This is a genomic window from Mycobacterium sp. pR1184 (assembly GCF_041287235.1).
Taxonomy (GTDB): Bacteria; Actinomycetota; Actinomycetes; order Mycobacteriales; family Mycobacteriaceae; genus Mycobacterium.
Genome location: NZ_JBGGKR010000003.1, coordinates 1 through 57,671, shown reverse-complemented (window position 1 = coordinate 57,671; position 57,671 = coordinate 1). Strand labels below are relative to the sequence as shown.

The window sequence follows — 57,671 nt, the reverse complement described above, 5'->3', positions numbered from 1 at the left end:
GTCACCACGATGGCTGGCAACTCGACGGCTCCAGCGCACCGACCGTGGGAATGCTTTGCGCGCAACGTATCCTGCTCGCCGTACATACCGACACCGACGCGGAGGCCGACGTGCGCTGGTTCGCCCTCGATGCGAGCTGCACGGTGCCGGGGATGTCGGTTGAGCCACGGCGCGGCACCGACTTGAGTACCGACGTCGGTGTCCTGACGCTGACCAGTCACATCGTGCCCGCAAGTGCCGAGCTGTCCGGAATCGCCTGCGCGCCTGCCCGTTGCACCGCGGTGGCCCTGGCCGCGTGTGCTGCGGCGGGCATCGTGCGCAGGTGCCAGGAAGCGGCGACCGAGTACATCCGCAACCGTGAGCAGTTCGGCCGGCCCGTCGGCGCCTTCCAGGCCCTGCAGCACAAGGCCGCGATATTGCTGGTCAATTCCGAATTGTCCTCTGCCGCAGCATGGGACGCGGTTCGCGCAGCCGGGGATTCTGTCGCGCAACAGCGGCTCGCCGCCGGGGCGGCTGCGCAGGTGTCCATCGCGACGGCACCCGACCTCGTCCTCGACGCCATGCTCATGTTCGGCGCCATCGGGTACACCTGGGAACACGACACACACCTGTACTGGCGGCGGGCCATCGCGCTGGCCGCCTCGATCGGATCGATCACGCGATGGGCCCGCGAAACCGGTGAACTTGCGTTACGCGAGAGGCGCAGCACTGCAGTCGATCTCGGCGACGTCGAAGGCGAATTCCGCGCCTCGGTAGCGGCCACGCTCGAGCAAGCCCGCGCGCTGCCCAACGAGCACCCGGCCGACGACGACCGAACCCCGGGCCAGGCCTGGGGTCAACAGCGCGACCTACTCGCCGAGGGCGGGCTGATGGCCCCGCACCTGCCCGCTCCGTGGGGCCTCGGTGCTACGGCGTTACAGCAGGTGATCATCGGCGAAGAGTTCGACAAACGTCCCGATGTGCCCAAGCCCTATCTCAGCATCGCCGAGTGGATCCTGCCAACGATCCTCACCTACGGAACCGACTGGCAGCGAGAGCAATTCGCCGAGCCGATGCTGCGAGGAACGCAACGATGGTGCCAGCTGTTCAGCGAGCCGGAGGCCGGATCCGACCTCGCCTCCCTGAAAACGCGCGCCCAGAAAGTCGACGGCGGGTGGCTGATCAACGGACACAAGATCTGGACCTCGCAGGCCGACCGCGCGCAGTTCGGTGCCCTGCTCGCGCGCACCGACCCCGACGCGCCCAAGCACCGCGGCATCAGCTACTTCCTCATCGACATGGCCTCAATCGGCATCACCGTCGAGCCCATCAGGCAGGCCAGCGGTGGCTATGACTTCAACGAGGTCTTCTTCACCGACGTCTTTGTCCCCGACCACATGCTGGTCGGGACACCCGGCGCCGGTTGGGATCTCGCGGTGGCCACGATGGCGGTCGAACGCACCGCGATCGCCAACAACGTCAACATCGACCGATCAGCCGCACTACGCCACGTCGCCCGCAGTGACGGGCCCGACCGCGGCGCTGTCCTGGAAGCACTCGGCGACATCGAGGCGCACACGTCCGCCATCAAGGCCATGGTGCTTCGCGAAACCCTGCGCCAGGTGCAGGGCCGGGCGGCCGGGCCCACATCGAGCATCGCTAAATACGCCCTGGTCATGCTGCTTCGCCGTGCGTCCACCGCCACGCTGCGCCACACGGGCGTCGCCGCAATGCACGAGGATTCCGAACCCGCCGTGATCGGACCGTATTTCGACATGCCGTCCGAACTCATCGGCGGCGGTACGCCGGAGATACAGCTGACCGTGATCGCCTCCATGATCCTCGGCCTACCACGCAAATAACGTCCCGCCAACACGAGAGGCACACGATGACAGAGAATCTGGAATTCACCTACTTCGACTGCGACAACCACTATTACGAGGCGCTGGATGCCTTTACCCGCCACATCGAGCCGACGTTCAAAAAGCGCGCCATCCAGTGGGCGCACATCGACGGCAAGCAGCGTCTGGTGGTCGGCGGCCGCGTCAACCGGTTCATCCCCAACCCGACGTTCGATCCCGTCGGCAAGCCGGGCGCCCTCGACGAGTACTTTCGCGGCCGCAACCCCAAGGGCGCCGACCTGAACGCACTGTTCGGCGAATTGGAACCTATCCCTGCCGCGTACCGCGATCGTGACGCGCGACTGGCGCTGATGGACGAGCAGGGCATGCAGGGTTGCATCCTGCTGCCGACCCTAGGGGTAGGGATGGAACAGGCGCTGTTGCCCGACTTCGATGCCACCGTGGCGACGTTTCGCGCGTTCAACCGATGGATGGAGGAGGACTGGGGATTCGCCTACCGCGAGCGTGTTTTCGCCGCGCCCTACATCACGCTCTGCCAACCCGATGCCGCGGTGCGTGAGCTTGAATGGGCTTTGGAACGTGACGCCCGGTTCATCGTGATGGTCCCGGGACCGATCACCACTGCCGTTGGCACGCGCGCACCCGGTGACCCGATGTTCGACGACTTCTGGCGGCTGGCAAACGATTCGGGTATTACCGTCTGCTACCACTCGGGCGAGACCTACTACTCGAAGTTCATGCCAGCGTGGGGTGAATCCGACTACATGATGTCCTTCCAAACGCTGCTCGGCTTTCGGTCGCTGTTCTCCGGCGACCCGATCCAAGACACTTTCGCCAACCATTTGCACAACGGTCTGTTCCTTCGATTCCCCAACCTGCGCATGGCGTCCATCGAGAGCGGCTCGGCGTGGGTGTTCCACCTCTTCGAGAAGCTGACGAAGTCCTACGGTCAGATCCCCTTCATCTACCAGGAAGACCCGCGCGAGACGTTCAAGCGCCACGTCTGGGTGTCACCGTTCTACGAGGACGAACTGGCCAGCCTGCTCAAGCTCGTCGGCGTCGACCGCATCATCATGGGTTCGGACTTTCCACACGTAGAAGGCCTCGCCGACCCAGCCTCCTACATCAAGGACCTGGAAAACTTCGACTACACCCCGGAACAATGCCGAACTGTCATGCGCGACAACGGTCTTGAGTTGGCGATCCGCAGACCCGTCTGACGCGGCCCCGTGAAGGTCGAAAAGGCGAGCCTGGTTGCGATGCTGCTGGAAGTCGGTGAGGAGAACGCGGCCGTATTGCTGGCTCGCTCGCAACTCGCCGACGAGATAGACACCCGACAAGACCTCGTCGCGCTCGTCCAATTCGGACTGGAGCCTGACCAAGTCGATGAAGTCGCCCGGCTGGTGGTCGGCGCCATCGAAACCGATGACGTGAGCACCCGACGCCGACGCAGTGAGCTAGCCAAGACGATCTCACGCCGCTGGGCCAAGCTAGTCGAAGACTGGACGTCTTGATGCCCTGTGCCGCACCATAACCCGGATCGGGACGCCTTTCGGTCTGTACCGGACCTGAGCCGCTTCACTCAGCGCAGCACCATCGCCGCCTCGCCGCGCCGCCGGTACACCGAGCCGAAGCGGGCGTCCAGACGCAACCAGGCCGGAAGGGTACGAACCCGGATGATTTCGCTCGCGTCGATTGCATCCCTTGACTGCGGCAGGAAACCCATTGCGGTCAAAGCGAACACACAACGCATCGGTAGCCCGACGCTGGTGTCGGCCGAGCTGACCCGGATCACCTCCTGGTCGAGCAGCGAGGCCGGCGGGCCGTGCGAGCTGCTGTGCTCCCTGGCCAGCCGCGCGCCTTCTTGCGCCAGATCCAGCATCACCTGGGCCGGCACGTCGTCGAGGTGGGTGAAGCCGGACTCCGGCGGCAGTGCACTGCGCCACGACGAGTCCATTGCGAAACCCGGGTCGACGTAGCCGGTGTCATCCATCGCCGACAGCCCGCGGCCCAATCCGTCCGCGGCGACCGTCATGTCGTCCGGGCTCACCCGGCCTACCACTACCCTGCTGGCGAGCACGTCGAAACCCGTTGCCATCCAAGCTGTTAGCAAGCCGGGTGAGCGAGTCCGCAACCGAACGACCGCGGCATCGTCGAGGCGCAGAGCACGATCGACGAACGCAGCCAGGTCGGATCGATGGGCCGCCATCGATGCAGGGCCCAGCCACAATCCGCGGTCAGCTAGCGCAGCCACCGTTGCAGGTACTCCCGATGCTGTGGCGAGAGGCGCACCAACCGCTGCTCCTGGATGTGAACCGCGGCCAGCTGTGACTCGGCGATGACGGCCGGCTTGGACTGCGGGTCGGCGCCGACCGAACGCACCTCGTAACCGAGCGTGAAGTCGACGGTCCGCAGCTGCTTGGTCCAGATGGTCACCTGCAGAGGCGAATCGACCAACTTCAGCTGTGCCTTGTAGGTGACCCGTACGTCGGCGATCAGCAACCCGATCTCCAAGATATCGACCTCGAACGCCGGTTTGAGGAAAGGAACCCGCGCCTCTTCCAGCAGCGTGACCATCGTGGCGTGGTTGACGTGCTGGTACATGTCGATGTCCGACCAGCGCACCGGCACCTGGGCGACGAATCCGACGGTCACCCGGAAGTCCCCCGTCCGCTGGTGCGGGTCATGCGGCGGATCTGTCGCGCGGCCACCGACAGCGTCGCGAGATCCTTGCCGCCGCTTGCATAGATCTCGGTGAGCGTTCGCCTTGCCCGCTCCACCCGCGACGCGCTGATGTGCTCCCACTCCGCGATCTTCTCTTCCCCACTTTCGTCCGGCTCCCCCACCGCGAGCACGTCGAGACACAGCGACCGCAGCGAGGCGTAGATGTCGTCGCGGATTGCCAAGCGCGCCAAGGAATGCCAGCGGTCGTATCGGGGCAGCGCGGATATCGCGGTGAGCAGGCCGTCGGTGCCCAGCCGGTCCATCAGCGCGAAATAGGTGTCCGCGACGTCGGCGGTTTCGGTGTCGGTGATGTCGGCGATGTCGATGATGTCGAGCAGGCTGAAGCGGTACAGACCGGCGGCCACCAGGTAGGCCAACTCTTTCGGCGCACCGCCGGCGGCGAACGCTGCGGCTTCCTGTTCGACGATGCCCTTGTCGTCACCGCGCAGCCACTCCGACATCCGGGGGGTCAGCGTTTTGACCTTGACGGCGAAGCGGTTGATTTCGGCGCCGACGGCCAGCGGCTGCGGGCGGTAGTTGAGCAGCCAGCGCCCGGCGCGGTCGATCAGACGTCGGGTATCCAGCGTCATCTGGTCCGAGAGCGCGACCGGGATATCCGCCGCGCGGATACCGCGCCAGATCTCGTCGATCCCGAAGATGGCGTCGGTGGCCACCCAGGTGCGAACCGCGTCGATCTGCCCGACCCCGACGTCCTGGGTGATCCGGAACGCGTAGCTGATGCCGGCGGTGTCCACCATGTCGTTGATCAACATCGTCGTGACGATCTCGCGGCGCAGCTGGTGAGTGCGGATCTCCGGGGTGAAGCGCTCCCGCAACGGCGTCGGGAAATAGCGCGGCAACCGCGAGGCGAAGACGTCCTGCTCGGGAAGTTCGGTGGTCAGCATCTCCGCTTTCAGGAGCAGCTTCACGTGGGCCATCAGCGTGCAGAGCTCCGGTGAGGTCAGCCCGAGACCGGCCTCGGTGCGCCGCGCGATCTCCTTCTCCGACGGCAGCGCTTCCAGCTCGCGGTCGACGCCGTTGTCTTCGAGGAACTTGATCTGCATGGCGTGCACCGGCAGCAGGCTCGGGGCGTTGGCGCGGCTGGTGCCCATCAGGTCGTTCTGGTCCTCATTGTCGGCGAGCACCAGTTTCGCGACCTCGTCGGTCATCGATTCCAGTAGCGCGCTGCGCTCGTCGGCGTGGACCTTGCCGGCCGTAACCAGGGAGTCGATCAGGATCTTGATGTTGACCTCGTGGTCGGAGCAGTCCACGCCGGCGGAGTTGTCCATCGCGTCGGTGTTGACCCGGCCACCCGCGAGGTCGAACTCGACGCGGCCCAGGGCCGTCACTCCGAGGTTTCCACCCTCGCCGATTACCTTGGCGCGCAACTGGTTTCCGTTGACGCGCACCGGATCGTTGGCCCGGTCGCCGACGTCGGCGTCGGACTCGGATTCGGCCTTGACGTAGGTGCCGATACCGCCGTTGAACAGTAGGTCCACCGGCGCGAGCAGAATTGCCTTTATCAGGTTGGGCGGGGCCATCTCGGTGACCTCGTCGTCGATGCCCAGGGCCAGCCGCACCTGCGGGCTGATCGGGATCGACTTCTGCTCGCGGCTGTACACCCCGCCGCCCTCGCTGATCAGCGACTTGTCGTAGTCCTCCCAGCTGGACCGCGGCAGGTCGAACATCCGCTGGCGCTCCGGCCACGTCTTGGCCGCGTCCGGGTCTGGGTCCAAGAAGATGTGCCGGTGATCGAACGCCGCGACCAGCCTGATGTGCTTGCTCAGCAGCATGCCGTTGCCGAACACGTCGCCGCTCATGTCGCCGACGCCCACCACCGTGAAGTCCTCGGTCTGGGTGTCGACGCCCATCTCGCGGAAGTGTCGTTTGACGGCTTCCCAGGCGCCCTTGGCGGTAATTCCCATGGCCTTGTGGTCGTAGCCGACCGATCCGCCTGAGGCGAAGGCATCGCCCAGCCAGAACCCATAGGAGTGGGCGACGTCGTTGGCGATGTCGGAGAAGGTCGCGGTGCCCTTGTCCGCGGCGACCACCAGGTAGGCGTCGTCACCGTCGCGGCGCGTGACTTGCGGTGGGGGGCTGACCTTTCCGGTCGAGTGGTCGACATTGTCGGTGACATCCAGCAGCCCGGAGATGAAGAGCTGATAGCAGGCGACGCCCTCGACGCGGGTCGCGTCGCGGTCGGCCGCGGCGTCGCCGGTGGGCAGCGGCGGGCGTTTGAGGACGAAACCGCCCTTGGCCCCGACCGGAACGATGACGGCGTTCTTCACCGCCTGGGCCTTGACCAGGCCCAGGATCTCGGTGCGGAAGTCGTCGCGCCGGTCCGACCAGCGCAGCCCGCCGCGGGCCACCGGGCCGAACCGCAGGTGGACGCCCTCTACGCGCGGTGAGTAGATGAAGATCTCGTACTTGGGCCGCGGCAGCGGGAGCTCGTCGACCAGCTGGGCATCCAGCTTGATCGCCAGCACGTTGCGGACCCGGGCCGAACCCTCTTGTGTCACAAAGTAATTGGTTCGCAGCGTGGCCTGCACCAGCGACGCGAACGCACGCAGGATGCGGTCGGTGTCCAGGCTGACCAATGCGTCGATGTCCGCGGCGACGGCCGCGGCGGCCGTTTGCGCGTCGCGGCTCGTGGCCGATCCGCTGGGATCGAACAATGCCTCAAACAGCCGTACCAGCGATCGCGCTGTCGAGGGATGCTCGTTGAGCACCGATTCGATGTAGGACTGGCTGTAGGGAAAGTTGGCTTGCCGCAAGTACTTTGCGTAGGCACGCAGCAGCACGACCTGCTGCCAGCTCAGCCCGGCGCGCATCACCAGCTCGTTGAACCGGTCGACTTCGACGCGGCCGTGCCAGATCGCGGTGACGGCCTCGGCGAATCGTTCCGCCGTCGCATCGCGATCGGCCTGCGTCTGCGCCACCTGGATGGTCGGGTGCGGCGAGATCCGGAACTGGTAAATCCACACCGGCAATCCGTCCGGTCGCATGACCGTGAACGGCCGTTCCTCGAGCACGACGACACCCATGCTCTGCAGCATCGGCAGCAGCTGGCTCAGCGAGGCGCTGTGCCCGCCCAGGAACCAGGTCAGCTGCGCGGTTTCCTCGCCGCGATCGGTGAACACGAGCTTGACCGAATCGCCGGTCAGCTCGTTGATGATGTTGATGTGGCCGATCGCATCGGCCGGGGTCACCGCCGACTTGTAGGCCTCGGAGAAGGCGCCGGCGTAGTGCTCGGCGTCGGCGTGCGAGATCGCTCCCGTGGGTGCGGCGGCGACGAGCCGGTCGGACCAGGTGCGCGCGGCCTCGCTGATCAGCGCCTGGATTCGCATCCGGTTCTTTTCGGAGACGTCGACCGGGGGCGCATCTTCGGGCAGTCGCACCATGAAATGCATGAGCGCCCAAGGTGATTCACTGACCCGCGCGGTGAATTCCAGTCGCGTCCCGCCGAATTCGCGGACCAGGATGTCCTCGATCTGCAACCGCACGGCCGTCGTGTAGCGATCGCGGGGTACGTAGACCAGGCAGGAGACGAAGTAGCGCAGCCGGTCGTCCCGGACGAACAACAACGCCCGCCGCTGGGATCCCAGATCCACCACGGCTTTGGCCATCGTGAATAGCCGTTCGCCGCTGAGGGTGAACAGCTCCGAACGCGGGACGGTCTGGATCACGTCGAGGATCAGCTGCGCCGGGTGCGCGGGATCGCTGTCGGCCAGCGCCAGGGCCTCGCGGACCCGGCGCGAGATCGACGGGATCTCCAGCACGTCGGCGTTCATCGCGGCGACGGTGAACAGCCCGACGAAGCGGTGCTCGATCACGCCGCCGTCGACGTATTCGCGCACCCCGATGGCGTAGGGATAGGCGCCGTAGCGCAGGTAGCTACCGACGGTGGCCTGGGCCAGCACCAGCAGCTTGTCCTCGTCGGTCAGTCGCGGGCGAGAACCGGTCCGGCCGCGCAGCACGCCGAGCTCGCTGGTGCCGTCGCCGGAGACCAGACCGTCGTGCACCCGGCACCGCTGGTAGCCCAGCAGCAGGAAGTTCCCCTCCCCCAGCCAGCGCAGCAGCGCCGCGACATCCTCGCGGTCGGGCGCCGTGAAACGTCCGCCGGGGTTGTTCTCGACGTCTGCGGCCAGGTTGCTCAGGGCGGCGATGATCGCTGCCGCGTCGGCGGCCACCTGCTGGACGTCGCTGAGAACCTTCGGCAGCACCCTCTCGACCTCGGCGAGCGCCTTGGTGTCGACGGTTGGGACGAACTGGATGTGGATCCATGCCTCGCCGACGTATTGCGGGGTGCCGGGCGCCTTGGGCTCAATGCTGACCAGGTCCCCAGCCGGGTTGCGCTGCACGTCGAACACCGGGGTCATCAACGCGGAGTAGGAGACACCGAGCCGGTGCAGCAACACCGTGACGGAGTCCATCAGCATGCCGCCGTGGTCGGTGACGACCTGCAGCGCGGGCCCGAAGCCCGCGGGATCGTCGGGCGGGTAGACCGCGACGCAGCTCTCGCCGGGCGGCCGGTGCTGGCCCAGCCGGTAGTGCGCGCTCAGCAACGCCGGGGTCAGGATGGTGGCCGGGATGGTCAGGTCTATGACGCCGGTTTCGAGGGTTCCGGGTTCTTTGTCGTGCGGGCCGCGATAGGTCTCGACGTAGGCCTTGGAAATCCAGTCTGGAACGTCCGACATCGTGGAGAACGCGGTCCACGGGATAGTTGCCTGCTTCGGTCCGGAACCGATCGTCATGCCGTTAGCTCCCTACTCAGGACGGTTGGCACTACGCGCAGTCACCCCACATCTCGGCGACCGAACCGGGCGCATCGTTGCGGGGCTGCTGGCAAAGGTGACACTAGTCCCGCGTGAGCTTGCGGTGCGTCACCCGGTGCGGCCTGGCGGCTTCGGCTCCAAGTCGTTCGACTTTGTTTTCCTCATATGCACCGAAGTTGCCCTCGAACCAGAACCACTTGGCCTCGTTGTCGTCGTCACCCTCCCAGGCCAGGATGTGCGTGCAGGTGCGGTCGAGGAACCAGCGGTCGTGCGAAATGACCACCGCGCAGCCGGGGAACTGTTCGAGGGCGTTCTCCAGCGAGCCCAACGTTTCGACGTCGAGGTCGTTGGTCGGCTCGTCGAGCAGGATCAGGTTTCCGCCCTGCTTGAGCGTCAGCGCGAGGTTGAGCCGGTTGCGCTCACCACCGGACAGCACACCCGCCGGCTTCTGCTGATCGGGGCCCTTGAAACCGAACGCCGACACGTAAGCCCGCGAGGGGACTTCGCTCTGGCCGACGACGATGTGGTCCAGGCCGTCGGAGACGACTTCCCAGACGGTCTTTTTCGGATCGATGCCGGCGCGGCTCTGGTCGACGTAACTCAGCTTGACGGTCTCGCCGACCTTGACCGTGCCGCTGTCCGGCTGCTCGAGACCGACGATGGTTTTGAACAGCGTGGTCTTGCCGACGCCGTTGGGGCCGATGACACCGACGATGCCGTTGCGGGGCAAGGTGAACGACAGATCCTTGATCAGGGTGCGTCCCTCGTAGCCCTTGTCCAGGTGGTCGACCTCGACCACCACATTGCCCAGCCGCGGCCCGACCGGGATCTGGATCTCCTCGAAATCGAGCTTGCGCGTCTTCTCCGCCTCGGCGGCCATTTCTTCGTAGCGCTGCAGGCGGGCCTTGCTCTTGGCCTGGCGCGCCTTGGCGCCGGAACGCACCCAGGCCAGTTCCTCTTGCAGCCGCTTCTGAAGCTTCGCGTCCTTGCGGCCCTGAACCGCGATCCGCTCGGCCTTCTTCTCCAGGTAGGTCGAGTAGTTGCCTTCGTAGGGATAGGCGCGGCCGCGGTCGAGTTCCAGGATCCATTCGGCGACGTTGTCCAGGAAGTAGCGGTCGTGGGTGACGGCCAGGATCGCGCCCGCATAGCTGGCCAGATGCTGTTCGAGCCACTGCACGCTCTCGGCGTCCAGGTGGTTGGTCGGCTCGTCGAGCAGCAGCAGGTCGGGTTTGGACAGCAGCAGTTTGCACAGTGCCACTCGGCGACGCTCACCACCGGACAGGTTGGTCACCGGCTCGTCGGGCGGCGGGCAGCGCAGCGCGTCCATCGCCTGCTCCAGCTGCGAGTCGAGATCCCACGCGTCGGCATGGTCCAGCTCCTCCTGCAGCCGGCCCATCTCCTCCATCAGCTCGTCGGAGTAGTCGGTAGCCATCAGCTCGGCGACCTCGTTGAAGCGGTCGAGCTTGACCTTGATCTCGCCCAAACCCTCTTCCACGTTGCCGCGAACGGTCTTCTCCTCGTTCAGCGGCGGCTCCTGCTGCAGGATGCCGACCGTGGCATCGTTGGCCAGGAAGGCGTCGCCGTTGTTCGGCTTGTCCAGTCCGGCCATGATCCGCAAGACGCTCGACTTACCGGCGCCGTTGGGGCCGACGACACCGATCTTGGCGCCCGGGAAGAAACTCAGCGTGACGTCGTCCAGGATCACCTTGTCGCCGTGCGCCTTGCGGACCTTTTTCATCGTGTAGATGAACTCAGCCATGCCGGGGTTGTGCCTTTCTGGTGTTCGAGAATGATCTCGCGGACCATCCTATGCATCGCCCGGGATGCCCGATCCGTCCGCTAAGCCGACAGAGGTAGCGCACTGGGGTTCTCGGCGCCGTCGCCGGACTCGACCGGGTCCACGCCGGCCGGCTCCTCGGTGCTGTTGGCCGGCGCCGATTCCGCGTCGGGACCGGCGTAGCCGGGCTTTTCGATGCGCACGATCGCGCGCGAGCAGTCCGGGCCCACCGATGTCGCGCGCATCTCCAGCGACGAACGGCGATTGCCGTCGCGGTCCTCGTACTCGCTGGTGTAGACGTGGCCCACCACGATCACCGGCGCACCCTTGCCCAGCGCGGCCCCGACGCCGGTGACCAGCTTTCCCCAGCAATTGACGGTGATGAACAGCGAGTTTCCCGGCTCCCAACCGCCCTCACCGGTGCGCCGGCGGGAATTGCTGGCCACCCGGAACTTGATGAGTTCCTGCCCGCCGACGGTGCGGCGCTGCAGATCGTTGACGATGTGACCGACGACGGTCAGCTGGGTTTCGAACATGTGCTCAATTTCCTTTCGCAGGTGTCTCAGGTAGTGCTCGTGCTTGCCGCTCATTGAGCGCGCAGACACCGACGAGTCAGGCCGGTCCTCCCGCCGCTGCGGGGCCGGCCTGTGCAGAAAGTCACGGCTGGGGATAAAGACGCGAGGCACCGCAGCGGCGGCCGAGATTGTCATACCCCCTCGCGATGATGGCGGTATGTCTTTGACCGCTTCGTCTAGCGCCGTTGAATCGCACCCGGCGGACCGTCTTGGGGTGTTGTTCGAGGAGTTGGCGGAGTTGGCCGGTCAGCGTAATGCGATTGATGGGCGCATCGTGGAGATTGCCGCCGAGATCGACCGCGACGAGTTGTGCGGGGCGACCGGTGCGCGGTCGGTGGCCGCATTGCTGGCGTGGAAGCTCGCCCTGTCCTCGGCCAACGCCCACACGATCACCACCGTCGCGGGCCGGCTCGAGGAATTCCCGCGGTGCGCGGCCGGGATGGCCGAGGGTCGGCTGTCGCTGGATCAGGTCGGCGTCATCGCCGCCGGCGCGGGTCAGGGATCTGATGAGCACTATGCGGCCCTGGCCGCCGTCGCGACGGTCAGCCAGTTGCGCACCGCGGTCAAGCTGGAACCGCGCCCCCAGCCTGGCCCTCGCCCGCAACCGCAGGCCTCGATCACCCAGACCTCTGACGAGGAGTTCACGTGTTGGCGGATCAAACTCCCCCACCTTGACGCCGCGAGATTCGACGCGGCCTTGGCCTCACACCGGGACGCGCTGATCACCGAATGGAAGCAGGACCACAGCGATGGCGAGAGCGCGGCGCCGTTGCCGGGAACTGTCGAGGCGTTCATGCGGCTGGTCGAGACCGGGTGGGACACCGAGGCGGCCCGCCGCCCGCATGGGCAGCACACCACCGTGGTGGTGCACCTCGACGTGCAGCAGCGCGCCGCGGCGCTGCATCTGGGTCCGCTGCTGTCCGACGCCGAACGCCGCTACCTGACCTGTGATGCCACCTGTGAGGTCTGGTTCGAACGCGGCGGCGAGCCCATCGGCGCCGGCCGCACCACCCGGGTGATCAGCCGGCGGCTGCGCCGCGCGCTCGAGCACCGCGACCGCAGCTGCGCGGTCCCCGGGTGTGGCGCGACCCGTGGTTTGCACGCCCACCACCTCCGGCACTGGGAAGACGGCGGCCCCACCGAGTTGTCCAACCTGGTGCTGCTCTGCCCGTATCACCACCGCTTGCACCACCGCGGCCTCATCACCCTCACCGGACCCGCCGACGCACTCACCGTCACCGACAGCTCCGGCCAACAGCTGCACGCCGGATCGCTGGCACGCCCACCGACCCAACCCCCGCCCAATGTCCCACCCTGCCCCGGACCCACCGGCGAACGCGCCCAATGGTGGTGGTATGACCCCTTCCAACCCCAACCACCACCACCCAACTAGGCTCGTTGCCAGCCTCAGGCATCGGTTCGAAGCCAAACAGGTTGGGACATCAAGACATACGCACCGAAGCACTAGGCGGCCCGAATGCCCGAGCGGAAGCACACAGCAAAGAATCGGCCCAATATTCGCAGTGTGCTTACGCTCGTGCGTGGCGGGACTACTCTCCGGCGGCGCGTCGAACTTATGGTGGACGTGTGGTTGCGGTCGGCGCGCTGGAGATCGTCGACGATCTCCGTGCTGCGCAATGGCTGATCGAAAAGCTGCATAGCTTCGGGGAGAACGTAGGGTCGCTGGTTCCGGCCGTTTTCGACGCCTACGCCCGCGTGTTCCACCCCGCCGCCATCGGCGGGGTGGCGGTGAGGTGGGCCGAGGTCGCCGGCACCAACCACAAGCTGGCGCACCCGCAGATGCAATTCAATCGGCTGATCGGTTGCGCGTCGCGGTACACCCCCGGGTACCGCGCCCGACAATCCGCCGTCGTAGACGAAGCACCTTCGGTAGGGACACTTCCAGCCGATGTCGCCGCTTCGCTCACCCGCACCCTCGCGAGACATACCGCGGCCGTGGACCATTGCTGGTTTGCGGTATGGGATGGGTGGGGCGGCATCGACCTTGCATTTGACGACCTGCCGACATTTCAGCTGCCTGGTCGCGCCTACTACCTGGCTCGCGGACCACTCACCGCTGCCGCCCAATCGGTGCAATTGCCGTCCCTTGGCCACCAGTCCGCCAACCTGTGGTGGCCCGAAGACCACGCCTGGTGCGTGGCCACCGAAATCGACCTCGACAGCACCTATCTCGGGGCCTCGGAGGCGTGTATCGAGCAGCTGCTGGCGGACTCGGAACTTGAAGTGGCGCGACTGGATCGGACCGCGCGCGTCACCGCCGACAGCGACATCCTCAACCCGGCTTCCGAACCTCCCCCGGCATAGTCCCCCCGGGCCCCTGAGTTGCCGGCTTGGGCCCCCTTGCCAGTTCGGCCAGCATGGCGTTGTAGGCGGTCAGATCGGCGTCGTCGTCGCGGTCGGCCGCCCGGTCGAGACGCCGGGCGGTGCGCGCGTCGCTGCGGGCCCACTGCATCAGCAACGCGAGCATCACGATCACAAGCGGCACTTCGCCTGCCGCCCAAGCGATTCCGCCGCCCAGGCGCTGATCGCCCAGCAGGTCGGTATGCCAACTCAAGCCCAGGGATCGGTAGTAGGCCTCTCCCAGCACGGTTGGGGTGCCCATCAGTTCCACACCGAAGAACGCGTGCATGGGCAGCGACGCGAACACCACGCCGACCTTGGCCAAATGCGGGATCGGCCGCGGGGTCGGGTCGACGCCGATCACCACCCAATAAAAGAGGTAGCCGCTGACCAGGAAGTGCACATTCATCGCCAAATGCCCGGCGTGACTGGCCACCGCGTCGTCGAAGATGGACGTGAAGTACAGGCCGTAGAAGCCCGCGACGAACAACACCGTGGCCACGATCGGATTGGTCAGAATCCGCGACACCCGGCTATGCAGGGCGGCCAGCAGCCATTCGCGCATGCCCGGCGGGTCGTTGCGACCGGCGGCGGGCAGCGCCCGCAGCGCCAGACTGACCGGCGCGCCCAGCACCAGCAGGATCGGCGTCAGCATCGACAGCCCCATGTGGGCGACCATGTGCATGCTGAACATCGCCGGCATGTAGCGGCCGACCCCGGACGACGTCACGAACAGCAGGGTCAGACAGCCCAGCAGCCAGGCCAGGACCCGGCCGGCGGGCCAGTGGTCGCCACGCCGGCGCAGCCGCAGCACCCCGGCGACATACAGCGCGGCCAGAATGATTGCCGCCGTGCCGAAGACCAGATCGAAGCGCCAGTCCAGCAGGATGCGCGCGAGGTTCGGCGGGCCGTCGAAGTCGTAGCCGATTTCGGCTTCGGGGATCGACGGCAACCGGATCGGCGGTGGCGGCGGCGGGGTGCGGCCTAACCCGACGGCGATGCCGAACGTCACGCCGAACAGGACCGCCTCGACGAGCGCGAGCCGGGTCAGTGCGCTGCGCGCAGTGGGATCACGTTGCAGCCCAACGACTCCGGTGCGACGCTGGCGCCAGCCCAGCACGCCGAGCGCACACAGCGCGACGAACTTGGCCAGCACCAGCCGCCCGTAGCTGGTGGTCAGCAGGTCCGACGGCAGCACTCGCACCAGGGCGTTCATCACGCCACTGAGCGCCATCGCGACCCAGCACCACAACGCGATCGTCGAGAACCGCCGGGCCGCCAGGGCGAGGTGGTCGCCGCCACGCAGCGCGTGCGCCACCAGGGCCAGCAGCCCGCCGGCCCACAGGCTGGCGCCGACGAGGTGGATCAGCAGGCTGTTGGTGGCCAGATCATGTGACCCGCCGGCCGACGAGTGGCCGGTCAGCCCCAGCGGGATCAGCGTGAGCAGGGAAGCGGCGAGCAGCAACGGCGTCCACGACCATCTCAGCACCGCCAAGCTGGCCAGCGTGACGCCGGCGGCCAGGAACGTCGTCCAGCGCCACGAGGAGGCGGTGTTGACCAGGCTGGCCAGCGACCAGAGCCGCACCGGATCGAGCATCTCACCCAACCGATGACCGGATACGTCGGAAATGGTGAGCGGGATCAGCAGCGCGGCACACACCGCCCACACGCCCGACGCGACCGTCCCGAGCCGCAGCGCCCGGTAGCCTCCGGCGTCGAGCACGCCGGACTTCTGCGGCGGCACCAGAAACGCCGCGAACAGGAACGACCCCACGGCCAGCACCGCAGCGATCTCGCCCGCGGCCCGGACGAATGGCAGGCCCAGGGTGGTCGCCGGGCCCGGATTGGGCAATCCGGTGGCGGTCAGCGCGTCGGCCAGCGACAACGCCCCGATGCCGGCGGCCGTGCAGCCCGCCAGCACCGCGACGCCGGTAAGCAGCGGCCATACCAGTTCCCTGGCCTTGGCTGCGGACTGGCCACTCGTCATACATCCAGGGTATGGGCGCGCACCGGCAAAGCCCGCGCTACCCGGCCGGGCGAGCGGTGCGCTCCTCGCGTGCCTGGAATTCGCGGGCCACGAATTGGTTGCGGGCGATGTGCTCGACGTAGCCGAAATCCCGCAGGATCGCCCGCAATTCCCGCCGGAAGGCGGCCCGGCGTTCGGTGAGATCCGGGGCGGGCGCGATCAGATCCTGGTCGGCGACGACCTGACGCGCGGTGGCAAAGAGCAGCGTCGACACCGACTCACTGCTGCGCACCCGGGTCTGCGCGACGTACTGCCGGCCGACCCCGAGTGCGGACTCGGTGAGTTCCTTTTGGCCGACGTCGGCGGGCGCATCGCGCAAGACGTCGGCGACGATCTCGTAAGCCTCGAAGAACACCCGCAGCATCGCGTCGGCCATCAACGGCCGCTTGGCGAACAGCAGCGCATCGATCGCGGCGCCGCCGGTCGCGACGTGAGCCTCCCAATCGTCATGCCATGCCATCTCTTCGGCGATGTTGTCGCGGAAGGCCGCCGAATCGGCGAAGTAGAAGTCGAATTTGAGCAGATCGCGCAGCCGCATCGCCTGAGACCAGAAGGCTTCCATGCGGTCGCCTTCGGTATGCCGGGCATGCGCCAGGGCAAGTTCGACAATCGAAGTCTCCAGGAAGGCGTGGATGACCGAGTTGCGGTAGAACGCCGCGGCGTGCTCCTTGTCGGGGGTGATCAGCCACACCGGTTCGCGGCCACTGTCCACGCGAGTGATCGGGTGCCCGTTGGACAGCGCGTCGACCGCCGCGCGCACGCCGTCGCGGGTGCGTAGCCGCAACGCACTGTTCGACACCGGGGTGTTCTTGCGGTCCAGGTAATCCAAGGAGTCCTGCAAGGTGTGGTGCAGTTGGTCGAGCGTCAGCGCCGCACCGCGGGTGGTGAGCAGCAATGCGCACACCAAGCCCGTCGCCGTCACCGGGGTCGCGCGCAGGATCCGCCACGCGACTTCGAACGACATCTTCTGCAGCGCAAGCCTTTTAGCGTCTTCGTCTTGGGCCAACGGGCCGTGCGCCGGCCCGAGGTACTGGCGCATCGAGACCGCCTCGGGGAAGCGGACGTAGATCTTGCCGTAGTTGCGTTCGCCCTGGGCCTTGATGAAGTTGAACAGCCACAACACTCCCTCGGGCGTCTTCTCGCCGCCGCGCGCGTAGGCCGCGTATTCGGCGGTCTCGTGCAGCTGGTCGAAACCGATCGAAACTGGTTGCAGCAGAATGTCTTCGCTGCGGCCGTCCAGATACGCGTTGGCTACATAGGACATCAGACCGAGCTTGGGAGGCAGCATCTTGCCGGTGCGCGAGCGAGTGCCCTCGATGGACCAGCTCAGGTTGAAGCGCTTCTCGACGATGTAGCCGACATACTCGCGCAGCACGTATTTGTAGAGCGGGTTATCGGCGATGTCGCGGCGGATGAAGATGACGCCGGAGCGGCGCAGCAGGGGGCCCATCAGTCCGAATGACAGGTTGATACCGGCGAACACGTGCACCGGCGGCAACCGGTTCTCCTGCATCGCGACCGGCACCACCGCGCCGTCGATGTAGGACCGGTGCGAAAAGAGCAGCACCGCCGGATGTAGTTCCAGCCCGGTACGCATTGCGGCGACCTGGAACGCGTCGTAGTCGATCTCGGGTTCGAATCCGCGGCAAATCGCCCTGGCCAGAACGGAAACCAGGTCGACCGACACCCGGCTCCATCCGGTGGCCAACTCGTCGAGCATCTTGCCGGCTTCCTCGACCGTGGCACCGGGAATCTTCTTCAGTCCCGCACGAAACCGGGTGGACGCCAGGATCTCCGGCTTCATCAGCCGCGGCGACTTGTACTGCGGTCCGAGGATTCGGTACTCCGCCCGCTCCAACGCCAAAATGGCTCGGCGCGTCACGAATTGGGCGAATTCCCGTTCATCCCCGCCGACGGTGGTGTCGCGCCACTGCTGGCGGAGTTCGGACATCCTGGCCGCTTCGCCGGCCACCACCCGGGCACGATGGCGATCCTTGTGCAGGATCTGGCGCTGCCGGCGTTGGTTGGGGTGGTAAGGATCCCAGCCGGGAAGCAGCCCGGCCAGCTTCGCGGCCCTACCGCGATCGGGAGCCGGGAGCCAAAACACCCGCACCGGCACGATCGAGCGGTCTTCGCCGGATTCCAGCTGGTCGACAAGCAGATTCAGGGCAGTCGGTGGTGCGTCGCCGGGAGGCAGCTTGAGCACGTCGAACTTCACATCCGGATTCCGGGCTCGCTGCTGGCCCAGCCATTGCATCACCAGCTGAGTCTCGATGCCGGACTCCATGGACGCCAACACCAGCGAATCTTGCGCGGTCAGGACTGCGCTGGTGTCTGCGGCCGGTTGTGTCACGTACGCCCTCTGGGCCGAGACGGAGACTCGGTGCCGCCGGGCTGGTCGGCACCGGACTGCGTCGCCTCACCGTCTTTGAGAGCGACCTCCGATTCATTCGGATTCGGCTGTGCCGGTTTCGAATTGGCTGCGGGCTTGGCCGCTTTGACCGCAGACTTTCGGGGTGCGGCCTTCTTCGCAGGCGCCTTCTTCGCCGGCGCCTTGGCTGCCTTCGTCGCGGTGGCCTTGGCCGGCTTGGCCGGTGACTTTTTGGCCGCCTTCTTCTCGACGTACACGTCGGCGTCCGGCAGTTTGTCTTCGGGCCAGTTGGCCAAGGTGTCCAGATAGAGCTGACGCACCTCGGCGATGTGCTCCGGCAGCGTCTCAACTGTCCAATCCGCCACCGAGATCGGCGGGAACACCGCGACATCGACCGTGCCCGGGTTGATCGTGGTGGAGTTGCGGGCGGCGACGATCTCCGCGTTGCGAATCACGATGGGCACGATCGGGATTCCCGCTGCCATCGCGATGCGAAACGGCCCCTTCTTGAACGGCCCGACCTCGGTGGTGTCAATCCGGGTACCTTCGGGGGCGATCAGGATCGACAAACCTTTCTTGGCGCGCTCCTCGACCTCGGCCATCGTCTCCATCGCGGCGATCGGGTCATCGCGGTCGATGAACACACCGTCGGTGAGCTTGCCGAGGGTGCCCACCAGCGGGTCCTTCTGCAGCTCCTTCTTGGCGATGGCGACCCAGTTGTCGCGCACCAGCGCACCGGCGATGACGGGGTCAACCTGGTTGCGGTGGTTGAAGATAAACACCGCGGGACGCTGTGCGGTCAGATTCTCTTTGCCGATGACGTTCAGACTGACGCCGCTGGCACCCAACAACGTCTGGGGGAACATCGAGGTGAAGAAGTTCACCCCACGCCGCCGGCTCAGCGTCAGCAGCCCGACGCCCAGTGCGCCGGCCGCGACCGGGAACATCGAGGTGATGCCCGCCAGCGTGCGCACTTGTGGCCGGATGCCCACGCTGCCCCGGCTGTTGAACTCCAGGACCGGCCAGCCCCGGCGCTTGGCGACGGCGGCCATCTTGCCCTCGGGGTTGGTGGGCCGTGGGTTGCCGACCAGGTACATCAACGCGACATCTTCATCGCCGTCGGCATAGAAGTAGCTGTCCTTCAAGTCGATATCGTGCTCGGCCGCAAACCGTTGTACCGCATCGGCTTTACCCGGCCCCCACAAAATCGGCTCGACGACCTCGCCGGTCAGCATCCCGTCGTCGTTGACCGCGAACTTGTTGGTGAGTGTGTTGGCGATCCCGAGGAAACGGGCTACCGGATTGACCTGGATGGTCAGTGCCGAGGAGCTGAGCACCACGGTGTGGCCGCGAGCCACGTGGGCGCGCACCAGCTCGCGCATCTCCGGGTAGATGCGCGACTCGATCCGTTGGGCGAAGAGTCGCTCGCCGATCTCGTCCAGGTCGCTCAGCATCCGGCCGCGCAGCGCCTCGGATGCCTTACTGATCAGATCTTCGAACTCCAGACGCCCGAGCCGGTGGTTCAGGCCGGCCTGAACCATGCTGAGCAGCTCGCCGACGCCCATGTCTCGCCGGCGCAGGCGTTCCTGGGTGAGGATGACCGCGGTAAACCCGGCGACCAGCGTTCCGTCCATGTCGAAGAACGCACCGACTTTCGGGCCGGGGGGGCTGGCACGGATTTCGGCGACCGAGCCGGGCAGCCGTAAATCCTTTGGGGGCGTTGGTATCCCGTTGTCTTTGGCGGCGCTCATGAGCGCGACACCGATTGGGCCAGCGCATCGGGTTGCGCAGAAAACGATGCCGGCACCGCGTGCGACGCCGGGTCACCGGCCAGCGCGAGAATTTCGTCGAAGCCCTCCAAGAGGCATTGAGCGAACAAGGCTTCCTTTCGTACCGATGCTCTGTCGTAGCGCACCGTGATGGTGCACCACCCGCCACGCGAAATTAGCACCACCATCATCGCCACGCCGGGAAGTGGGCCGATACCGTACTGCCGCAACACCTTTGCGCCGGCGATGTAGGTGTCGCCCGGGTAGACGGGGACGTTGCTGGCTTGCACGTCGGCGCCGACCACCGAGCCGGTGATCCCCTCCAGCACGGCCGTCGGGAGCACGCTGAGCACCGGCGCCATCGAGCCGATGATGTTCATCGCGGGTTCGTCTCGCCGCTGCGTCATCTGGGCGCGGATCTTGCGCATCCGGGAGACCGGGTCTCCGGCACCGACCGGCGCCGACAGATTGACACCGGTGAACCGATTGCCGCCGGCGGTGTCAGCGTCGGCCCGCAGGCTGACCGGGACCGCCATCGGCAGCGAGCCGATCGGGACGCCGAGTGCTTGGTGGTAGCGCTGCAAGGCGCCGCACAGCCCGGCCAGATAGGCGTCGTTGATCGATCCCCCGCCGGCTTTCGCGGCCTTGTGCAGATCGGCGAGCGGGATGTCGATCGCTTCGGAACGGGTGGCCAGACTGCGCCGGCGCAGCAGCGGCGACGGCTCGGCGGCCCGGTTGACCACCCGGATGCCGGAGACGGCGTAGTTCACGATCCCCGACACCGTCGATACCGGTTCCATGAGCACGCGCCCGGCTGCCGACACGGCTCCGGAGACCGCGCCCACGACACCGCCGATCAGAGCGAACGGCAAGTGGGTGAAGCCCTCTCGCATCAGGTCGTTGGGCGACAGATCCTGCGGGACCGGCAGCGGCGGCGTCGGCCGGGCCGGCGGGTCGCGCTCGAGGTCATAGATCTCGGCGAACATCTCGACACCGCCAACACCGTCGGTGACGGCGTGACTGACGTGCAGCAACGTTGCGGCCTTGCCATCGGGCAGACCCTCGACCAAGGTCGCGGTCCACAGTGGCCGCGAGATGTCCAGCGGTGATTGCAGGATCAGCTCGGCGAGATCGAATACCTCGCGCAGCGTGCCGGGTTCGGACACGCGCACTCGCCGGACGTGGAAGTCCAGGTTGAAGTCGGGGTCCACCACCCAGCGCGGATTGGCCGTCGGCAGCGTCGGCACGACGACTTTCTGCCGCAGCCGCAACACCTTTCGCGACGCATTCTCGAATCGAGTGCGAAACCGCTCCCAGTCCGGCGTGGTGTCGAGCAGTTCCAGCGCCATGATGCCCGACCGGGTCCGCGGGTTCGCTTCGCCTCGATGCAGCAGGTAGTCGACCGGCCCGAGCTCGTCGGACAATCCGAGGCCCCCCTCGGGCTCAGTCATGATCGCCGCGTCGACGCGCCCAACATGTCACCGCCGTCAAGCCTCCTGTCTCAGCTCCGCCAACCGGATAGCTCCACCAACGCTAGTCGCGTTGCCCCGCTGGTGAAAGGCACGATTCAGTAGCTACTGCAGGCGCGGCGAACCGGCGGATGAAACGTTGTGGCAGGCAGTTGACTTGCGCGACTCAACTGGCCGACGTCGCCGACAGCGACCACGAATCGAGCAGTGCGCTGGCCCGGCGCCCGTAGACGACGCCCAAGAAGTCGGCGACGGCGTTGGCGGCCAGCCGCGATCGGGCCGTCGACAAGATGTCGAATGCGTGGTGGGCGTTGGCGAGCTCGGCGTACGCCACCAGCGGGGCTCCAGCGTCGCGCATCGCGGCGCAGAAGGTGCGCGCCTGCGTGCAGGGAACCAGTTCATCCCGCTCGCCGTGCAGCACGAAGAACGGCGGCGCTTCGTCGTGCACATAGTTGATCGGCGACGCCGCGGCGAAGCGCTCAGGGGTCTCGGCGTAGCGAGCGCGCATCACGAATTGCTCGAGGAACGGCAGCATCAGTTCGTGCATGACCTCGGCGTTGGTGAAGTCGTAGACGCCGTAGTAGGGCACCGCCGCCTGGACGGTGGTGTCGGCGTGTTCGAACCCGGGCTGAAACTGTGGGTCGTTGGGCGTCAACGCGGCCAGCGAAGCCAGATGGCCGCCGGCCGAACCGCCGGTGATCGCGATGAAGCTGGGGTCGCCGCCGTAGTCGGCGATGTTCTCGCGGACCCACGCGATCGCCCGCTTCACGTCGATCAGGTGCGCCGGAAACGTCGAGCGCGGACTCTTGCTGTAGTCGATCGAGACGCAGATCCAGCCGAGTTCGACCATCCGGCTCATCAGCGTGTAGGCCTGACCGCGTTTGCCGTTGACGGCCCACGCCCCGCCCGGAACCTGGATCAGCACGGGTGCGCGACGGCCCGGCGCCAGGTCGTGCCGGCGCCAGATGTCCAGCAGGTTGTCCCGGCCGCCCGGGCCATACGAAATGTCCGATGTCTGAGCGGCATAGCGCGCGTGCGGCCCCGGCCGGTGCAACAGCCCGCCGCGCGGCGCGCACTCGGAGGCTTCGCAGGCCGGGTGGCTCACCAGGTCCGGGTAATCCGGCCCGAACGACTCGGTCAGGCTGGCGGTCAGCGTTTGCTCGGCCCGCTGCCCGGCCCAGGAGGCGCCCACCCGTCCGATGGAGGGGGCCGAGATCCGCGACAACGCGTGCCCGGTCACCACGTGCGGGGGGAATTCCGTCGACAACCAGCCGGCAAACCAGCCCAGGGCGAACGGCGATCCGCGCAGCAACAGGCCGGCGGCCCGAGTGGCCCCTCTGGCATCAGCTACCAGGCGAAACGCCTGGGAACCCGCCCGTGCGTACCGCGCAGTCATACTCATGGCCACGCCCATTGAACTGGTCTCCTCGACCCTTGTGCACACGCCTCGTTGCGGTTAACAGCTGTTTACCAGCTGATGTTGTACGTGTGTCGAGGTTCTATACGATAACTGATTTCGTTAGCGGTGCAAGGCTTTTCGCGCGTGTCGCGTCGGCGAGTCGGGGTGTTGTCGTTTGTTGGATAGACTGACCTGCGCATTGCCTCCGTAGCTCAGGTGGATAGAGCAAGGGCCTTCTAATCCCTAGGTCGCACGTTCGAGTCGTGCCGGGGGCGCTCAGGTCGACATTTGGAGCCAGTCCGCACCCGTCCGACGGGCCCGCGGCGACGAATTACTCCATGGCGCCGGTTCGGGGGGCGCACCTATTCCGCCACCGCACCACCAGCGTCCGCCGGTTCACGCGGTCACGAAGTCGACAAGGACTTGGTCAGTGACTTTTAACGCTTTCGTCTACGAGTTCCAACACCTCGGCGACATCTACGTACTACATGAAGTCGGCTCCAAACGGATTCACCTCATCGGATCCGCTCCGGAAATAGCGCAGGCGCTGTGCCTCCCGCCGCACCGGGGTGCAGTCCGCAGCAGACTTCTCGAGGTGTTCGACACCGCTGACCAGCTGAGGGCCGCCGCGACCCACCTGGAGAATCAAGCGCCACTGCCGGACGGACCGGCCATTGCCAAGGTGCTCCGCCGAGTCGCGGACAGCCTGGTCGCCTGAGCTTCGATGGTTTGCTGCCGGCCAATGTAGGAGCGCCTGCAGCGGTCGGCAAGAACCGTGAATTCGGGCAAGAAATCTGAGTTGCGGCCCGCAATGTGCAGGTGGGCGATGCTTGTCCCGCACGCGCCGGTGAGGTGGACCTGAAGACACTAGGACCGCTGGCAGGCGCGGCCCCGAAAGGGCCAGCAACCGCGTCGTTTTCACGCCCTCACGCCATGCTTCGCGACCGAACTTAAGCGTTAACAATGCCGTTACTCCTGGTTTCTCTGAGCCGCTTTAAATCGCGAGATTCCCGAGTACGCTCCTGCTGACAAATCAGCGCGCTTAACCCCTCAAAGCGAATGACATGCCGGATTTTGCTCTTTTGCCGCCGGAGATCAACTCCGGCCTGATGTACACCGGCCCCGGTTCGGGGCCGCTGCTGGCCGCCGCCGCGAGCTGGGACGTGGTGGCCGGGCAATTGGAGTCCACCGCCGGCGGCTGGTCTTCGACGGTCTCGGGCCTGACCCTGACATGGTTTGGCCCGTCGTCGATGCGGATGGCCGCGGCAGCCGCACCCTACGTGGCGTGGCTACACGCCACAGCGGCCCAGGCCGCACAAACCTCGGCGCAGGCGTACGCGGCGGTGGCTTCCTACGAAGCCGCGTACGCGATGACGGTGCCCCCGCCGGTGATCGCGGCCAACCGCACGCTGCTGATGGCGTTGATCACGACGAACTTTTTCGGGCAGAACACCCCGGCGATCGCGGCCTGCGAAGCCCAGTACATGCAGATGTGGGCACAGGACGCCGCCGCGATGTATGGCTACGCCGCCGGCTCCGAGGCCGCGAGCGCTTTGACCGCATTCGACGAGCCGCCACAGACCACTACGTCCGACGGGCAGCTCGACCAGGCCCGCGCGCAGGCCCAAAGCGCCGGCAAGACCGCCACCGACCGCAGCCAAACCCTGATGCGGTCGATGCAGCCCACCCGAGAAAAACCCACCACCACGATCGACCCCGGCTCCGTCTACACCGGCGGTGACAACGGTGCCACGGTCGGCGTCAACGGCGGCACTCTCACCGTCGGCCCGGGTGCCACCGGGTCCCTCCCGCCGGGCTCGATCGTGACTATCGGCCCTAACACCACCGGCACCGTCAGCTACGGGGACTTGCCCCCCTTCTTCGTCAGCGTCCCCGAAGGCACCTACGCGCTGCCCGAGAATTTCGGCACCGTGAATTTCAGCATCACGACCGGCTCCGTCACCGTCGGCCCGGGCTCCACGGTGACCGTCGGACCCGGGGGCACCCTCACCGGCGGCGTTCAGGGCGCGACCGTCAGCGTCTTCGAAGGCTCCATCACCCCGGCGGGGGTGGCGCCGGTGACGCCGGCGACGACTGCGACGCCGGCCGCGGCGACCCCGGCGACATCGGCCCCGGCGACATCGACGTCGGCGACGACGTCCTCATCGACGGCCGGGACAACGTCGTCATCCGGAACAACCTCGGGAACGACGTCCGGGACGACGGCGGCGCCCGCGGAGCAGGTCCCTGGGGTGCAGCCGCAGTCGGTGCCGGCCGCTCAGCCACAGGCGGTGCTGCAGGCGGCACCGGCGTTGGCACCGCCACAGGCCGTACCGGGGATAACCGGGCCGCTCGTCGTTCCCGGCGGTGCGGGCGGCGGCGTGGTGCCGGCGGTGCCGGCGGCCCCCCTGGGGGATCCGATGCAGTTCGTGACGGAGGTGCACCAGCCTGCGGGGGCTGCGCCGGACCTGGCCCTCGGGGACCAGGTGGGCTGGCAGCCGTTCGTGCACACGGATCGGGTTGCGCTGACGTCGGGTGCGACGCTATTGGGCGCCGGTGGCGGCGGCGGCCTCACCGCATTCGTCAACACCAAACCCACCTTTTATCGCGGCGAAACTGTTGTCACCAAAATTCAGCATGAAGCATTAGTGCGCGACGCGTCGCTGCGCCTCGCAAAAAGTCTGGATACGGTACAGGCCGGAATTGTTGCGTCATCGGCGTTAGCACTATCTACGGGGCTCGACAAATTAGTGTCGTCCAATGAGGCTGCCAGCAGCCTCTTCGGGCAGGTCCAAGCCGGGGCGAACGCGCTCACAGCCCATCAGGCGCTCGAGCTCCTCACCGGCGCAGGGCATTCGACTGCTTCCACACTTGACCAGATCGCCACGGCAGCGTTCCGCGCGGCACCTCAACTGGCCGACCTGAACAGCCTGATGACGGAAATGAAGTTCATAATGCCTCGCGACGTTCTGTTAAAAGCTCAGTACGCCGTGATCGCCACACTTTTTGCGGCCCATGTTTCCGAAGCCGAAACAGCGACCAGTAACTGGAGCCAGGCCTCGAGTGCTGCCGTCGCGGACTTTGTCGAGGCGGTACGAAGCGACTTCGGTCTGGACCCAATTGCGCCTAGCTAAAATTCTCACGGGATAGGATTTACACATGCACATGGATCAAGCTGTACTCACTTCGCTTGCGACGTTGCTAGGTGCCGGCGTCGGCGGTTTTACGACCTTCATGTCATCCAAAGCCGCATTTCACCGAGGCGAAACCCTTGAGACCAAAAGGCAGCACGACTCCTTGATGCGCGATGTGTCGGTCCGCTTCGTGAAAACTCTGGATATTGTGCAGGGCGAGGTTAGCTCGTCGAAGTTCAAGGGATTATCTGCGGAGTTCGATGACCTGGTGTCGTCCAACCAAGAGGTCAAACACCTCGTCGAGCAGGGGACCGGCGGCGCGGCCACGGCAACAGCCTCCCCCGCGCTGGAGCTGCTCTCGCACGCAACGGAACCGACTCCCGCCATGGCCGAGCAAATTGCAGCCGCGACATTCCGCGCGGCACTCGTCGCGACGCCTTCAATGGTTGACTTGAACAGCGTGATGGCGGAAATGAAGTTGATAATGCCCAACGACATTCTGCAAAAAGCCCAGTACGCCGCAATTCTCACACTTTTTGCGGCCCTTATCTCCGAGGTCGGCGCACCGTCGAATAACTGGAACCAGGCCTCGAGCGCGGCCGTCAGTGACTTTGTCGAGGCCGTGCGAACCGATTTCGGCCTGGACCCGATCGCGTTGACCTAAGACGCCCGCAGCGAGTCGACCAGATCACCGCGCCCCCGAACTGCGTGCGTGATGTGTCACCCGACTTAGGACAATTTAGTGTGCACGGCCTGGGGTGATCGCTGCGATGGCGTCGCGGAGGTCGTCGGGTAGTGGATCTGCGGCGGTCAGGATTTGGTGGCCGGCTTTGATTTGTACGGTGCGGTAGCGGCGTGCGGTCCGCACGAATTTCTTGATGCTCCAACCGGTTCGGGTCTCGATGTAGTGGCTGACGGCCATTGCTGCAAACACGATCGTCAGGTGGGCGTCGATGGACTCGCGTTTGTGGTGGTAGATCGGGCGTGCTTGTAGGTCGTGCTTGGACATCCGAAAGGCCTTCTCGATGCGCCAGAGCTGGTGATATGCACCGATGACGAACTCCGCAGACTGGTCGGTGAGGTTGGTGGTGTAGCCCTTCCACCCGGCCAGTGCCCGGCTCTTTGCCTCCAACACACGGTCGACGGTCTTGGTGGCACCGGCCAGCTTGATGAACCGGTTGCGTTTGACCGCGGCGTGCCCATCGACAGCGCGTTGGGCCTTGGCGACCTGCTCGTCGATCCCGCGCAGACTGCGCCGAGCCCGGTCGTGCCGGTATTGGTAGTAGGTGACCCGATCCGGGATCCCGCGAGCCTTCTCACTGCTGGTGGCCGGCCAGGGCTGGGTCAGCACGAGCCCGTCGGGGACTGCTTCTTCGGGGTGTTTGTCACGCCATTCGCGCACCACGTCGGGCAGGAACGGGATCCGCGCACCCAGGATGTAGGAGAGGCCGGCAGCCTTCAGATCGACCTGGTTGGCTTCGGAGATCATGCCTGCGTCGGCGACCACGGTCACGTCGGTCAGGTTGTGGGCGGCCTTGAATGCGTTGATGACCGGCAGCATGGTGGCGGTCTCGGCCTTGTTGCCTTCGAACGCCTCGACCGCCAGCGGCAGGCCCGAAGCGTCGGTGAGCAAGCCGATGGTGATTTGCGGCTCTAGGCGTCGCTCCTTGGAGAACCCGGGTTCGCGGAACCCGTCTGCGGTGTCAGTCTCGAAGTACAGGGTGGACACGTCGTAGAGAACCAGCGACGCCGGTCCCAGCCCGGACCGCGCCGCACATGCCGCTGACAGTTGTTGGCGGACAGCGGGTTTAGCGAACTTCGGGAGGTGTCGTGTCACGGTGCGGTAATCGACGGCGGCCACGCCGGCCTCGGCGAGCACCCGCAACGCATCGGCCTTGCTGGTCGGTTCGATGATCCGCGCGAGCACCAGATCCCGGAACACCGCATCACCGCCGACAGCCGTATCGAATCCCAACACTCGATACGCGGTGCACAGCGCATCCCACAGGTGGCTCGATTTCGTGGCCAGCAGCTCCAGCGGCTCGCCATCGGTGCCGGTCGTGTCGATGCCCAGGTCCAGGGCGCCCTGGCCTTCGGCTAGGCGCTGGCGAGCAGCGGCTTTGAGCGCTTCGACCTCACCGTCATCATGGGCCGAACCCAAATGCTCGACCTGGCGTGACCCGCGCCTCGTGGACCACACGATCTGCACAGCGACCGCGCCCGAGGCTGTCTTCACGGTGCGCACGTAGGCCACCCCAGCACCCTACGAAGCCAGATTTAGTGTGCAAATTTCCGGCCGGCAACACACGAACCCACAGGTCAACACACTGGGCCGTCACCGACTCACGAAAAATGTCCTAAGTCGGGTCAGTGACTTTGTCGAGGCCGTGCGAACCGATTTCGGCCTGGACCCGATCGCGTTGACCTAAGACGCCCGCAGCGAGTCGACCAGATCACCGCGCCCCCGAACTGCGTGCGTGATGTGTCAGCATGGGGGCGTGAACGCACGCCGGTTCGCTTCCGCGCTGGGTACCGCAATAGTGACGACCTGGGCCACGCTGAACGCATCCCAGGTGATCGCCCCCGCGTCCGCCGCCCCCTGCCCCGACGTCGAAGTGACCTTCGCGCGCGCCACCAACGAGGCACCCGGCGTCGGCGTGGTCGGCCAGCAGTTCATCGACGCACTGCGCCCGCAACTCGGCGGGCGGTCCCTCGCGGTGTATGCCGTCAACTACCCCGCCGGCGAGGATTTCGCTCCGTCGGCATCCGCCGGCGCCAGCGATGTACACGCGCACGTTCAATCGATGGTCGCGTCCTGTCCCAGCACCAAGCTCGTGCTGGGCGGATATTCCCTGGGCGCGATGGCGATCGACGAGGCCACCATCGCCCGAGCACCGATTGCCGGCCTGATCCCCGACATCCTCACGGCCGACCAGGCCGACCACGTTGCGGCCCTCGCCCTGTTCGGTAATCCGTCGGACCGCTACCTCGGAGCGCCGGTCAGCGAAGTCAGCCCGTGGTACGGCGCCAAGGCCGTTGACCTGTGCGCTGCCGGCGATCCGGTGTGCACGCCGGGCGGGGCGCTGGCGCTACCGACGCACGAGGAGCTGTTCTCGCCGGTGCACCTGTCATACGCGCAGTCCGGAATGCCCAGTCAGGCCGCGACTTTCGTGGCGAGCCATCTCTGACCCCGCGCCTTTCCCTCCGTGCCGCCGATGAGGCACAATCGCGCTGGTGACGACTCCGCGAGGACCCTCGGACGGCGAACCGCCGGAACGGGCTCGTCCGCCCATGCCGGGCGGGCCCGCCAATCGACCGGCGCCCCACCGGCCCCCGGTTCCCGGCCCACCCTCGGAATCAGAAACCCGCCGCATCCCCCTGCGCGACGTTCCGCAAGATCCACCCACCGTGCACGCCTCCCGGCCTGTGCGGCCCCCGCAGGGTCAGCCCCCTCGAGGCCGGCCACCGGGGCCGCCGCAGCACGGGCGGCCACCGCAACAGCCGGGGCTACCGCCGAATGTCCGGGCGCAGCAACCCGGCCCGCCGCCACCTCAGCCCGCTGCGCCACCCCAGCAGGAAGCGGCCACCACCAGGCTGCCCACCTTCTCGCCGCCAGAAGACCCGCCGCCGGCCAAAAGGCAGCGGTCGCGGCGCAGGCGGAAGTGGTCCATTGCCGTGATCCTCGGCGTGGTGGTCGCCGTCCTGGTCGCCGCCCTGATCGGCGGCGAGTTGTATGCCCGACACGAGGCAAGCAGCAGGGTGGCAAACGCGGTGCAATGCGAAGTCCAAGACAGCGCAGCCGTCTCGTTCGCCACGGCGCCGCCGGTCCTCTGGCAGTTCCTCACCAAGCACTACCCGGACATCGCCGTCGCGACCGCGGGTAACCAGGTCCGCAGCGTCAAGGGCATGAGGGTGAGCATCGACATCCGCAATGTTCGGCTGAACCAGGCCAACAACTCCGCGGGCACGATCGAGTCCCTGAAGGGCACCATCACCTGGTCAACAGACGGCATCAAGCAGTCGATCCAGGACGCCATCCCGACGATTGGCAGCCTTGTCACCGGGGAGGTGACCACCAACCCCGGTGATGGCACCGTCTCGCTGAAAGGCTTGCTGGACAGTGCCACGGTCAAGCCGCAGATCGTCAACAACGGGTTAGCGCTACAGGTGGTCAGCCTGACCGCGCTGGGCTCCACGATGTCGACGGACAGCGTGCAGAAGAGCCTGGACGAGCTCACGTCGAAAGCCAACAACTACCCGTTGGGCATCCACGCCGACAGTGTCAAGGTGACCGATAGCGGTGTCGAGGCGACCTTCTCGACCAACAACGCCAGCATCCCGGCCGGCGGCGGCAGCCAGGACAGCTGCTTCGCGAATTTCTGACGACAGCAGGCAAAGCCGTTGGCGGACAGCTAGTTTCAAGATTATGGTCGGCCGGTACGTTCGCGGTGCTTGCAGCCCGGCCAGCAACAGGGCCGGCGCTGGCCTTCTTCCAGCTCCTCCTGCGTCCGGCGTATGCGGCGCTCTCGGGTCGCCTGTTGCTTGGCATCCTCGACCCAGCAGATGAACTCGTTGCGCGCCAGGGGCGTGATGTCCTTCCACGCCGCCAGTGCGGTCGAGTTTCCGATCAATGCCTCGCGCAGATCCGCGGGCAGTTTGTGCATTACCCCACCGGGCACCTGGTTGCCGCTCACCCGGCCAGATTAGCCACGATCACGACCCCGGGGTGTACTGCCACACCAGTCCGCGAACTCCGTTCATCAGCCGGTCGCACTGCATCAGGTGTCCGTCGGCGTCGCGCATCGTCGCGTACCGCAGGGAACACGGCTGGCCATGCAGCGGCGGGTTGGCCTGTGCGACACCCAGACCGAGCATGAGCAAACCCAGCACTATCGCCGAGAAGATCGTCCAGCGGATCGCCTCCGATTTGGTGCTGATCATCGTCGTGGTGTTCATGGATACCCCCTCGTCGTGGTGCCGCTCACTGGTGTTTTCAGGATCGGCGGCCAGGCTTGCGAGATCCTCTACGAATTCTTGAAGCTGCGGCCGCAAGTACCCTTTAGCTCGCCAATGACGTCGCCGACCGGAGGTGCCCCGATGGCCCAGACCGATTCCGTCCTGCTCAGCGTGGACAATCGCGTCGCACTGATCACCGTCAACGACCCCGACCGGCGCAACGCGCTGACCGGCGAGAGCTCAGCCCAGCTGCGCGCCGCCGTCGAGCGGGCCGAAGCCGACCCGGAGGTGCACGCGGTCGTGGTCACCGGGGCGGGCAAGGCGTTTTGCGCCGGCGCAGACCTGAGCGCCCTGGGCGCCGCGGGCGCCGGAGCCGCGGAATCGGGACTGCACCAGCTGTATGACGGCTTCATGGCCCTGAGCGGTTGCACGCTGCCGACCATCGCCGCGGTGAACGGCCCCGCGGTCGGTGCGGGCCTGAACCTGGCCCTGGCCGCCGACGTGCGCATCGCCGGGCCCGACGCACTCTTCGATCCCCGATTCCAGAAGCTGGGGTTGCATCCCGGCGGCGGTGCGACCTGGATGCTGCAGCGGGCGGTGGGCCCGCAAGTCGCCCGCGCCGCCCTGCTGTTCGGCATGCGCTTCGACGCCGAATCCGCCGTGCGGCACGGGTTGGCGCTCAGCGTCGCCGACGATCCCGTCGCCGCGGCCTTGAAGCTTGCCGCCGGGCCCGCATCCGCTCCGCGCCAGGTGGTGCTGGCGACCAAGGCCAGCATGCGTGCCACCGCTCGTCCGGGATCGCTGGACAACGACGACCACGAATTCGCGATGCGCACCGAACTCGGGCCGCAGGTGTCGTCGATCCAGTCGCCGGAGTTCGCCGACCGGCTGGCCGCGGCGCAGCGCAAGTAAGTCTTACGCCGCGGGTTCGCTCGCGACCGTCTCGGGCTGCACCTTCACGCGAAACGCCGGGTCCAGCAGGCGTACCGCCCCGATGAACGTCAGGGCCATCAGCGGCGAGAGAGCGCCGTAAATCGCCACCGGCGTTGCCATTTCGACGCTGTTGAGCAGTTGCGGGCTCAGCGCCACGCCGAGGGCCACCACCGTGTTGTGCAGACCGATCTCGAGGCTGATCGCAATGGCCTGCGGTGGACCCAGGCGCATTAACCGCGGTACCAGATAGCCGACGGTGAGGCTGACCGCGCAAAAGGACACGACCGCCCCGCTCACCACACCGAAGTTGTGCAACAGCGTCGTCTCACCTTGGGCGATCGCCCCGCCGATCGCGACGATCAGCAGCAGTACCGCGACGACCTTGACCGGCGTCTTCAATCGACGCGCCAGTTCAGGGAAGCGGTGGCGTATCGCAATACCGATCGCGGTCGGGATGAGCACCAGTGCGAACACCGTGACGAACTTGTCCAGCTGCAGCGGGATGAAGCGTCCCTCGCCGAGGAACCAGGTCATCGACGCGGCCAGAATGGCCGGAAGGGCCACGATCGACAGCGCGGCGTTGATCGCGGCCAGGGTCAGGTTGAGCGCCAGGTCCCCGTTGAAGAGGTGACTGACGATGTTCGCCATCGTGCCGCCGGGCGTGGCGGCCATCAGCATCAGGCCGACCGCCAGATGCGGCTCCAGATGGAAGGCTTCGGCGATCAGCAGGCACAGACTCGGCAGCAGCAGGGACTGACAGATCAGCGCCACCGCCAACGGTCGCCGCATCGTGGCGGCCCGCTTGAAGTCATCCACGGTGAGGGTCAGCCCGAGGGCGAGCATGACCACCGCGATGACCAACGGAAAGTACTGGTTGCCCATAACGCTCCACGGTGTCGTTGCGCGAGGGCCGTCGATTTGAACGGCGCAATTAGTTAGCTTGCCTTATCCAGCAGCTATCCGCGCGGCAGGCAACCCCTCGTCGCGGGCAGTCCCCCAGGTGCGTCGTCCCGTGATAGCTCAGATCCCCTGAATCCCAAGGGTTTCAGGGGATCTGAGCGTCGAAGTGTCAGGAAGCCGACTTGATCGCGATCTGGTCGACCTGCGTGTACCCCGGCGGGTTGCCGCAGGCTCCCGTGATGTAGGTGTGTGCGGCCGTGCCGGTCAGCGTGTTGGGATCCCACACCGTGTGAGTGGTCGTGCCGTAGAGGGTGTAACCACCGCCCACGCAGTTGACGTTGCTCATCGTGTCCATGACCCATTGACCGTCGACCAACGTTGCCTGGCTCGCCCCAAGCCCGGCCTTGATCCAGAGGCATCCATTCCCGCAAGAGTTGACCGTCCAGCTGTTGTCTACACTGTGGCCGCCTGGCGTCGTCACGGTCTCGGTGTAGCTGCCACTCATCGTCGGCGTGTCAGCCCACGCTGTGCCGGCTGAACCGACAGCGAAACCGGCGCAAATAGCGATTGCGGCGAAGCCCCGCGCGATGGTCATCATTCGTTCCTTCCGTGGACCTAAACTCAATGCAGCAAGCAACTGTCATGTGCTGGATCAAAGATTACGACAGATTTGCGGGCTCGGCGTTCGCGAATGTTTCTGCTCTTTTGCAATCTCGTTAAGACACCGAAAGTGCCGCATTAGCGAGTTCCTTACGGCCAAAGATCTTGACAGCAGCCGAAACAACGCCGTAACACGGGCGACACATGTTGAGGCCCCGCATTCCGTTTGCGCCCTATTTGACGGTGTAGCCCGCGTCGACGGGAAGTGAGATGCCGGTGATGTAGCGGCCGGACTGCCCGCACAGATAAACCATTGCCTCGGTGACGTCGGCGGCTTCAATCATCTCGACCGGCAACAGGTTTTCGAATGCGACGCTGGCCTCGGGTTTTTCGGCAACCAATTGCGCCACCGGCTCGTTGAGAAGCATCGGCGTTGCCACCCCGCAGGGATGCACGGCGTTGACGTTTCACGCCACGGCCAATTCGCTGAGTTTGGGATCGGTAGCGGACCGCGTGTTGTGAACTATCCCCATGATCGCCACTCGGAACCGGATCATCGCGGCGGCATTGCTGTCCAGCGGCTTCGCGACGGCGGGATTCGGCTTGGCCGCGGGAACCGCCCGGGCACAGCCGAGTCCCGCGCCGCAGGTGTATTGGTGCCCCAACCAGCCGTGGAACCCGGCGTGGGGCGAGAACAAGTACTGGAACCAGTGCTGGGACACCGAACATCCGCCGACGTACCCGCCGCCACCGCCGTCCCGGCAGCCGAATTTCAACTGCGGCCTGTTCTGGTGCCCGGTACCGCCGCACCCGTGAGTGCCGGCTAGGCGGAATCTCCAGCTCGCCGCACCAGGGCCGCCGCGTGCTTGAGCACCGGCGAATCGACCATCTGCCCTTCGAAAGCGAACACCCCGCGCTCGCTGCGCGCCGCCGCCAAGACCCGGCGCGCCCAGTCAAGCTTCTCCTCGGTGGGCCGAAAGGCCTTGCGCACCACCGGAATCTGGGTCGGGTGAATGCACACGGTCCCGGCGAAGCCCAGCGCCACGGCGTCTTGCGCCTCGGCGCGTAAGCCGTCGAGGTCGCCGATGTCCAGGTGCACCGCGTCGAGCACGGCAAGACCGAACGCCGACGCCGTCAGCAACGCCGTCGATCGCACGTGACGGGCGACATCGCGATAGGTGCCGTCGGCCGTGCGGCTGGAGCTGCCGCCCAGCGCAGCGACCAGATCCTCGGCGCCCCACATCAGCGCCACCGTGCCCGGCGCCGCGGCGATCTCCCTGGCGAACACCGCACCGCGCGGGGTCTCCAGCAGCGCGATCACCTCGAGTGGGGCCAGCGCGGTCACCTGTTCGGCCGATTCGGTCTTGGACAGCATCACCGTCGTATACGGCGTCGACTTCAGGGCCTCGAGATCGGGGGAGTATTCGTCGGTATCGGCGGCGTTGATCCGCACCACGGTGCGCTGCGGGTCCAGCGGGGTGTCCTGCAACGCCTTGCGGGCGGCCGGCTTGTCGGCTTGCGCCACACCGTCCTCGAGGTCGAGGATCACCACGTCGGCCGCCGCGGCGGCCTTGGCGAAGCGCTCCGGGCGGTCGGCCGGGCAGAACAGCCACCCGGGGCCGGCTGCGGCTAAATTCATCGAGGCTCCTCGTCGGCTGGTCGCTTTTGCACCAGAGTCTTGCGGACAGCGCGCGCGACCACGTCGCCGTCCTGATTGCGCCCGGTGTGTTCGAGGCTCACGATTCCCTCTCCCGGGCGGCTCTTCGATTCGCGCTTGTCGGTGCACACGGTCTCGGCGTACAGGGTGTCGCCGTGGAACAGTGGCTTGGGGAACGACACCTCCGAGAAGCCGAGGTTGGCCACGATGGTGCCCAGTGTCAGTTGGGTGACCGACAGGCCGACCAGTGTCGACAGGGTGAACATCGAGTTCACCAGCCGCTCACCGCGAAAGCCCGGTTGTTCGGCGGCCCATGCCGCGTCGAGGTGCAACGGCTGGGTGTTCATGGTGAGCGTGGTGAACAGCACATTGTCCGCCTCGGTGACGGTGCGACCGGGGCGGTGCAAATAGGTGGTGCCGATCTCGAATTCCTCAAACCACAAGCCGCGCTGCACGACCGACTTGCCCACGTGGTCCGGCAAGCTCACGACAGCCCCAGCGATCGCGCGATGAGCATGAGTTGCACCTCGGTGGTGCCTTCACCGATCTCGAGGATCTTGCTGTCGCGGTAGTGGCGCGCCACGGGATATTCGTTCATGAAGCCGTATCCGCCGTGAATCTGGGTAGCGTCGCGCGCGTTGTCCATTGCAGCCTCCGACGCGATCATCTTGGCGATCGCCGCCTCCTTTTTGAATGGCTTGCCCGACAACATCTTTGCAGCGGCATCGTAGTAGGCCGTGCGTGCGACGTGGGCACGCGCCTCCATCCGGGCGATTTTGAAGCTGATCGCCTGATAGGAGCCGATGGGCTGGCCGAACGACTGTCGCTCCTTGGAGTACTTAACGCTTTCGTCGACGCAGCCCTGCGCCGCACCGGTTGCCAAGGCGGCGATCGCGATTCTGCCTTCGTCGAGGATCGACAGGAAGCCGGCGTATCCCCGGCCACGGGCGCCCAGCAGATTCTCTTCCGGAACGCGGGCATCCTGGAAAGTCAAGGGATGGGTGTCCGAGGCGTTCCAGCCGACCTTGCTGTAGAACGGTTCGACGGTGAATCCCGGTGTGCCGTTGGGCACGATGATGGTCGAGATCTCCTTCTTGTCGTCGGCGAGCGTGCCGGTGACCGCGGTGACGGTGACCAGCGAGGTGATGTCGGTACCCGAATTCGTGATGAACTGCTTGGAGCCGTTGATCACCCACTCGCCGTCGTCGAGTTTGGCTGTGGTGCGGGTACCCCCGGCGTCCGAACCCGCGCCGGGTTCGGTCAGGCCGAAACCGGCCAGCGCGCGGCCGGCCACCAGGTCGGGTAGCCACTTCTGCTTCTGTTCGTCGGTGCCGAAACGGAAGATCGGCATGGCCCCGAGCCCGACCCCGGCCTCCAGCGTGATCGCCACCGATTGGTCGACCTTGCCGAGTTCCTCGAGCGCCAGCGAGAGCGCGAAGTAGTCGCCGCCCATCCCGCCGTACTCTTCGGGAAACGGCAGCCCGAACAGGCCCATCTCCCCCATCTTGGCGACGACCTCGTACGGAAAGCTGTGCTCCTCATCGTGTTTGGCCGACACGGGAGCAACCACGGTCCGCGCGAAATCGGCGACGGTGGCGCGAAGGTCTTCGTATTCCTTGGGTAACGTCCCCGCGGTGATCGTTGTCGTCATGATCGTTTAATCCTTTTTCTCTTCGGAGTCTGGGACCAAGCGGGCCAGCACCTGGTCAACCGTCACCTGATCGCCGACCGACACGAGCAGCTCGACGCGTCCCGAAACCGGTGCGGCCAAAGAGTGTTCCATTTTCATCGCCTCGACGACCACCACCACGTCGCCCTCAGAAACCGCGGCGCCGGAGTCGACCTGCACGGCGATCACACTGCCGGGCATGGGACTGAGAACCTCCGCCTGCCGGGTGTCGGACGCGCGGTGAATTTTGGTTTCCTCGGCCTCGCGCAGGTGCCAGGTGCCGCGCTCGTCGGCGATCCACAGGTGGCGGTCGGCCTCGGCCCACCGGTACTCCCGGCGCAGCCCGTCCAGCGTCGCGCTCAAGCTGCGCCGCTCGACTTCCACACTCGCCGAACGGGTTTCGCCGTCGCCGACCTGTACCGTGGCGGCGCCGGGCAGACCGGAAACCGAGACCGTCTCGGTGCGCAGCGCTGTGCGCATAGCGGTGCGCACCGGAGCAGGACAGGCTCCGACGCGCCAGCCCGAGGGCTGTGCCCACACGTTGCCCTGCGCGCGGTGGGCCAGTACCCACTGGCGGTAAAGACCGCCGGCCGCGAGCACGTCGTCGGGCGCCGGCAGCGACGCGAAGTTCGGCAGCCGCTCCTCGAGCAGTGCGGTGTCCAGGTCGCCGGCTTGCACCCGTTCGTCGGCGAGCAGGAAGCGCAGGAATTCGATATTGGTCTGCACACCCAGAATCGTCGTCTGCGCCAGCGCCCGGTCGAGTTCGGCCAGCGCCTCGGCGCGATCGGCGCCGTGGGCGATCACCTTGCTCAGCATCGGGTCGTAGTCGCTGCCCACCACCGTGCCCGCCAGCAGCGAAGAGTCCACTCGCACACCGGGTCCCGAAGGCTCAAAGACGTCGAGCACCCGCCCGCCGGTGGGCAGGAAGCCGCGGCCGGGATCTTCGGCGTACACCCGCGCCTCGATCGCGTGTCCGTTCAGCTCGATGTCGTCCTGGGCGAAGGTGAGCTTTTCGCCCGCGCCCACCCGCAGCTGCCACTCGACCAGGTCGAGCCCGGTGATCGCCTCGGTGACCGGGTGTTCAACCTGCAGGCGGGTGTTCATCTCCATGAAGAAGAACTCGTCGGGTTGTTCGGCCGAGACGATGAACTCCACCGTGCCGGCTCCGACGTAGTCCACGCTGCGGGCGGTGTTGCAGGCCGCGGTTCCGATCCGAGCGCGGGTCTGCGGATCCAGCAATGGCGAGGGCGCCTCTTCGATCACCTTCTGGTGGCGCCGCTGCAGGCTGCATTCCCGCTCGCCCAGATGCACCACGTTGCCATGGCCGTCGGCAAGAACCTGCACCTCGATATGCCTGGGCCGCAATACGAATCGCTCCAGGAAGAGCGTGTCGTCACCGAACGACGACGCGGCCTCCCGGCGCGCGCCGACCAGCGCCTCGGGTAGCCGGGCCGGGTCTTGCACCAGCCGCATGCCCTTACCTCCGCCGCCGGCCGACGGTTTGATCAACACCGGATAACCGACCTCTGCGGCGGCGGTGACGAGCTCGTCGTCGGTCAGTCCCGATTTCGCCACCCCGGGCACCACCGGAACGTCGAAAGCGGCGACCGCGTTCTTGGCGGTGATCTTGTCGCCCATCACCTCGATCGCGCGGGTCGGCGGGCCCAGGAACACCACCCCGGCGCGCTCGCACGAGGCAGCGAAATGGGCGTTCTCGGAAAGGAATCCGTAACCCGGGTGGATCGCCTGGGCGCCGGTGCGCGCCGCGGCCTCGAGCACCTTGTCGATGTCGAGATAGCTCTCACGGGCGGGCGCCGGCCCCAGCCGCACCGCCGTGTCGGCTTCTCGCACGTGCCGCGCGTCGGCGTCGGGATCGCTGTAGACGGCCACCGACCGGATACCGAGCCGACGCAAGGTCCGCATCACCCGCACGGCGATCTCGCCGCGGTTGGCCACTAAGACGGTGTCGAACATTGCACTCACATCCGGAAGACGCCGTAGGAGACCGGTTCCAGTGGCGCCTGCGCGCACACCGAAAGGGCAAGCCCGACAAACATTCTGGTATCGGCAGGGTCAATGATGCCATCGTCCCAGAGCCGGGCCGTCGAGTAGTACGGGTTGCCCTGGTCCTCGTATTGGACGCGGATCGGCGCCTTGAACGTCTCTTCTTCCTCGGGTGACCACGGTTTGCCCGACGCGCTGAGCTGCTCGCCGCGCACCGTGGCCAGCACGGAGGCCGCCTGCTCACCCCCCATCACCGAGATCCGGGCGTTGGGCCACATCCACAGAAAACGGGGCGAATACGCCCGCCCGCACATCGAATAGTTGCCCGCGCCATAGGATCCGCCGATCACTACGGTCAGTTTGGGCACCCGGGCGCACGCCACCGCGGTGACCATCTTGGCGCCGTGCTTGGCGATGCCGCCGGCCTCGTAGTCGCGGCCCACCATGAAGCCCGCGATGTTCTGCAAGAAGAGCAGCGGAATCTTGCGCTTGTCGCACAGCTCGATGAAATGTGCTCCCTTGAGCGCGGATTCGCTGAACAACACGCCGTTGTTGGCGATGATGCCGACCGGGTGGCCATGGATGCGCGCGAATCCGGTCACCAGCGTCTTGCCGTATTTCGCCTTGAATTCGCTGAATTCGCTGCCGTCGACCAGCCGCAGGATGACCTCGTGCACGTCGTAGGGCACCCGCGGATCCGGCGGGACGACGTCGTAGAGCTCGGTCTGCGCGTGTTTGGACTCGACCGTGGGCACCACCTCCCACGGGCTGGGCTGGCGCGGGCCGAACGTGGCCGCGATGGCGCGCACGATGCGCAGCGCATGCTCATCGTCGTCGGCAAGATGGTCGGTGACCCCGGAGACCCGCGAGTGCAGGTCCCCGCCGCCAAGGTCTTCGGCCGAAACGATCTCGCCGGTAGCGGCTTTCACCAATGGTGGGCCGCCGAGGAAGATCGTGCCCTGCTCACGGACGATGACCGCCTCGTCGCTCATCGCCGGCACATACGCGCCGCCCGCCGTGCACGAACCGAGCACCGCGGCGACCTGAGGAATTTCCTTGGCGCTCATCGTCGCCTGGTTGTAGAAGATGCGCCCGAAATGCTCGCGGTCGGGGAACACCTCGTCTTGGCGGGGCAAAAAGGCGCCGCCGGAGTCGACCAGGTAGATGCACGGCAGCCGATTCTGCAACGCGACTTCCTGAGCGCGCAGGTGCTTCTTGACGGTGATCGGGTAGTAGGTGCCGCCCTTGACCGTCGCATCGTTCGCGACGATGACACACTCGCGCTCCGACACCCGCCCGATGCCGGTGATGATCCCGGCCCCGGGGGATTCGTCGTCGTACATCCCGTTGGCGGCCAACGGGGTCAGCTCCAAAAAGGGGCTACCGGGATCAAGCAGCCGGTCCACTCGTTCGCGCGGCAATAATTTGCCACGACTGACGTGACGTTCCCGCGCGCGCTCATTGCCGCCCAACGCGGCGGCCGCCAGTTTGGTGTTCAACTCATGGACCAGCCGACGGTGCTCGTCGGCGAATGACGGTGCGGCCTTCACCGACGCACTCATGGCCGCTCCAGCAACTCGTCCATCGCCGCAGCAGCCTCCTCGTCGTCGGGGAATCCAGGCACTTCAGTTAATGCTCATTAACTGACGCAGAGAATACCATCGGCGGCGTTGCCACGTCCAGGGACGAGTCCCCGCCCCGTCCTGAGCGACCGGGCGCCGACGCCGGGCCGGTAGCCACGAAAGCTGAGTTAATCGCCGATAACTCGTGCTACGTTAGTGACGATTAACCGAAGGATCCGTAAGTGCGCGGAGGACCGTCATGACAGCGTCCAGTCCGGACACCCCGACGGGCCGGTCCGACACGCCAAATCGCCGCAGCCAGTTGAAATCCGACCGGCGGCTGCAACTCCTGGCCGCCGCCGAGCGACTCTTTGCCGAGCGCGGATTTCTTGCCGTGCGTCTCGAAGACATCGGCGCCGCCACCGGGGTCAGCGGCCCGGCGATTTATCGCCACTTCCCCAATAAGGAGTCGATGCTGGTCGAGTTGCTGGTCGGCATCAGCGCCCGACTGCTCGCCGGGGCCCGCGAGGTGACCGCCCGCAGCACCGATGCGGCCGACGCGCTGGAAGGCCTGATCGATTTTCACCTCGACTTCGCATTCGGCGAGCCCGATCTGATCCGCATCCAGGACCGCGACCTGGCACATCTGCCCGCGGCCGCGCAACGCCAGGTACGCAAGGCGCAACGCCAGTATGTAGAGGTATGGGTCGGCGTGCTGCGCGAGCTGGACCCCGCACTGGCCGAAGCCGACGCGCGGCTGGCGGCGCACGCGGTGTTCGGCTTGCTCAACTCGACGCCGCACAGCGTGAAGGCGGCGGAAAAGCCGGCCCGCGGGACGCGGTCGCGTGCGGTCATGCGCGCCATGACGATCGCCGCACTGGCGGCCGGGGGTCAAGTCGGCTGAATGGGCGTCATCGAGAGATTCCACGCCCAACCGCTCGGCTTAGGTACCCTGCAATCTGTGAGGTGGACATGAACGATCCACGTCGACCCGACCGGTTTGGTCCCCCTCAAGCGGGATCGGAACCGACCGGGCCGATTGGCCCGCGGAACGCGCCGCTCGCTGATCCGGCCTACGCCGACCAAGCGCCGTACGCGCCTGCCTACGGCGGGTACGCGCCGCAGTGGACGCCGAGTGTGAACGAGACCAACACGACCCGACGCCTGCCGGCGTACTGGCAGCAAGACCAGGACCAGCCGCCGGGCGGCGGGGTGCCTCCCGGGGGCATGCCTCCCCCGTCGCCGGATGGCCCGAAATCGCCGCGCTGGTTGTTGATCGGCGCCGGCGCGGCGGTGTTGTTGGTGGTCGCGCTGTTGATCGCGCTGGTCCTCACCAATGGCGCGCTAAAGAACCAGACCGCCGTGCCGCCGTTGCCCGCCATGCCCACCTCGAGTGCGCAAAGCCCGACGCCTCACACGTCGACCCGGACATCGCCGCCGCTGCAGACGCTGCTGCCGGTGCCGCCGCCCAGCGGCTCGGCCGGACCCGCGCCCACTCCAGGCGCGATGCAAAACGTGGTCTACACCGTCAGCGGCGAGGGCCGGGCCATCAGCATCACCTACTGGGACACCGGCGACGTCATCCAGACCGAGTTCAACGTCTCGCTGCCCTGGACCAAGCAGGTCAGTTTGTCGCAGTCGGCGGCGCATCCGGCCAGCGTCACGATCATCAACATCGGCCATAACGTCACCTGCTCGGTGACCGTGGACGGCGTCCAGGTGCGCCAGCGTCTCGGTGCCGGCATCACCGTCTGCGACGCCGCCGGACGTTAGGTCTGTTCGACCGGTTCGGCCACCGCGGTGTGGCGTGGCGGGACCCGGACCGCGATCATCGCCACCAGCCCGGCGATCAGCACCAGCGATATGCCGCCCAGCCCGGCGCGCACCGCGCCGAAGACGTCGACGAACACCGAGAACAGCCAGGGCGCCACGAACGCGACTGCCCGGCCCGTCATCGTGTACAGGCCGAACGCGACGCCTTCCCTGCCGTTGTGGGCCATCTGCAGCAACAGGGCACGCGCCGAGGACTGCGACGGCCCGATGAACAGGCACAGCGTCAGCCCGCACACCCAGAAGGCCACCGGACCGGAGAGCACCATCATGGTCAGCGCCGAGGCGACGATCGCCACCAGCGACCCGACGATGACCGGCTTGGACCCGATCCTGTGATCGACGAAACCCCCCGCGACGGCGCCGACGGCGGCGACAACGCTGGCCGCCACCCCGAAGATCAGCACGTTGGCCTGCGAGATGCCGTACACGTTGACGCCCAGCACGGCGCCGAAGGCGAAAATCGCCGCCAGCCCGTCGCGGAAGAGCGCGCTGGCGCCCAGAAAGTAGACCAGGTTGCGGTCCCGGCGCCATTCCGCGGAGATCTCGGTCCACAGCTTGCGGTAACCGCCCAGCATGGTCGTCGGCTGATACACCTCCCCGCTGTCGGGCAGCCGGTGCGCGACCAGCAGCAACGGCAGCCCCAGCACCGCCAGCCAGGCCGCGGCGGCCAGCATGGCCTCCCGGACGTAGAGCCCGTCGGCCACGGGCACCCGCAGCAGCCCCCGCACCGCATCGGGTCCGGAGCCGGAGCCGGCGATGAAGCCGGTGTAGATCAGCAACAACAGCAGCACGCTGCCGAGGTAGCCCGACGCCCAGCCCAGACCGGAGATCCGGCCCGCGGTCCGCGGGGTCGAGAGCTGACGCAGCATCGCGTTGTACGGGACGCTGGCCAGGTCACCGCAGGCCGCCGTCGCGCCCAGCAGCACCAGCCCGGCCCACAGGTAGGCGGGCCGGTCGTGGATCAGGAACATCGAACAGGTCAGCGTCACCGCCAGGCCGGTCAATACGCTCAGAGCCACCCGCCGCCGATGCGGCGACTCCACCCACACCCCGACCAGCGGCGCCAGCAGTGCGACCGTCAACCCGGCGAGTGCGCCCGCGCGGCCCAGCCAACTCTCCGGTGTGGTCCTGCCGGGCAGCCCCGCTCCCACGCTGCTGGTCAGGTAGACGGAGAAGACGAATGTCGCCACGATCGCGTTCAGACCCGTTGACCCGCAGTCCCACAGCGCCCATGCCACCACCCGAGATCGCGCGACCTCGCCCACCCCCGGTTCCGGCTGCCCCATGCCCGGCACTCTATTTGTTACGCCGAGAAGCCGCCGCGCGCGGTTGCGGCCGTTGCCGCACGGACGTGGCCGCTGTCTACGATTGGCCCATGCCAGTACCCGCTCCCAGCCCCGATGCGCGCGCCGTTGTCACCGGAGCTTCGCAAAACATCGGCGAAGCACTGGCCACGGAATTGGCCGCGCGCGGGCACCACCTGATCGTCACCGCGCGACGCGAGGACAAACTCAACGACCTTGCCGCTCGGCTAGCCGAGAAGTACGGCGTCACCGTGGAAGTGCGGCCCGCCGACCTCGCCGACCCGGTGGAACGGGCCAAACTGTGCGACGAGTTGACGACCCGCAACATCTCCATCCTGTGCGCCAACGCGGGCACCGGAACGTTCGGTCCGCTCTGCGGCCTCGACCCGGCGGGCGAGAAGGCCCAGGTGCAACTGAATGCCGTAGCGGTGCACGACCTTACGTTGGCGGTACTGCCCGGGATGGTCGCGCGCGGGGCGGGCGGCATCTTGATTTCCGGTTCAGCGGCCGGCAATTCGCCGATTCCTTACAACGCGACCTATGCCGCCTCGAAGGCCTTCGTCAACACCTTCAGCGAGTCGTTGCGCGGCGAACTGCGCCGTTCGGGTGTGCACGTCACGCTGTTGGCGCCGGGCCCGGTGCGCACCGATCTGCCCGAGGACGCCGAGCGGTCACTGGTCGAACGGCTGGTGCCCGACTTCCTGTGGATCTCGACCGAGCACACCGCCCGGCTCTCGCTGGATGCGTTGGAGCGCAACAAGATGCGCGTCGTCCCGGGCCTGACCTCCAAGGCGATGTCGGTCGGGAGCGGATATGCCCCCCGCGCGATCGTCGCGCCGATTGCCGGCGCGTTCTACAAGAAGCTCGGCGGCGGCTGAGCCTTACCGTTCGCGAGCCTAACCTGGCTGCGAAAATCCGCTGGCTATTTCGCAGTGACGTTAGGCTCGCGGCTAGACCGGCGGGGCGAGCTTTCGGCCGCGGCGGCTAGGCCTTCGGCCGCCCTACTTGCGGCGGCTAGGCCTTCGGCCGCGAGCGTACGCACACTGCGAAAATTCGGGCGTTAGTTCGCAGCCTGCTTACGCTCGCGACGGCCCCGCCCTACTTGCGGCGGCGACCGGTGCCGAAGAGGTTCTTCACCACTTCGCGAATCGCGGTGTTGATACCGCTTTTCACGGTGGGGTTCTGCAGCACTTCCTCCCACATCGCGGGGCCCTTGGGCTCGAAGGGCTCCGGCATCGGGGGGATCTCGTGACCGGTTGGCGGCGCCGGAGCTTCCGGTGACGGCGGAGCAGGTTGGCGCACTTCGGGTTCCGACGGCTGCTGAACCGTCTGGCCGTATTTTGCTTGCAGCGGGCTGTCTTTCGCGGCCTTGGCGATTTCATCGGTGTCGATTGCGCCCATCAGCGACCGGGGAACCCGCATGCGCGTCCAGGCAACCGGCGTCGGCGCCCCCTTCTCGGACAGCACTGTGACGACGGCTTCACCGATGCCCAGCGACGTCAACGCCGACTCCAGGTCGTAGACATCGGTTTTGGGATAGGTGCGGACTGTCTTGGACAGTGCCTTCTGGTCATCGGGGGTGAACGCGCGCAGGGCGTGCTGAATCCGCGCGCCCAGCTGAGACAGCACGTCGTTGGGTAGATCGGTCGGCAACTGGGTGCAGAAGAAGACCCCGACGCCCTTGGAGCGGATCAGCTTGACCGTCTGCTCGACCTGGTCGAGGAACGCTTTGGACGCGTCGGTGAACAACAGATGCGCCTCGTCGAAAAAGAACACCAGCTTGGGCTTGTCGATGTCGCCGACCTCGGGCAATTCCTTGAACAGGTCGGCGAGTAACCACATCAGGAAGGTGGAGAAGATCACCGGACGCAATGACTGACCGCTGAATTCGAGCAGCGAGATGGTGCCGTGATTCTGGTTGTTGACGCGCAGCAGATCGTGCGGATCGAGCTTCGGCTCGCCGAAGAAGGTGTCGCCGCCCTCGCCTTCGAGGTTGACCAGGGAGCGCAAAATGACGCCGGCCGTCGTGGACGACACCCCACCCAGGGATTTCAGGTCGGCCTTGCCCTCGTCGCTGGTCAGGTGGCTGATGACATTGCGAAGTTGATCCAGGGTGATCAGCGGACGGTTGTTCTCCTTTGCCCAGTGGAAAATCAGGCCGAGGGTCGACTCCTGAGTAGCGTTGAGCCCCAACACTTTTGACAATAAAACCGGGCCGAAACTGGCGACGGTCGCGCGGATGGGTACGCCGAGCCCCTCGGTGCCCAACGACAAGAACTCGACCGGGAAGCCGGTCGCCACCCAATTGTCGCCGGTGTCTTTGGCGCGCGCCGCGGTTTTGTCGTTGGCCTCCCCCGGCCGCGACAGTCCCGACAGGTCGCCCTTCACATCGGCCATCAAGACCGGAACCCCAGCAGCGCTGAGCTGCTCGGCGATCAGCTGCAGCGTCTTGGTCTTACCGGTACCGGTGGCGCCGGCCACCAGACCATGCCGGTTGACAGTGGCCAACGGGATGCGAATCTGCGCGCTCGGGTCCGCGTTGCCGTCGATGACGACGGTGCCCAACTCCAATGCCTGGCCTTCGACGGCGTAGCCGCCGGCGATCCGGCCGGCCGCCGATTCTGTGGTCATCGCGCCGCGCCCCTCTCGGGAGAAAAGTGCAACGCCCAACACTACTTGCCAGGGGTCAGCGGGGGCAGGGCCCACGTGGGAATACGCTGAGCGCTGTGCGCGACGAATTGGTGTGGATCGACTGCGAGATGACCGGGCTGGATGTGGGCACGGACAAGCTGATAGAAATCGCGGCCCTGGTCACCGACGCCGATCTCAACATTCTCGGTGACGGTATCGACGTGGTGATCCACGCCGATGACGCCGCCCTGTCATCGATGATCGACGTAGTCACCGAAATGCACACGCGCTCGGGGCTGATCAACGAGGTGCGGGCCTCGACCGTCGACCTGGCCACGGCCGAGGCGATGGTGCTCGAATACGTCGGCAAGCACGTCAAGACGGCTAAGACGGCGCCGCTGGCGGGCAATTCGATCGCCACCGATCGTTCCTTCATCGCCCGCGATATGCCGGCCCTGGATTCGTTTCTGCATTACCGGATGATCGACGTCAGCTCGATCAAGGAACTGTGCCGCCGCTGGTACCCCCGCGTGTACTACGGCCAGCCGGCCAAGGGGCTGTCGCACCGGGCCCTGGCCGACATCCGCGAGTCGATCCGCGAGCTGCAGTTCTACCGCCGCACCGCCTTCGTGCCCCTCCCCGGGCCTTCTACCAGCGAAATCGCGGCGGTGGCCGCCGAGCTGCAGGGCACCGACGGCGCGGAACAGACAATTGATTCGGCCGTCGAGCCACCGAACCGCTAGTATCGACAGTCGCCGCTTCTCGCAGGCGGTCGTGGTGGGTGTAGTTCAGCTGGTAGAGCGTCAGGTTGTGATCCTGAATGTCGCGGGTTCGAGTCCCGTCACTCACCCCACAGGGTCAGAGGGCATATCCGCCCTCTGACCTTTTTGCTTATCCGGGCCGATCGCAGGCCCGGGGCAGCGCTCGTCGGGCACCGATTCCGATGCCCGCTCGCGACCTATTGCATTGTGGCGCAATGGCCTTGCGACACCTGCCAGCCTTGTTGGCTGTCGACGCCAAATCCCGTCATCAGCCCGGTGTCGGCATTTGCCAGCGCCCCACCAGTCATGGCGTACTATCACTGCATTGCATAGGTTCGGAGTGCTCATGTCTGGTCTGAAGTACAAGGTCGTCCTCGCCCTGATCCTCGCGCTCACCGCCCCGGCAGCATCGGGGTGCACGTTCACGGTCGTGTGCGACCCGCTCTTCACCTGCGCGTAGCATTTTCGTGTAATCCATTGCGGCGCAACTAAGTCCCACGCCGAAGCGATTTTTGACCGGACCCGTCAGCCGAACTATATGCTGACCGAATGGCCGAGGCTCCGACACGAGCAAGTCGGTGGGCTGCATTTCGCAATGCCCTTTCCAATGCCAATATCGCCAGAGCGGAATCATCGATCGCCGCAGGCGTCGTCGCCCATGTGGCCTGGGTCTCGACGATGCTGGTGGTCACCTTCGACCTGCTGGGCCCGGTCGGGCCCGGCTGGTTCCTGATCGTTCGCCAGATCACCGGGGCGATCAGCGCTCCGGTGTACGCCGCCCTGGCGGGCCGGTTCCGGCGCGAGCGCGTCCTGGCCGGCTCCATCGTCGCCCGGGGAGTCGCAGTGGCGCTTGTGATTCCGCTGTTGGGACATCACGCCGTGAGCGCACTGCTGTTTCTGGTGATCGCGCTGGAAGGGTTCACCCAATCGGCCCCGAAGGCGTTGTACGACGCCCTGCTGCCGTGGTTGGCCGACTCACCGGCCCAGCTGGTCGCCGCAAATGCCGTTTCCGCGCTGCTCGAGACCTCCGGGGTGCTGGTGGGCGCGGGTGTGGCCGCGGTCGCCCTGGGATCCTCCGGGCCCGCCGCCGCGCTGGCGATCATCGTGGTTTTCTGCGCGCTGGGAGCGTGGCCGCTTTTCACCATTCGCGGAGTCGACACCCGGGTGCGCAACGAGGGTTCCCGAGTCGTCAACGAACTCGCCGGCGGCATCGCCGTGCTTCGGAGGTCGACGAACGCCAGGGTCGTGGTCGCCGTCATGGCCGTCACCGCATCGCTGACCGGTACCGCGCAAAGCATCGTCGCCAGCATCGCGAGTTACCAGTTGCATATCGGCGCCTCGGGGACCCCGGTGCTGATCGGGGCGGTCGGCATCGGCGGACTGGTCGGCGGCATCGCCAGTCTCTCGCTCGGCCGTCATTCGATGTCGCTGCCGATGGTCCTCGGGTTTCTGGCGTGCGTCGCGGTGTTGTTGGCCCTCGCGGTGACTTCGGCGGAGACGCTGGCGATCCCGCTGCTCAGCGCGTTCGGCATCGGGATCGCCTACCAGATCGTGTGCGGGCGCACCCTGCTGCAGCGCAGCGCGTCCGGACGGTCGCTGGACCTTCTCGCCGGAATCAACGCGGTGATCGCCGTCTCGGTGGTCGGCGTGGCCGGGTTCTGCGCGGCCCAGGTGAACGCCGCGATCGGAGTGCGCGCAACGCTGCGCGTGGCAGCGGGTTTGGCGCTGCTGGGTGCGATCTACGGCCTGCTGCGCGTGCTGCGGATGGAACGGCGCTCACCGGTGCAGCGCGAGGAATTGGACGCCATCAGGAGCGTGGCGGCGTTTCGGCCGTTGTCAGTCGCGGCCGCCGACCAGCTTGCCTCGTCGCTGATCGCCTCCCATACCGCCGACGGCGATGTCGTTGTCCGGCAAGGTGACTCCGGCGACGACATGTTCCTGATCGGTTCCGGAGTCTTCGAAGCCGTTGTCGACGGTCGGCCGGTGCGAACGCTGCGTGATGGTGACCACTTCGGCGAGATCGCGCTGCTGTTCGACGTGCCGCGCACCGCCACGGTGCGATGCCTGCAGGCGGGCAGGCTGTGGCGGCTGCGCCGGGAGGAATTCCTGCGCGCCATCACCGGAAATTCGACCACCCAGGACGCGATCAAGGCGATCGTGGATCAACGGCTCGAGCACGCCGGCAACCTCGGGCTCAAACCCACCGACTAGCCGCGTCAGGTGTTGGCGTTGCCGGCTTTCCACTGCGGCCACGGGATGTTCCAGTCGCCCAGACCCTCGGTACCGGGCAGCGTCGGCCCGACGGTGTTGACGACCTCGACGATGTCCCCGCTCTTGCTGTGGTCGTAGAACCACTCGGCGTTGCTCGGGCTGACGTTCAGGCAGCCGTGGCTGGTGTTCGTGTGGCCCTGCGCACCGACCGACCACGGCGCGGAGTGGACGAAGACGCCGCTGTAGGACATCTGCGTGGCCCAGTCGACTTCGGTGCGATATCCGTTGGGCGAGTTGACCGGAACGCCGTAGGTCGACGAGTCCATGATGATGTGCTTGTAACGGCCGCCGATGATGTAGAAGCCATTGGCCGTCGGGGTGCTGTCCTTACCCATCGACGTCGGCATCGTTTTGACGACCTCGCCGTTGACCCGCACGGTCACCATCTTGGTGGTGTCGTCGGCGGTCGAGATGACCTCGTCGCCAATCGTGAAGTGGGTTTTGACGTTGTCCTCGCCGAACATCCCGTCGCCCAGATCGACGCCGTAGGTGTTGACCGCGACGTCGATCGTCGTTCCCGACTTCCAGAAATGCTCTGGGCGCCAACGCACTTCGCGATTGTTCAGCCAGTAGAACGCGCCCTCGACGGGCGGGTTGGTGGTGATCTTGATCGCCTTCTGCGCGGCGGCGCGGTCGGCGATGTTCTCGTCGAACCGAATCGCCACCGGCTCACCGATGCCGACGACCTCGCCGTCGCCCGGCGCGACGTACGGCATCGTCAGATGTGCGGGCGAGCTGGTCGAAAAGCTCATCTGGCGACTCGCCGCGCCGCCGAGCCCAGTCGCCTTGACGTTGAGCGTGTAGTGCCGGTTGTAGCCGAGCTGCTCGGTGGTCGACCAGCGCAGTCCATCCGGGCTGAGTTGACCGTTGATCGTCCGGCCGTTGTCGTTGACCATCGTGACCGACGCCAGCACACCGTCGGCAACGTTCACCGTGACCGGCGCGTCGACGGTGACGCCGACGGCGCCGTCCGACACCGAGGAGGTCAGTTTGGGGACCAGCAGGTCGGCAAACGGTGTGCCCTTGTCGAAGATGATCTTCGGCGGCGCGGCCGCGTGATTGCTGCTACAGGAGACGCCGATCACGGCAAACATAACCATGGCGATAGCCAGCCATGGTCGGTGTCTGCGCAAAGCCGTCATCAAGTGACCTTCCACATTCTTTGGTTACGTTCTGGTCACCGCTGACCGGAGAATACTTGCGAATATTCTAATGGGTTACGCCCCGTACTCATGGCAACTCAGCTGGTTTGGCCCGACCGGCGATCTTGCACAAGAGCCCCGTGACTCTAAGTCAGCAGCCCGAAGCCCGCAAAACGCGCGACGCACAGCCTTTACACTGGGAGGTCCAACGATTTCGTGCTGCGCCAGCGGGCCTGTTATCGTTGCAAACCGGTCTTGGCTGACCGACGCGCCGTTAGCTCAGTTGGTAGAGCAGCTGACTCTTAATCAGCGGGTCCGGGGTTCGAAACCCTGACGGCGCACCCACCTATTACCGCAGTTCATGCGGTATTTTGTCGCTCGAATCGCGTTTGCTGGATGACCGCTCGGCATCCGGAATCGGCCGCCACGCTGCGGGGAGAGCGCGTACGCAGCAGACCAGTTCCAACCGAGCTTGGGACGACGACAGCGCTGGCTGGCGCCCTGAGCGCTACCCACGTCTGATCAGTGGTGCGGCGCCGTTGGTTCGGTCGTCGAAGGCGTTTGCTGAGGGCGCATCGGTCCGCCCGGACCCATTCCGCCCGGCCCCATCATGCCGCCGGCTCCCATCATTCCGCCCTGCCCCATCATCGGGCAGCCACCACTTTGGCCGCCGTAATATCCTCGCTGGTGGCCACGTGAGGACCAGCCCAAGAGCAGCCCCGAGAAGAAGATCACGGCCACGACGAACACGGTACCGGCGACGATCAGGACCCACGCCGCGACTTGACTTAGGCGGGTACGCGCGCCGTATCCGCCGTCGTAGCGGGGTTGCCCAGTCGCAGTAGTCGGTTCGATCGTGGATTCAGGTGTTTCTGTCATGGTTCGAAGGATGGCATCCACATACCCAACGGGGGTAGGGACTATTGGCCCTAAGAACTGCACATTGCTTGTGGTGTCAGCGTGCTCAGACTGGCCCGAGAGGACGGGATCGGACCAGCTGCTACGCTTGACCGAAATACCCTACCGGGGTACTGTACAAAGCTTACGTGACGGCTGGGGAGGCGACGCAATGACGAGATGGTATGGCGGGAATGGCTGGGGCTGGTGCGGAATAATCGCTGATCTTCCGTTCATGGCGATTGTGTGGGGCGTTGTCTTCAGCGTCATTACCCTCGCGGTCGCCTTTGCCATCAGGCAGCGAAACGATCCGCCGACCCCGACGGCCACCGGGTCTATCCAGCATGAAGGCGCGGTCACGGCTCGCATTAGGCGCAGCGAAACGGACACTGACGAATTCTCGCGCCGATTAATGTAGCTCCGCAGGAAGTCTTGATGTCGAAGGTCATTCCATTGATCGAGGTGCGCGGGAGGTCTCGCATTGCCTAGATTCACCCGACGGGCAGCACTCGCTGCGCTCGGTGCTAGCGCGGCATTGGGTATCGGATACGCGCTTCGCGGAATCCTTGGTTCACCCGTCCCGGGCATCCGCCTGACCGACGGCGGCATGATGGGTGCTAGTCCGGCCGACATGGGCCTTTACCTGGACATGTTCAACCGCCACACCGAAATCACACGCGCGGTCGAGGAGATCCCCGGCGGTGTGCGGACCACCACCCAGTCAAACGCTCCCGACCTCGTAGCGAAACTGCACGCGCACGTCTCCAGCATGTACTCGCACCTTGACCAAGGCTCCGAGGTCATGTGTATGAGCCAGAGCCTGCCAACGCTATTCCGTAACGCCGGTGGCTACCGCCGGCAACTGACACTCACGCCCACAGGCGTCATCACTGAGGAAACCTCCGACGATCCCGCCCTCACCGACACCATCCGCGCCCACGCCCGTGAGGTTACGGGCTTCGTGCGCGACGGCATGCCGGCAATGATGCAAGGCATGATGGGTCAGGGCGCAATGATGGGACCCGGCGGCATGATGAGGCCGAGCCAACGGCCATAATCGCCTGTACCCGAGAGCCTTTGAACTGATCTCGCCGCGCGAGGGCAACGATGCCCGGTATCCCAGGTCAGCGGTTAACTGGCCGCCTGAACAATCCCGCCCCAACCTGTGGTTGCTCGGAGTAGTTTTTTCTCGGTGCCTAGCGCACGAATGGCACCCTTGGTCAACGAGCTGCGTCGAAGGAGCCTCAATGGGGTTCATCCAGCCAAACCTGCCCGTCGTCGACGTTCCCGAATGGAGCAAGCTGCCCCGCGCCGAGCGGATCATCCCGATGCAGCGCCACGTCGCGGAGAACGGTTTCGGCACTCCCTTGATCATGCATGTGATGTACGGCGTGAAGATCGCGCTCTACATCCTTGGCGGCTGGTTCTTCGGATGGTGCACCACGGGCATCGGCGGTTTCGGCGACGTCGGTACGTGGTGGTCCGAGCCGATCGTGTTCCAGAAGGCCGTGCTGTTCACCATGCTGTTCGAAGTCGTCGGTCTGGGTTGTTGTTTCGGGCCGCTGGCCGGGCGCTACTTCCCCCCGATGGGCTCGATCCTGTACTGGCTGCGGCCCGGCACCATCCGGTTGCCCCCCTGGCCAACGCGAGTGCCGCTCACCAAGGGCATCGACCGGACCCCGTTCGACGCGTTGCTCTACGGCGCGCTGCTGGTATTGCTGGGGATTGCACTGGTGTCCGACGGTTCCGGCCCAATTCCGGCTCTGGGCACGGCAATTGGTGTGCTACCGCGGTGGCACACCATCGCGATCCTCGCGGTGTTGGCCGCAATCAGCCTGCGTGACAAGGTGATCTTTCTGGCTGCCCGCGCCGAGGTGTATGGGCCGCTCGCGCTGGCGTTTCTGTTCGTCGGGGGCGACATAGTCATCGGGGCCAAGCTCGTCTTCATGGTGATCTGGTTGGGCGCAGCCACCTCGAAACTCACCAGACACTTCCCGTTTGTGATCTCGACGATGCTGGCCAACAACCCGTTCCTGCCCTCGGGCGTGCTCAAGCGCTCGCTGTTCAAGCACTATCCGGACGACCTGAGGCCCAGCGCGTTGTCGGGCTTCATCGCGCACTTCTCCACGGCGATCGAGGGTTTAGTGCCTCTGGCGCTGCTCTTCTCCCATGGCGGCTGGCCGACTGCGATCGCCGCATTCGTGATGATCGTGTTTCACCTGAACATCCTGCTGGCGTTTCCGATGGGGGTCCCGCTGGAGTGGAACGTGTTCATGATCTTCGGGGTGCTGTGGTTGTTCGTGGCGCACGCACACATCGGCCTGTCGGACCTGGCCAGCCCCTGGCCCGTCGTGCTGTTCGCGGTCATCACGACGGTCGTCGTGGTGGGAAACCTGTTCCCCCGCAAGGTTTCCTTCCTGCCCGGCATGCGCTACTACGCCGGCAACTGGGACACCACCGTGTGGTGCGTCAAGCCCGCGGTGGACGACAAGTTCCGCACCGGTTCGCGTGCGCTCGGCCCGATGCAGCACCTGCAACTCGAGCGGCTGTACGGCAGCAAGGAGCAGACACTGATTCCCTTGCACCTGGCGCTGGCGTTCCGCGGCATGAACACCCACGGGCGAGCGCTGCTGACGCTGGTGCACCGCGCGCTGGCCGGCTACGACGAGGACGACTACAACCTGTGCGAAGGTGAGGTGCTGTGCTCGATGGTGCTGGGGTGGAACTTCGGCGACGGCCATATGCACAACGAGTGCCTGATCGAGGCGCTACAGCAGCGCTGCGGCTTCGAGCCCGGCGACGTACGGGTGGTGATTCTGGACGCACAGCCGATCCAGCGACAGCGGCAGGAATATCGGCTGGTGGATGCGGCGACGGGAGAATTCGAGCGAGGCTACATCGACGTCGTCGACATGGTCACCACCCAGCCGTGGGCCGACGACCTGCCGGTGCACGTGCAGCACAGCGCGGCATCCGACACGGCCTAGCGTGGTGACGACAACAGCCGTCGCGCAACAAGATCCAGCACGTAGCCGATCAAGCCGATGACCACGATCACCGCGACCACCTGGCCGTAGGCCAGCTGGTCCCGCGCGTTGAGGATCTGATAGCCCAGACCCGAACGCACACCCAGCATTTCGGCGGGCACCAGCACCACCCACGCGATGCCCAGCGCTACCCGCAAGCCCGTTTGCAGATGACCCCGAATGGCGGGCAACACCACAACCGTCAGCAGCTCGGTTCGGGTCGCCCCGAAGGATTTGGCCACCTGCAGATACCCCGGGTCCACGGCGTGCACGCCGGCCGCGGTGTTGATCAGGATCGGCCACACCGCCGCGGCGGCAATCAGGAAAATGACCGGCTGGTTGCCGATTCCGAAGATTGCCACCGATATTGGCGCCCAGGACAGTGGCGAGATCATCCGCAGAAACTGCACGACCGGACGCGTAGCGCGGTCGGCGACGTCGCTGAGCCCGATCAGCAATCCGGCGGGAACCCCGATGACGGCGGCCACCAGCAATCCGACCAGCAGGCGCCACAGGCTGACCCCGGCGTCGGACAGCAGCACGCCGCGGTCGTAGAGCTCGGCCAGCGACGCGGCCACCAGGCCCGGCGTGGTCTGGTGCAACAACGACTGCGGGGCGGCCAGCACGGCAGTGCCCAGCCACCAAATGCCCACCGCCACCGCGATCGCCAGCGCCGGCGGCCACCAACGCCGCAGCAGCGACCACCTTGGCGTTGTCTCGGGCGCGGCTAGCACGGCTTCACCCGATGCGTCAACGGAGCGGATTTCTTCGGTGGTCATAGCGGCTGCACCTGTTCGACGCGGGTCAGATCAGTTGGGAGACCAAAGCTTTGCGGGCCGCCGTGGGCGGTCAGCGCGGTTCGCACGAAGCTGTCGTCGACAAGCTGAGCATGGGCGGTGGCCGGATCCAGCCGGTTGAGAAATTGCCGGTCGCCGTCGACGACAGTGTCGTGCATGGCTTCGACGAGCCGCCGCGTGAAACTCGGAAACGGGAACGGCTGGAACCCCAACCGCTGCGGCTGCCAGTCCGGATGGGCGAAATGGTAGTCCTGGGCGCGGTACGTCAGTGCCGTCTTGATGGCCGGTACCGGCTGGGGCAGATAGGCCCCGGTCGACAGCGTCGTCGCCGCAGCGGGCCGGTTGGCGTTAATATGTTGCTGCGCAAGCACAATCGAGTTGACCAGCGACGCCGCCGCCTGCGGCCGGTTGTCGATCAGATCCTGGTGGGCCAGCACCACACAGCAGGCGTGGTCGCGCCACACGTCGCCGAGGAACGTATGGATTCGCCCGATCTTGCGCACCTGGGCCATCGCGTTGAACGGGTCGGCCACCACGTATCCCCCGATCGATCGGTTGGCCAGTGCGGGGACCATGTCTGACGGACTCATCACGATCAGCTCGACGGTCCGGGCAGTGCGCGAGGCACGTCGGCGCACCACCGGCACCAGGTCGTGGGCGCGCAGCAGCTCTTGCAGGATGATGTTGTGGATCGACCACCAAAACGGGATCGCCACTTGCGTTCCGGCCAGCTGCCCGAGGTCGGTGATGTTCGGTGCAACGGTCAACGCCGAGCCGTTGGTGTGGTTCCAGCTCAGCACGCGCACCGCGCTGCCCAGCAAGAACCGCAGCTGCAACGCCGTCGGCATCAGCATGTGCACGGCATCGACCTGGCGGGTGACGAACGCCTCGGCCAGCGACGCCCAGCTGCGGAACAGCACCGGCTTGGCCGAACTCACCACACCCGGCTGATAAAGCCCGGCGGCGTGCGCGATCAACAGCGGTGCGGCGTCGGTGATGGGCAGATAGCCAATCCGCAGCTGACCGCTGGTGTTGGTCCGGTCGACGGCCGCGGCACGGGCCAGATCCACCAGCCCGGCCACGCCCCCCGCCGCGGCGAGGCCGACCGTGCCGGCCAGCAGCGAGCGCCGGGAGAACAGCGCAGAGCTCATCAGTCGGTCACCCGGTAGTGGCTCAGGATCTCTTGTCTGAGTTCCGCGTTGCCGCTGTCCGGTCGCCATTCCCGGCGGATCCGCCCGTCCGCGCCGAGCAGCACGATGCGGCTGGCCAGTCGCAGCGCCTCGTCGACGTCGTGCGTGACCAGGACGACGGTGATGCCCAGTTCGGCAGCGAGGTCGGCCAGCCAGCTCTGTAGGTCGCCGCGGATGGCGGGATCCAGGGCACTGAACGGCTCGTCCAGCAGCAACAGTCGCGGCCGGGTAGCGACGGCCCGGATGATCGACACACGCTGAGCCTGTCCGCCGGAGAGCTGGTCAGGGTATTGATGCGCCACCCGCTCCAGATCGAAACGCCTGAGGAGTTCACGGGCGTACTCCGGCTCAAACGACTCGCGGTTGGCGGCGAACCGCCCGGCGAACACCACGTTTTCGCCGGCCGTCAGCCACGGCATCAGCAGCGGCTGCTGGAACACCACCCCGGTGTGCGGGCGCGTCACCCCGTTGCCCGAAGACCATTCGACGGTTCCCGATGTGAGCGTCTCCAGCCCGGCGATCACCCGCAGCAAGGTGGATTTACCGCTGCCGCTTCGTCCCAGGATCGCGAGGAAGTCGCCGTCGTCGATGGTCAGGTCGATATTGGCAAGTGCATGGCTGTTGGACCCAAAACGCTTGTGGCCGTCTACTATTCGCACCGTGCCAGTCGCCACCAAGTCGTCCTTTCGCCGGCCCGACGTTGCCATAAACAGGCCGCGCTGTCCACGCGCCCGGTTGTGGTTTCAACCACGGCACCTGAGGCTCGCGCGGTTATCTATCGGCTAGGTCGAACATTGAAAGATACTGTCACGCAGGTGTTTTCCGGCGAAGGACGCGACGTTGCGTCACGATAAGGATCGCCCGGCGCACCCAATCGGATCCTGCTGATCGCAACCAATGGCCGCGGCGGCATCAGCGGAGGTTCAGCGATTCCTGACCCGGCGTACCACCACGATGACGACCAGCGCCCCGACGCCGGCCAGCGAAGCGGCGACCGCGGGCTTGGTGACGAACCCGATCACCCGGATTTTGAGGTCGTCGGCAAGGCGGCGAGGGTTAGCCCGCTCGGCGAGTGAGTCGACGGTCGCCGCGAGCTGGTCGCGGGCAAGGTCGATCTCCTGCTTGATGGCTTCGGGGTCCCGGTCGGCCACGGTCCTGTCCTCCAAGTCCTCGTCGGCGTGGTGCACCTGAGGAACTACCCTAGATCAGCTGGCCCTGACCCCAGCGCGCCGGGAACAGAAAGGACTCTCAATGACGATGTCAAGCCGCCGACTGGGTGATCGGGGGTGAGTCGGGTTGCCAGGTGCGGTTGTCGCG

Annotated in this window: 48 protein-coding genes and 3 tRNA genes (1 of these 51 running past the window's edge); 22 read left to right on the top strand and 29 right to left on the bottom strand. The window is 66.2% G+C overall.

What is annotated here, in order from left to right; genetic code table 11:
• The 3 genes in view from ACAG21_RS06175 to ACAG21_RS06165 are tightly spaced (at most 26 nt apart) and all read left to right on the top strand, a layout consistent with a single transcriptional unit that may run on beyond the window.
• On the top strand, window positions 1-1,841 hold the 3' portion of the coding sequence (locus tag ACAG21_RS06175) for an acyl-CoA dehydrogenase family protein (RefSeq protein ID WP_370495465.1). It extends 382 nt beyond the left edge of the window; 1,841 of the gene's 2,223 nt are visible here — the last part of the coding sequence; its start codon lies beyond the left edge, outside the window; the stop codon is at window positions 1,839-1,841.
• Window positions 1,842-1,867: 26 nt separating this feature from the next.
• Window positions 1,868-3,061, top strand: a complete 1,194-nt coding sequence (locus ACAG21_RS06170) for an amidohydrolase family protein (RefSeq protein WP_370495095.1) — start codon at window positions 1,868-1,870, stop codon at window positions 3,059-3,061.
• Window positions 3,062-3,070: 9 nt separating this feature from the next.
• A complete protein-coding gene (locus tag ACAG21_RS06165) occupies window positions 3,071-3,355 on the top strand; it encodes a hypothetical protein (RefSeq protein ID WP_370495094.1) in 285 nt (94 codons plus the stop codon).
• A 68-nt stretch (window positions 3,356-3,423) separates the two neighbouring features.
• Here ACAG21_RS06165 and ACAG21_RS06160 read toward each other — a convergent pair whose 3' ends face one another.
• From ACAG21_RS06160 to ACAG21_RS06140, 5 genes are all read right to left on the bottom strand, one after another.
• Complete coding sequence (locus ACAG21_RS06160; protein WP_370495093.1) at window positions 3,424-4,050, bottom strand: hypothetical protein; 627 nt, start codon at window positions 4,048-4,050, stop codon at window positions 3,424-3,426.
• Window positions 4,051-4,082: 32 nt separating this feature from the next.
• On the bottom strand, window positions 4,083-4,496 hold the full coding sequence (locus ACAG21_RS06155) for a thioesterase family protein (RefSeq protein ID WP_342928203.1): 414 nt from the start codon (window positions 4,494-4,496) through the stop codon (window positions 4,083-4,085).
• The gene (locus ACAG21_RS06150) at window positions 4,493-9,319 is read right to left on the bottom strand and encodes an NAD-glutamate dehydrogenase (RefSeq protein ID WP_370495092.1); all 4,827 of its coding nucleotides are present in this window, start codon (window positions 9,317-9,319) and stop codon (window positions 4,493-4,495) included. The genes ACAG21_RS06155 and ACAG21_RS06150 overlap by 4 nt, the downstream gene beginning before the upstream one ends.
• 103 nt (window positions 9,320-9,422) lie before the next feature.
• Complete coding sequence (ettA, locus tag ACAG21_RS06145; protein ID WP_370495091.1) at window positions 9,423-11,099, bottom strand: energy-dependent translational throttle protein EttA; 1,677 nt, start codon at window positions 11,097-11,099, stop codon at window positions 9,423-9,425.
• Between the two features lie 80 nt (window positions 11,100-11,179).
• Window positions 11,180-11,653, bottom strand: a complete 474-nt coding sequence (locus ACAG21_RS06140; protein WP_370495090.1) for a single-stranded DNA-binding protein — start codon at window positions 11,651-11,653, stop codon at window positions 11,180-11,182.
• Window positions 11,654-11,849: 196 nt separating this feature from the next.
• On the opposite strand from ACAG21_RS06140, the gene ACAG21_RS06135 reads away from it, so the two are divergent.
• Complete coding sequence (locus ACAG21_RS06135) at window positions 11,850-13,085, top strand: HNH endonuclease signature motif containing protein (protein WP_370495089.1); 1,236 nt, start codon at window positions 11,850-11,852, stop codon at window positions 13,083-13,085.
• 194 nt (window positions 13,086-13,279) lie between these two features.
• On the top strand, window positions 13,280-14,017 hold the full coding sequence (locus ACAG21_RS06130; protein ID WP_370495088.1) for a hypothetical protein: 738 nt from the start codon (window positions 13,280-13,282) through the stop codon (window positions 14,015-14,017).
• Here the strand turns inward: ACAG21_RS06130 and ACAG21_RS06125 are convergent.
• From ACAG21_RS06125 to ACAG21_RS06105, 5 genes are all read right to left on the bottom strand, one after another.
• Complete coding sequence (locus ACAG21_RS06125) at window positions 13,986-16,040, bottom strand: cytochrome c oxidase assembly protein (protein WP_370495087.1); 2,055 nt, start codon at window positions 16,038-16,040, stop codon at window positions 13,986-13,988. The genes ACAG21_RS06130 and ACAG21_RS06125 overlap by 32 nt on opposite strands.
• A 37-nt stretch (window positions 16,041-16,077) precedes the next feature.
• Window positions 16,078-18,432: a glycerol-3-phosphate 1-O-acyltransferase gene (locus ACAG21_RS06120; RefSeq protein ID WP_370495086.1), complete on the bottom strand. Its 2,355-nt coding sequence runs from the start codon at window positions 18,430-18,432 to the stop codon at window positions 16,078-16,080.
• The gene (locus ACAG21_RS06115) at window positions 18,429-20,201 is read right to left on the bottom strand and encodes an HAD-IB family hydrolase (RefSeq protein WP_370495085.1); all 1,773 of its coding nucleotides are present in this window, start codon (window positions 20,199-20,201) and stop codon (window positions 18,429-18,431) included. The genes ACAG21_RS06120 and ACAG21_RS06115 overlap by 4 nt, the downstream gene beginning before the upstream one ends.
• A complete protein-coding gene (locus tag ACAG21_RS06110; RefSeq protein WP_370495084.1) occupies window positions 20,198-21,670 on the bottom strand; it encodes a wax ester/triacylglycerol synthase family O-acyltransferase in 1,473 nt (490 codons plus the stop codon). The genes ACAG21_RS06115 and ACAG21_RS06110 overlap by 4 nt, the downstream gene beginning before the upstream one ends.
• A gap of 184 nt (window positions 21,671-21,854) precedes the next feature.
• Window positions 21,855-23,102 (bottom strand): alpha/beta hydrolase fold domain-containing protein, encoded by a 1,248-nt coding sequence (locus tag ACAG21_RS06105; protein WP_370495083.1) that lies wholly within the window; start codon window positions 23,100-23,102, stop codon window positions 21,855-21,857.
• 186 nt (window positions 23,103-23,288) lie between these two features.
• On the opposite strand from ACAG21_RS06105, the gene ACAG21_RS06100 reads away from it, so the two are divergent.
• The 4 genes from ACAG21_RS06100 to ACAG21_RS06085 all read left to right on the top strand — a co-directional run bounded on the left by ACAG21_RS06100 (window position 23,289) and on the right by ACAG21_RS06085 (window position 26,885).
• Window positions 23,289-23,362 (top strand) — tRNA-Arg (locus ACAG21_RS06100).
• Between the two features lie 155 nt (window positions 23,363-23,517).
• Entirely contained in the window at window positions 23,518-23,805 is a 288-nt protein-coding gene (locus tag ACAG21_RS06095; protein WP_370495082.1) for a hypothetical protein, read from the top strand.
• A gap of 346 nt (window positions 23,806-24,151) precedes the next feature.
• Window positions 24,152-26,221: a PPE family protein gene (locus ACAG21_RS06090; protein ID WP_370495081.1), complete on the top strand. Its 2,070-nt coding sequence runs from the start codon at window positions 24,152-24,154 to the stop codon at window positions 26,219-26,221.
• Between the two features lie 25 nt (window positions 26,222-26,246).
• Entirely contained in the window at window positions 26,247-26,885 is a 639-nt protein-coding gene (locus tag ACAG21_RS06085) for a hypothetical protein (protein WP_370495080.1), read from the top strand.
• Between the two features lie 75 nt (window positions 26,886-26,960).
• Here the strand turns inward: ACAG21_RS06085 and ACAG21_RS06080 are convergent, their stop codons facing one another.
• A complete protein-coding gene (locus ACAG21_RS06080) occupies window positions 26,961-28,430 on the bottom strand; it encodes an IS1634 family transposase (protein ID WP_370495464.1) in 1,470 nt (489 codons plus the stop codon).
• A gap of 289 nt (window positions 28,431-28,719) precedes the next feature.
• Here ACAG21_RS06080 and ACAG21_RS06075 point away from each other — a divergent pair, with 289 nt between their 5' ends.
• A complete protein-coding gene (locus tag ACAG21_RS06075) occupies window positions 28,720-29,409 on the top strand; it encodes a cutinase family protein (RefSeq protein WP_370495079.1) in 690 nt (229 codons plus the stop codon).
• A gap of 46 nt (window positions 29,410-29,455) precedes the next feature.
• Entirely contained in the window at window positions 29,456-30,604 is a 1,149-nt protein-coding gene (locus tag ACAG21_RS06070; RefSeq protein WP_370495078.1) for a DUF2993 domain-containing protein, read from the top strand.
• A gap of 41 nt (window positions 30,605-30,645) precedes the next feature.
• On the opposite strand, the gene ACAG21_RS06065 is transcribed toward ACAG21_RS06070, so the two are convergent.
• A complete protein-coding gene (locus tag ACAG21_RS06065; protein WP_370495077.1) occupies window positions 30,646-30,915 on the bottom strand; it encodes a YdeI/OmpD-associated family protein in 270 nt (89 codons plus the stop codon).
• A gap of 19 nt (window positions 30,916-30,934) precedes the next feature.
• Window positions 30,935-31,177 (bottom strand): hypothetical protein, encoded by a 243-nt coding sequence (locus ACAG21_RS06060; protein ID WP_370495076.1) that lies wholly within the window; start codon window positions 31,175-31,177, stop codon window positions 30,935-30,937.
• 141 nt (window positions 31,178-31,318) lie between these two features.
• Between ACAG21_RS06060 and ACAG21_RS06055 the strand changes: the two genes are divergently transcribed.
• Window positions 31,319-32,089: an enoyl-CoA hydratase gene (locus ACAG21_RS06055; RefSeq protein WP_370495075.1), complete on the top strand. Its 771-nt coding sequence runs from the start codon at window positions 31,319-31,321 to the stop codon at window positions 32,087-32,089.
• Window positions 32,090-32,092: 3 nt separating this feature from the next.
• On the opposite strand, the gene ACAG21_RS06050 is transcribed toward ACAG21_RS06055, so the two are convergent.
• The 3 genes from ACAG21_RS06050 to ACAG21_RS06040 all read right to left on the bottom strand — a co-directional run bounded on the left by ACAG21_RS06050 (window position 32,093) and on the right by ACAG21_RS06040 (window position 34,065).
• Window positions 32,093-32,992, bottom strand: a complete 900-nt coding sequence (locus ACAG21_RS06050) for a bile acid:sodium symporter family protein (protein ID WP_370495074.1) — start codon at window positions 32,990-32,992, stop codon at window positions 32,093-32,095.
• Between the two features lie 187 nt (window positions 32,993-33,179).
• Entirely contained in the window at window positions 33,180-33,605 is a 426-nt protein-coding gene (locus tag ACAG21_RS06045) for a hypothetical protein (RefSeq protein WP_370495073.1), read from the bottom strand.
• Between the two features lie 238 nt (window positions 33,606-33,843).
• Complete coding sequence (locus ACAG21_RS06040) at window positions 33,844-34,065, bottom strand: hypothetical protein (protein WP_370495072.1); 222 nt, start codon at window positions 34,063-34,065, stop codon at window positions 33,844-33,846.
• Between the two features lie 76 nt (window positions 34,066-34,141).
• Here ACAG21_RS06040 and ACAG21_RS06035 point away from each other — a divergent pair, with 76 nt between their 5' ends.
• On the top strand, window positions 34,142-34,426 hold the full coding sequence (locus ACAG21_RS06035; protein ID WP_370495071.1) for a hypothetical protein: 285 nt from the start codon (window positions 34,142-34,144) through the stop codon (window positions 34,424-34,426).
• A 7-nt stretch (window positions 34,427-34,433) separates the two neighbouring features.
• On the opposite strand, the gene ACAG21_RS06030 is transcribed toward ACAG21_RS06035, so the two are convergent.
• Genes ACAG21_RS06030 through ACAG21_RS06010 form a run of 5 tightly spaced genes read right to left on the bottom strand, consistent with a single transcriptional unit; the run spans window position 34,434 to window position 40,502 of the window.
• Window positions 34,434-35,249, bottom strand: coding sequence for a CoA ester lyase (locus tag ACAG21_RS06030; RefSeq protein WP_370495070.1), 816 nt, complete (start codon window positions 35,247-35,249; stop codon window positions 34,434-34,436).
• Window positions 35,246-35,755 (bottom strand): MaoC family dehydratase, encoded by a 510-nt coding sequence (locus ACAG21_RS06025; RefSeq protein ID WP_370495069.1) that lies wholly within the window; start codon window positions 35,753-35,755, stop codon window positions 35,246-35,248. The genes ACAG21_RS06030 and ACAG21_RS06025 overlap by 4 nt, the downstream gene beginning before the upstream one ends.
• Window positions 35,752-36,918, bottom strand: coding sequence for an acyl-CoA dehydrogenase family protein (locus ACAG21_RS06020; RefSeq protein ID WP_370495068.1), 1,167 nt, complete (start codon window positions 36,916-36,918; stop codon window positions 35,752-35,754). Before ACAG21_RS06020 ends, ACAG21_RS06025 begins: the two co-directional genes overlap by 4 nt.
• A 6-nt stretch (window positions 36,919-36,924) precedes the next feature.
• On the bottom strand, window positions 36,925-38,910 hold the full coding sequence (locus ACAG21_RS06015) for an acetyl-CoA carboxylase biotin carboxylase subunit (protein WP_370495067.1): 1,986 nt from the start codon (window positions 38,908-38,910) through the stop codon (window positions 36,925-36,927).
• Between the two features lie 5 nt (window positions 38,911-38,915).
• Window positions 38,916-40,502: a carboxyl transferase domain-containing protein gene (locus ACAG21_RS06010; protein ID WP_370495066.1), complete on the bottom strand. Its 1,587-nt coding sequence runs from the start codon at window positions 40,500-40,502 to the stop codon at window positions 38,916-38,918.
• 259 nt (window positions 40,503-40,761) lie between these two features.
• Here ACAG21_RS06010 and ACAG21_RS06005 point away from each other — a divergent pair, with 259 nt between their 5' ends.
• Window positions 40,762-41,406, top strand: coding sequence for a TetR/AcrR family transcriptional regulator (locus tag ACAG21_RS06005; RefSeq protein ID WP_370495065.1), 645 nt, complete (start codon window positions 40,762-40,764; stop codon window positions 41,404-41,406).
• A 68-nt stretch (window positions 41,407-41,474) separates the two neighbouring features.
• The gene (locus tag ACAG21_RS06000) at window positions 41,475-42,275 is read left to right on the top strand and encodes an MmpS family transport accessory protein (RefSeq protein ID WP_370495064.1); all 801 of its coding nucleotides are present in this window, start codon (window positions 41,475-41,477) and stop codon (window positions 42,273-42,275) included.
• Here ACAG21_RS06000 and ACAG21_RS05995 read toward each other — a convergent pair.
• Entirely contained in the window at window positions 42,272-43,621 is a 1,350-nt protein-coding gene (locus ACAG21_RS05995; protein ID WP_370495063.1) for an MFS transporter, read from the bottom strand. The genes ACAG21_RS06000 and ACAG21_RS05995 overlap by 4 nt on opposite strands.
• A gap of 89 nt (window positions 43,622-43,710) precedes the next feature.
• Here ACAG21_RS05995 and cmrA point away from each other — a divergent pair, with 89 nt between their 5' ends.
• Entirely contained in the window at window positions 43,711-44,517 is an 807-nt protein-coding gene (gene cmrA / locus ACAG21_RS05990) for a mycolate reductase CmrA (protein WP_370495062.1), read from the top strand.
• Between the two features lie 220 nt (window positions 44,518-44,737).
• On the opposite strand, the gene ACAG21_RS05985 is transcribed toward cmrA, so the two are convergent.
• Entirely contained in the window at window positions 44,738-46,270 is a 1,533-nt protein-coding gene (locus ACAG21_RS05985) for a helicase HerA-like domain-containing protein (RefSeq protein WP_370495061.1), read from the bottom strand.
• A 95-nt stretch (window positions 46,271-46,365) separates the two neighbouring features.
• Between ACAG21_RS05985 and orn the strand changes: the two genes are divergently transcribed.
• From orn to ACAG21_RS05970, 3 genes are all read left to right on the top strand, one after another.
• A complete protein-coding gene (gene orn / locus ACAG21_RS05980; RefSeq protein ID WP_370495060.1) occupies window positions 46,366-47,013 on the top strand; it encodes an oligoribonuclease in 648 nt (215 codons plus the stop codon).
• A 34-nt stretch (window positions 47,014-47,047) separates the two neighbouring features.
• Window positions 47,048-47,123, top strand: a tRNA-His gene (locus ACAG21_RS05975).
• Window positions 47,124-47,580: 457 nt separating this feature from the next.
• Entirely contained in the window at window positions 47,581-49,242 is a 1,662-nt protein-coding gene (locus tag ACAG21_RS05970) for a cyclic nucleotide-binding domain-containing protein (protein WP_370495059.1), read from the top strand.
• Window positions 49,243-49,247: 5 nt separating this feature from the next.
• On the opposite strand, the gene ACAG21_RS05965 is transcribed toward ACAG21_RS05970, so the two are convergent.
• Complete coding sequence (locus ACAG21_RS05965) at window positions 49,248-50,444, bottom strand: Ig-like domain-containing protein (RefSeq protein ID WP_370495058.1); 1,197 nt, start codon at window positions 50,442-50,444, stop codon at window positions 49,248-49,250.
• Window positions 50,445-50,712: 268 nt separating this feature from the next.
• On the opposite strand from ACAG21_RS05965, the gene ACAG21_RS05960 reads away from it, so the two are divergent.
• A tRNA-Lys gene (locus tag ACAG21_RS05960) sits at window positions 50,713-50,785 on the top strand.
• Between the two features lie 181 nt (window positions 50,786-50,966).
• Here ACAG21_RS05960 and ACAG21_RS05955 read toward each other — a convergent pair.
• A complete protein-coding gene (locus ACAG21_RS05955) occupies window positions 50,967-51,323 on the bottom strand; it encodes a hypothetical protein (protein WP_370495057.1) in 357 nt (118 codons plus the stop codon).
• Window positions 51,324-51,822: 499 nt separating this feature from the next.
• Between ACAG21_RS05955 and ACAG21_RS05950 the strand changes: the two genes are divergently transcribed.
• Together ACAG21_RS05950 and ACAG21_RS05945 are read left to right on the top strand one after the other, a co-directional pair.
• Window positions 51,823-52,398: a hypothetical protein gene (locus ACAG21_RS05950; protein ID WP_370495056.1), complete on the top strand. Its 576-nt coding sequence runs from the start codon at window positions 51,823-51,825 to the stop codon at window positions 52,396-52,398.
• A 190-nt stretch (window positions 52,399-52,588) separates the two neighbouring features.
• The gene (locus ACAG21_RS05945) at window positions 52,589-54,328 is read left to right on the top strand and encodes a DUF3556 domain-containing protein (RefSeq protein WP_370495055.1); all 1,740 of its coding nucleotides are present in this window, start codon (window positions 52,589-52,591) and stop codon (window positions 54,326-54,328) included.
• On the opposite strand, the gene ACAG21_RS05940 is transcribed toward ACAG21_RS05945, so the two are convergent.
• The 4 genes from ACAG21_RS05940 to ACAG21_RS05925 form a co-directional block, all read right to left on the bottom strand.
• Complete coding sequence (locus ACAG21_RS05940; RefSeq protein WP_370495054.1) at window positions 54,325-55,146, bottom strand: ABC transporter permease; 822 nt, start codon at window positions 55,144-55,146, stop codon at window positions 54,325-54,327. The two genes, ACAG21_RS05945 and ACAG21_RS05940, sit on opposite strands and share 4 nt — an antisense overlap.
• The gene (locus ACAG21_RS05935; protein WP_370495053.1) at window positions 55,143-56,315 is read right to left on the bottom strand and encodes an ABC transporter substrate-binding protein; all 1,173 of its coding nucleotides are present in this window, start codon (window positions 56,313-56,315) and stop codon (window positions 55,143-55,145) included. The genes ACAG21_RS05940 and ACAG21_RS05935 overlap by 4 nt, the downstream gene beginning before the upstream one ends.
• Window positions 56,315-57,028 carry an ABC transporter ATP-binding protein gene (locus tag ACAG21_RS05930; RefSeq protein ID WP_370495052.1) on the bottom strand — a complete coding sequence of 238 codons (714 nt, stop codon included), beginning with the start codon at window positions 57,026-57,028 and terminating at the stop codon, window positions 56,315-56,317. The genes ACAG21_RS05935 and ACAG21_RS05930 overlap by 1 nt, the downstream gene beginning before the upstream one ends.
• A gap of 249 nt (window positions 57,029-57,277) precedes the next feature.
• Window positions 57,278-57,505: a DUF3618 domain-containing protein gene (locus ACAG21_RS05925; protein WP_096291277.1), complete on the bottom strand. Its 228-nt coding sequence runs from the start codon at window positions 57,503-57,505 to the stop codon at window positions 57,278-57,280.
• Between the last annotated feature and the right edge of the window lie 166 nt (window positions 57,506-57,671).

Coding starts and splice junctions, on each gene's coding strand:
- ACAG21_RS05970 (WP_370495059.1), top strand. CDS start 47,581: ATGGCCGAGGCTCCGACACGAGCAAGTCGGTGGGCTGCATTTCGCAAT.
- ACAG21_RS06010 (WP_370495066.1), bottom strand. CDS start 40,502: ATGAGTGCGTCGGTGAAGGCCGCACCGTCATTCGCCGACGAGCACCGT.
- ACAG21_RS06160 (WP_370495093.1), bottom strand. CDS start 4,050: ATGGCGGCCCATCGATCCGACCTGGCTGCGTTCGTCGATCGTGCTCTG.
- ACAG21_RS06005 (WP_370495065.1), top strand. CDS start 40,762: ATGACAGCGTCCAGTCCGGACACCCCGACGGGCCGGTCCGACACGCCA.
- ACAG21_RS05985 (WP_370495061.1), bottom strand. CDS start 46,270: ATGACCACAGAATCGGCGGCCGGCCGGATCGCCGGCGGCTACGCCGTC.
- cmrA (WP_370495062.1), top strand. CDS start 43,711: ATGCCAGTACCCGCTCCCAGCCCCGATGCGCGCGCCGTTGTCACCGGA.
- ACAG21_RS05940 (WP_370495054.1), bottom strand. CDS start 55,146: ATGACCACCGAAGAAATCCGCTCCGTTGACGCATCGGGTGAAGCCGTG.
- ACAG21_RS06105 (WP_370495083.1), bottom strand. CDS start 23,102: ATGGGCGTGGCCATGAGTATGACTGCGCGGTACGCACGGGCGGGTTCC.
- ACAG21_RS06090 (WP_370495081.1), top strand. CDS start 24,152: ATGCCGGATTTTGCTCTTTTGCCGCCGGAGATCAACTCCGGCCTGATG.
- ACAG21_RS05945 (WP_370495055.1), top strand. CDS start 52,589: ATGGGGTTCATCCAGCCAAACCTGCCCGTCGTCGACGTTCCCGAATGG.
- ACAG21_RS06135 (WP_370495089.1), top strand. CDS start 11,850: ATGTCTTTGACCGCTTCGTCTAGCGCCGTTGAATCGCACCCGGCGGAC.
- ACAG21_RS06055 (WP_370495075.1), top strand. CDS start 31,319: ATGGCCCAGACCGATTCCGTCCTGCTCAGCGTGGACAATCGCGTCGCA.
- ACAG21_RS06060 (WP_370495076.1), bottom strand. CDS start 31,177: ATGAACACCACGACGATGATCAGCACCAAATCGGAGGCGATCCGCTGG.
- ACAG21_RS05995 (WP_370495063.1), bottom strand. CDS start 43,621: ATGGGGCAGCCGGAACCGGGGGTGGGCGAGGTCGCGCGATCTCGGGTG.
- ettA (WP_370495091.1), bottom strand. CDS start 11,099: ATGGCTGAGTTCATCTACACGATGAAAAAGGTCCGCAAGGCGCACGGC.
- ACAG21_RS06170 (WP_370495095.1), top strand. CDS start 1,868: ATGACAGAGAATCTGGAATTCACCTACTTCGACTGCGACAACCACTAT.
- ACAG21_RS06020 (WP_370495068.1), bottom strand. CDS start 36,918: ATGACGACAACGATCACCGCGGGGACGTTACCCAAGGAATACGAAGAC.
- ACAG21_RS05935 (WP_370495053.1), bottom strand. CDS start 56,315: ATGAGCTCTGCGCTGTTCTCCCGGCGCTCGCTGCTGGCCGGCACGGTC.
- ACAG21_RS06140 (WP_370495090.1), bottom strand. CDS start 11,653: ATGTTCGAAACCCAGCTGACCGTCGTCGGTCACATCGTCAACGATCTG.
- ACAG21_RS05965 (WP_370495058.1), bottom strand. CDS start 50,444: ATGACGGCTTTGCGCAGACACCGACCATGGCTGGCTATCGCCATGGTT.
- ACAG21_RS06050 (WP_370495074.1), bottom strand. CDS start 32,992: ATGGGCAACCAGTACTTTCCGTTGGTCATCGCGGTGGTCATGCTCGCC.
- ACAG21_RS06125 (WP_370495087.1), bottom strand. CDS start 16,040: ATGACGAGTGGCCAGTCCGCAGCCAAGGCCAGGGAACTGGTATGGCCG.
- ACAG21_RS06150 (WP_370495092.1), bottom strand. CDS start 9,319: ATGACGATCGGTTCCGGACCGAAGCAGGCAACTATCCCGTGGACCGCG.
- ACAG21_RS06115 (WP_370495085.1), bottom strand. CDS start 20,201: ATGAGCGCCGCCAAAGACAACGGGATACCAACGCCCCCAAAGGATTTA.
- ACAG21_RS06035 (WP_370495071.1), top strand. CDS start 34,142: ATGATCGCCACTCGGAACCGGATCATCGCGGCGGCATTGCTGTCCAGC.
- ACAG21_RS06030 (WP_370495070.1), bottom strand. CDS start 35,249: ATGAATTTAGCCGCAGCCGGCCCCGGGTGGCTGTTCTGCCCGGCCGAC.
- ACAG21_RS06015 (WP_370495067.1), bottom strand. CDS start 38,910: ATGTTCGACACCGTCTTAGTGGCCAACCGCGGCGAGATCGCCGTGCGG.
- ACAG21_RS05955 (WP_370495057.1), bottom strand. CDS start 51,323: ATGACAGAAACACCTGAATCCACGATCGAACCGACTACTGCGACTGGG.
- ACAG21_RS06045 (WP_370495073.1), bottom strand. CDS start 33,605: ATGACCATCGCGCGGGGCTTCGCCGCAATCGCTATTTGCGCCGGTTTC.
- ACAG21_RS06110 (WP_370495084.1), bottom strand. CDS start 21,670: ATGACTGAGCCCGAGGGGGGCCTCGGATTGTCCGACGAGCTCGGGCCG.
- ACAG21_RS06085 (WP_370495080.1), top strand. CDS start 26,247: ATGCACATGGATCAAGCTGTACTCACTTCGCTTGCGACGTTGCTAGGT.
- ACAG21_RS06000 (WP_370495064.1), top strand. CDS start 41,475: ATGAACGATCCACGTCGACCCGACCGGTTTGGTCCCCCTCAAGCGGGA.